Origin of the sequence: Paraburkholderia sp. RL17-337-BIB-A (assembly GCF_046025895.1) — a bacterium.
Classification (GTDB): Bacteria; Pseudomonadota; Gammaproteobacteria; order Burkholderiales; family Burkholderiaceae; genus Paraburkholderia; species Paraburkholderia fungorum_C.
Genome location: NZ_JARESY010000001.1, coordinates 1,781,223 through 1,838,893, shown reverse-complemented (window position 1 = coordinate 1,838,893; position 57,671 = coordinate 1,781,223). Strand labels below are relative to the sequence as shown.

Genomic DNA, 57,671 nt, shown 5'->3' with positions numbered 1-57,671 from the left:
CGAGGACGGCAAGCTCGACATCGTGGTCGGTAACTGGCCGGAGCCGCCGGAACAACTGCACCTGTCGAATCTGTTCGTCGATCAGATCGTCTGCCTGATGAGCAACGCGCATCCGTTCGCCAAACGTGGCGGGCTGACGCTCGACCAGTATCTGAATGCACCGCATCTTGCGCCTACTCCTTACTCGGTGGGCCAACGGGGCGCGATCGACGTGCATCTCGCGCGTGAGCGGTTAAAACGTCATGTTGTCGTTACGTTGCCGTACTTCAATCTGGCGCCCTACGTCCTGATCAAGTCCGATCTGATCTTCACGACGACGCGCCTGTTTGCCGATTACTACGCCAAGTTCCTGCCGCTGACCGTGGTGCCCGCCCCGCTCGATTTCCCGCCGATGCAGTACTACCAGCTGTGGCACGAGCGCGTGCATTATTCCGACGAAGTGCGCTGGCTGCGCAGCCTGGTGGCGGAAGCCACCAGGACGTTGATCGACAAGCCTTGAGCTTTACGCTGCGGTCTATCGGCATCAGCCTTTTGCGGATGCCGATAGACCTGCTTCTTCCATTGTGTGCTTACGCTACCTTTGCTCCTTCGCTACGAAGCCGCTTCATACAGCGTCTTCGCCAACCGGTTGTGCTGCTCGATGACCGGTCCGAGTTCCAGCGTCGTCAACTGTCCGCCTTTCACCACCACCTTGCCGCCGATCACGCTATGGCTCACCTGCGACGGCGCGCAGAACACCAACGCCGCGACCGGATCATGCAAGGCACCGGCAAACAACGGCTGACGCAGATCGAACGACACAAAGTCCGCGGCCATGCCCGGTGCCAGCGCGCCAATGTCATCGCGATTCAACACTTTGGCGCCGCCTAGCGTGGCGATTTCCAGGGCTTCACGCGCGGTCATCGCGTCCGGTCCGAAGCCGACCCGCTGCAGCAGTAGCGCCTGGCGTACTTCGGCGATCATTTGCGCACCGTCGTTCGACGCCGAGCCGTCCACGCCCAGGCCCACCGGCACGCCGGCAAGACGCATCCGTTTGACCGGCGCAATCCCCGAGGCGAGCCGCATGTTCGAGCACGGGCAATGTGCCACGCCGGTGCCCGTGCGAGCGAACAGTTCGATGCCCGCGTCGTCGAGTTGCACACAGTGCGCGTGCCATACATCGTGACCGACCCAGCCGAGATCTTCCGCATACTCGGCCGGCGTCATGCCGAACTTCTCGCGGCTATACGCAATGTCGTTGACGTTCTCCGCCAGGTGCGTGTGCAGCGACACCCCGTAATGCCGCGCCATTACCGCCGATTCGCGCATCAGATCGCGGCTCACCGAGAACGGCGAGCACGGCGCCACCACCACGCGCAGCATCGCGTAACGGCCTGCGTCGTTATACGTCTCGATCAGCCGCTGCGTGTCCTTCAGGATGTCCGCTTCACGTTCGACCACCGAATCCGGCGGCAACCCGCCGTCCTTCTGCCCCACGCTCATGCTGCCGCGCGCTGCGTGAAAACGCATGCCGATCCGCTCTGCCGCGACGATGCTGTCGTCGAGACGGCTGCCGTTCGGGTAGATATACAAATGGTCGCTCGAGGTCGTGCAACCGGACAGCAACAGCTCGGCCATCGCCGTCAAGGTCGAGACTTCGATCATCTCCGGCGTAAGGTTCGCCCACACCTTATAGAGGCTGGTCAGCCAGCCGAACAACTCGGCGTTCTGCGCGGCCGGAATCGCGCGCGTCAGGCTCTGATACATATGGTGGTGCGTGTTCACCAGTCCTGGAATCACCAGGTGACCACGCATGTCCAGCACTTCGTCGGCCGTTTGCGGCAATTCCGCCGTCGGTCCGACCGCGACGATGCGGTTGTCCTCGATGTACATACCGCCGTCGCGCAGTTCGCGCCGGGCGCCGTCCATCGTGACCAGCACGTCCGCGTGCTTGACCAGCATCGTTCGTTTAGGCTTGTTCGGCTTTTGGGCCGCCTGCTCCATCGTCATTCGCTTCTCCGCTTCATTGCTTCAGTGCAAAGCCGTTCGAACGCGATGTGACGGCACGCCAACCGTGCCGCCACGTCCCGTTGAACGCCGTTGGCCCGGTTACCCAGCGTGTTATCGCCGTCTTCGGGATGTGCCGCGCTGCCGCAGCACAGGCGTAACCTTCGACGGTCAAAATAATGCTGACAACTCGCGCCAATGAGATACCCAAGTTCACGCTGCCGATATAGTGGACCTTTTTGGCGCCGGTACGATCCGCCAATAGGTTAAATGCACTGCAACAATCGAACAAAACGACGCGTTGCGGCTTTCAGCAGGCTGTCTGTCATGCGCCAGCTATTATCTTTCCTATCTCGGGCGCGCTGACGTGAACATCCTTTTTACAATGGCTGCCACGGCGCTCGCTTCAATTCGCCGACGGGTATGTAGCCACTGACGTGGAGCCTCGATCCGCCGCAACGTATTCTGGATCGGGCCGCCGCCGAAACCTCGCATTCACATAAGGAAAATTGCGAATGGGAAAGCTCACTACCCATGTGCTCGACACCGCGAACGGCCGTCCTGGCGCGGGCATCAAGGTCGAACTCTTCGCGCTCTCCGGCGACACCCGCCGCGCGCTCAAAACCACCACCACCAATGACGACGGCCGCTGTGACCAGCCGCTGCTCGAAGGCGACGCATTGGTCGCGGGCGAATACGAACTTGTGTTCGGCGCCGGCGATTACTTTGCTTCGATCGGCACGAAGGTGCCCGAGCCGCGTTTTGTCGACCGCGTCGTGCTGCGTTTCGGCGTGGCCGATGCCGGTGCGCATTATCACGTGCCGCTGCTGGTGTCGCCGTGGTCGTACAGTACCTATCGAGGCAGTTAAGCGCACAGAGCGTTTTTCGATAGGCGTTGGAAGAGAACGAGGTTGACGTTGCTTTTTTGATCGCGCCCGATTGCACTGCGCAGATGCGTGGAGACACAACCGCGAAGCGCAATCGAATGCGTGTGACGCGACCCCAGGTCCCAATAAAAAACGGCGCTGTGCGAACTGAGCGCACCGCGTCTTTCGCCCTGAAAGAAGTCCCCTTGGGGGACACCCCGCAGTCTGTGCAGCGGCGCCATGCATGCCGACGACCCGTCAGCCGGGTCACCGAAGGCGCAGTGAGGACACCAGCGTCGTTGCACGCACAACGAATCAGAAGTGGAGGAGTTCATGGAAGGCTTTATCACCGACTGGCTGAATCTGGCGATTCGCTGGTTCCACGTCATCGCCGCGATTGCATGGATCGGCGAATCGTTTTACTTCGTCGCGCTGGACAACAGCCTGAAACCACCAGAGGACCCTAACCAGCGCAGGCGCGGGGTGTTCGGCGAACTGTGGCATGTGCACGGCGGCGGCTTCTACAACATGCAGAAGTACACCGTCGCACCGCCGGAAATGCCGGACGATCTGCACTGGTCCAAGTGGCCTTCGTACACCACGTGGCTGTCGGGCTTCGGCCTCTTCACGGTGCTGTATCTGTTCTCGCCGTCCACGTACCTGATCGACAGGAATGTGCTCGACATGGGCCCGGTGGTGGCCGTCGCTTCGGCACTCGGCTTCCTCGCCGCGGGCTGGATCGTGTATGACTCGCTGTGCCGTTTGCTGGGTAACAGGGACAAGGTGCTCGGCATCTGTGTCGGCGCTTACGTACTGATCGCGGCGTGGCTCGCGTGTCATATCTTCGCAGGCCGCGCGGCTTACCTGATCATGGGTGCGATGCTGGCCACGATCATGTCGGCGAACGTGTTCTTCGTGATCATCCCGGGTCAGCGCAAGATGGTTGCCTCGATGCTCAAGGGTGAAACGCCGAACCCGATCTACGGCAAGCGCGGCAAGCAACGCTCGGTGCACAACACGTATTTCACGCTGCCGGTAGTGTTCGCGATGCTGTCGAACCACTATGCGATGACCTACACGCATCCGTACAACTGGGCCGTGCTCGTGATCATCATGCTGGCCGGCGCGCTGATTCGCCAATTCTTCGTGATGCGTCACCGTGGCCAGGTACTGTGGTATTTGCCGCTGGTCGGTATCGTGCTGATGTTCTGCGCCCTCTTCTGGACGATGCCCAAGCCGATCGTGCCGCAAGCGCAGGCGGCGAATGCGCCGGTCGTTCGAGTGACCGATATCGCGCCGGTGCTGCAACAGCGCTGCGTGGCATGCCACTCAGCGCATCCGACGATGATGGGCAGCGCCCCGGCCGGCGTGCTGCTGGATACGCCGGATGAGATCTCGCAGAACGCACAGCGGATCTATCAGCAGGCGGTGACCTTGAAGGCAATGCCGCTGGGCAACGTCACGCATATGACCGATGACGAGCGCATGAAGATCGCCGCGTGGTTCGAAGGCGGTGCGGCGAAGTAATGGAAATGGCCGGGCATCGCGCCCGGCGCTGCGGATTGGAAAGCGGGCTTTTTCGCGCAAGCGGGAGGCCCGTTTTTCGTTAGCGGCGGGCAGGCTATGCCAGCTGCACGGCACCACCTGCGATTTGTAGCCGAAAGGCTACAATTTAGACCAAATTCGACCGTTTTGTAGCCCTTGGGACATAAATTTATAAAAGCATTTTGTGTCCTATGGGCTACAATATAGTCTAATTTCCGCCAAATTGATGCCCTTGGGCTACAAATGACCAATCTTGCTGACGTCGCAGACATGCTGAAGGCCGTTAGGCGCGACAGCAACTTGTCACAGGAGGAACTGGCGCACCGGGCGGGGGTCGCCCGCACCACGGTCGCGCGCATGGAAACGCTCGCCAGGAACGACATGAGCGTTTCGGCCCTCGTGCGTCTGCTCGAGGCGGCAGGCTACGACCTCAAATTCGTTCCCCACGGACACGGACGAACACTCGAGGACATCCTGGCGGAGCAACGCATGCCGGATTCCAACTCATGAGGCTCGATGTTCAGGTTCTAGGCAAAAATGTCGCCACGCTGTTCCGCGAGCGCGACGATTACATCCTCAAATACAACCGTGACGCGACGGCGAACGACTTCGTCAGCTTAACCATGCCGGTGCGCGAAGAAGCCTGGCGCTGGCCGCGCGACCTGCATCCGTTTTTCCGGCAGAACCTTCCCGAAGGCTATCTGCTGAATCTGATCCGCGAGCAGTTCGGCCCTCTGCTCGACGGCACGGACCTCTCGTTGCTTGCGGTGGTCGGTGCAATAGGGATTGGCCGCGTCACCGTCACGCCTGAAGGCGTTGAGCCTGGCACCGCATTGCAGCCGCTGGACGTGCAGGACATCTTGCACGGCGACAACACAGCCGAGCATTTCGCCGTACTCGTGCGCGAATATGCGCGCGCGGCCATCTCGGGCGCCGTGCCGAAGTTCATCGCGCCTCAGGCGCAAATCGCTGCCAGTCCTTCAACGCCAATCCCGCTCGGCAAACCGACCATTCGAACGAGCCGTCACATCGTCAAAGGCTCTGACGACAACACACCGTTTCTCGGCTTCAATGAGTTTTATTCGATGCGCGTGCTGGAGCACGTCGGCGTGGCGCCGGTCGCGCGCACGCAGATGTCGGATGACGGCCGTGCGCTGATCGTCGAACGTTTCGACGTGGATGCCAATGGACTGCCTGCGTATGGCGTCGAGGATATGTGCGGATTGTTGGGCTTGCCGCCACATGAAAAATACAATTCGACCAGCGAGAAGATGCTCAATGCCGCAAAAGCGTATCTGCTCGATCGCGATAGTATGCGGCTGCAACTCGAACAACTCGGCTGGCATCTGCTGACGAACTATGTGGTGCGTAACGCAGACTGTCATACGAAGAACGTCGCACTGTTCTACACGTCGGTCGATGATGTCGCGTTCACGCCGGTCTACGACATCGTCACGACACAGGCCTATCCGCGTTTCGCGGCCAATCCACCGGGTTTGCCTATCGACGGGCGAAAAACCTGGGCGGCCGGCAAAACGCTCGAGCGTTTTTTCAACACGCGTATGGGGATTGCGCCGCGGCAATACGCGCAGATGGTGGAAGCGCTGTGCGATTCGGCGGTCGAGGTCGGTCATGAATTGATCGAAGCGTCGCGCAATGAACCGCAGTGGCGCCAGGTCGCCAAGCAGATGCTGCATGCGTGGGACGAAGGCATGACGTCCTTGAGATCGCCGAAGAAAAGCCCGCAATTCAAAGGACTTAAACCAGCGATCGAGGCGGCAGGATTTTCCGCACCCGAGCCGGCGGAACGCGCGCGGGAAATCATCGGGCGTTCACCGCTACTCGGCAAGCGCGGCTGAAATACGGCATCGCGCCGGCAATCCTCGCCTGCAAAAGCAAAAAGCCCACAACATGCACGGTGGGCTTTTTGCATGGTCGACTTGCTCGACCTGCTGCGTCGAAGCGCGAAATCTCAAACAGTCACCGCGCTCAACGCATCTTCCGTGAGCCAGAGCGACTCGGCCAGATCCTGCTCGTTCAGGTTGAGTCCATCGCCGCCACGATCGACGACGATAAAGTCGCTCACGTCGCCCAATGCGATCAGCGGATGGTGCCAAACGCCCTTCGCATAGTTCACACCCTGCCAGCCGCTCGTCACGAACGCGCGAATCTGCTGCGGGTCCAGTTCGCCCGCCGGCGCCACGACCACCAGATACGGTTTGTCATTCAGCGGCACGAAGGCCTGGCTGCCCAGCGGATGGCGTTCAAGCATCTTCACTTCGAACGGCAGCGTGCGCGGTTGCCCGCGAAACAGATTCACCAGCGTGCGGCCGTCTTCGTCGGTCACGTCCACTTTCGCGAGATCGTGATAGCGGATCGTGGTGCCGAGATTGATCGGAATCTGCTTCGCGCCTTCGAGTTCGATCACGTCGCCGAATGCGGCGAACGCTTCCTTCGTCAACGGTTCGATTGCCAGCGTTTTCATGATGCGAGCGTGCCCCACAGACGCAGACGCGACACGCCGCCGTCCGGAATGATGTTGAAACGCACGTGCGTAACCGGACCCAATGCAGCGATTTCGCTTTCGAAATAGTGCTGGTTGTCCATCTTCAGCTTCTGTTCGTCCAGCAACACCGGCCAGAACATGGCTTGCGTGATCAGCGAGCTGTCCGTGCCGCCCGTCACGTACGCGGCCTGGATCGAGCAACGGTCCGGATAGTTGCCCTTGAAGTGTGCCGTGTCGACTTCGATCTTCCTGATCACGCCCGGCTGTGCCAACGCGACGATCGCCCAGTCATTGCCCGGTTCACGGCGACGGCGCGTTTCCCAGCCGTCGCCCATGTTCACGCCGCGGCCAGGCATCAGAATCGTCGATGCCGCGCCGAAGTGCTGGTTGTTCGCCGCAACCAGATAGGCGCCGTTTTCCATCGCGGCGAGATCGAACTGCTCGGTGCGGCTCGCGCCGGCCCAGTCGACTTGCGGCTGGCCATACACCCGCAGGCGCGCAATCCCGCCGTCCGGGTAGATGTTCACGCGCAGATGCGTGTAGGCGTTCGCATCGCTGACCTCGTGATAGTGGTGGCTATTGCCTTGCAGCGTGGTCGACGGGACGATTTCGGTCCATTGCGTCGACTGGTTCGGCGCACCGTCGACGACTCGCGCAGCCTCAACCGAAGCTGCCGGCGGGAAGTTGCCCGTGAAGTGGCTGGTGTCGAGATCGAGACCCTTGATCACGCCCGGACGCGCGAGCTTCACGACACACCAGTCGTAACCGTTGGCGCGCTTGCGGCGCGTTTCCCAGCCGTCCATCCACTTGCCGTTGTCGTCGTACTTGCCCGGAATGAAGACGGCCGGCTCCGGATTCAGCATGCGTTCCTTCGGTGCGAAGAAATCGTCGCTGGCCTCGAGCGCCTGCGCGCCCAGACGCGGATCCGCCAGATTCACATAGCGGCGCGTGAATTCCGGTGCGTTGGGGTCGAGAATCGGGAGTGCCATCTTTGTCTTCCTTAGTGTTTGCTGGTGCTGAAAAAGCGCTTCGGGCCGACGTCCGAGTTTCGCGACGCGTGGTTAAACCTTACGCGTCGATCAGGTCGTCGAGCCGGAAACGTGCGATGCGATAGATTTGATCGAGGCTCGCGCGCAATTCATCGGCGCGGCTGTTATTCACGCGCGCCTCGAAGTTGGCGATGATGCCGTGGCGGTCGTAACCGCGCACCGCGAGGATGAACGGAAAGCCGAACTTCTCGCGATAGGCGCTGTTCAGCGCCAGCAGCTTGTCGAATTCTTCCTGCGTGCACTGGGCGAGGCCCGCGCCGCTCTGCTCACGCGTCGATTCGGCGGTCAGCTCGCCGCGCACCGCGGCCTTGCCGGCGAGCTCCGGGTGGGCATTGATCAACGCCAGTTGCTTCGCAACGCCCGCAGTCTTGACGATGCTCGACATCTTGCCATGCAGTTCGTCGATGCTGGCAAACGGCCGTTGCTGCGCGGCGATTTCCGCGACCCACGGCGAGTGCTCGAATATGCCCGACAGCGCCGCGACGAACGCGTCGGTTGAGGTGCTGTTGAGTTGGTCCAGAGTGTATTGCATCGCCTTCATGCCGCTGCCCCGCGGTTGTTTTGCTGGTAAGGGTGATGTTCGCGCCAGTGACGCGCGATATCGACGCGCCGCGTCACCCACACGCGATCGTGCTGTTCGATATGGTCGAGAAAACGTTGCAGCGCACGGAAACGCCCAGGGCGGCCGAGCAAACGGCAGTGCATGCCGATCGACAGCATCTTCGGGGCTTCGTCGCCTTCTTCGTAGAGCACGTCGAACGCGTCGCGCAGGTACGTGAAGAAATGGTCCGCGGTGTTGAAGCCCTGCGGGCTCGCAAAACGCATATCGTTGGTGTCGAGCGTGTACGGCACGATCAGTTGCGGGCTCTTCGCACCGCCGGTTACTTCGACATCCATCCAGAACGGCAGGTCGTCGCCGTAATAATCCGAGTCGTACAGGAAGCCGCCGTGTTCGGCGACGAGACGATGCGTGTTGGGACTATCACGGCCGGTATACCAGCCGAGCGGGCGTTCGCCGGTAATGCGCTCGATCGCTTCCATGCCGAGGCGCATATGCTCCGCCTCTTTTTCCGGCGACACGTCCTGGTAATGGATCCAGCGATAGCCGTGGCAAGCGATCTCATGACCGAGTTCGACGAAGGCGCGCCCGAGCTCAGGATGCCGTTCGATCGCCATGCCGACGCCGAACACCGTGAGCGGCAGGCCGCGCTTTTCGAATTCGCGCAGGATGCGCCATACGCCTGCGCGCGAGCCGTATTCGTAAATCGACTCCATGCTCATGTGACGCGCCGGATAAGCCGCCGCGCCCACGATTTCCGACAGAAACTGCTCCGAGCCCGGATCGCCGTGCAGCACGCAGTTTTCACCGCCTTCTTCGTAGTTCAGGACAAATTGCACAGCGACACGCGCCCGACCCGGCCAGTTCGCCTGCACCGGGTAGCGGCCGTAGCCGATCAGATCGCGTGGATAGTTCGAGTCGAGTGGCATGGTTTGACGAAAGCGTGGTGACGGTACGTAAAATTCGCGCGAAACTCACGTGACATGCACGTGGGGTCTGATTGCGTGTGTTTGTATGTTACTCACGCCGGCGCGGGGAAAACAGCCCTCAATATTGGCACCAGAAGCAGCAGCAAAATAGCGTTCGGGCACCAGCGCCGAGTGGGATCAGTGTAGCGAAAACGCCCGGGTGCGCCCATACACCCGGGCAGATAGTGCGTGTCAGACCGGAAGTATGTGCGAAGCCGGCCCCACCGGGCGTTCCGTGGTGTTTACCCGCAGTGAGCCGCTTGAATTTGCGCTTTCGGCGGTGCTTGCGGCCGAATCGCGGGACGGTTGCGGATTGGGGTCCGCGTCGGCCGGACTGAAAGCTTCCAATGCGCCGTCGTAACGCTTGGCCAGAGGCCGCGCATAGTCGCCGCGCTTGGCCGTGGAGAGCCGCAGCGCGACCAGCGCCTCGGTCCATTTGAGCGCGGCTGTCACGCCCTCGATCACCGGTGCGCCCAATGCATCTTCGATCTCCGCGCACAACTCGGCCATGCCGGCGCAACCGAGCACGATCGCGTCCGAGCCATCTTCCTCCAGCGCGCGCCGGCATTCGTCGAGGATGATGCGGCGCGCCGCCGAGCCGGGCTTGTCCAGGTCGAGCACGGCGACGTCGGTGGCCCGCACGTTGCGGCAGAAACGCTTCATGCCGTAGCGCTCCGCGAGGTGCCACGCCATGCCGCAGGTGCGCGCCAAGGTGGTCACCACCGAAAACCCCGGCGCCAGCACGCTTGCCGCATGCATCGCGGCCTCGGCGATACCGATCACCGGACCGCGCGCCAGCTCACGTGCCGCGTACAGACCGGGGTCGCCGAAACAGGCGATCACGTAACCATCGCAGCCCTCACGTTCGCCGGCAATGACCTCGGCCAGCAAGCCGGGCGTCGCCAGTGCTTCGTCGTAATAGCCTTCAATCGACGGCGGCCCCATCGTCGGATTCACCGCAATCACTTCGGTGCCGGGCGCGGCGACTTCGCGCGCACAGCGGCCCATGGCATCCGTCATACGTTGTGTCGTATTTGGATTAATCAGTTTGATGCGCATATCCACTCCTGTTGCGACTCAAATGACTCAGCGTGCAAATTAGCGTTAGCGTGCAAGTACACGATAGAACACCGCGGCTAGCCCGGCGCCGATAAACCACGAGAAGTTCGCGAGTCCATCGAGCGTCGGCACCATCACGCAGATCACGGCGATCAACGCGGCCGGCAGCAATGCAGCCACCGCGCGGTAATTGACGCCGTTACGGTACCAGTACGAGCCGCTCGGGGAAACCGAATAGAGATCATCGAGCACGATCTTTTGACGCTTGACGAGGAAGTAATCGACGATCAGGACGCCATACAAAGGGCCGATGAAACTGCCGAGCACGTCGAGGGTGTAATGAATCACCGCCGGGTTGTTGAACAGGTTCCACGGCGTGATGAAGATCGACGCCACCGCCGCGAGCATGCCGCCCGCGCGCCAGCTGATCAGACGCGGCGCGACATTCGAGAAGTCGAAGGCCGGCGACACGAAGTTGGCGACGATGTTGATGCCGATCGTCGCAATCGTGAAGGTCAAGGCACCGAGAATCACCGCGGTCGGATAGTCGATACGGCCCACCGTTTCGACCGGGTCCGTGATCAGTTGGCCAAATACCGGCAGCGTCGCCGCGGTCGTGATGACCGTCACCAGCGAGAAGGCGAGGAAGTTGACCGGCAAGCCCCAGAAGTTACCGCGCTGCACGCTGCGAAAGCTCTTGCCATAGCGGGAAAAGTCGCCGAAGTTCAGCATCGGTCCGGAAAAGTACGAGACCACCAGCGAGGTTGCCGTGATCATCACCGGCACCACTTCCATGCCGTGATATTTGACGCCGCCGAGATTGATGCCGATGTTTCGCCATCCTGCGCGATACACCATGTAGCCGGCGAGAATGAACATCACCACGTAGACGGCCGGACCGGCGAAGTCGATGAACTTTTTGATGGTCTCCATGCCGTGCCAGAACACGAGCGCCTGCAAGACCCACAACAACATGAAGCCTGTCCAGCCCAAGGTTGAGAGACCCATGAAGCCATGGTGATGCACATCCGCATAGGGCAACAGTTGCGGAACGAACTTCAGCACCACGATCACCAGCGCGCTCGACGCCAGATAGGTTTGAATGCCGTACCACGCAACCGCGATCAAACCGCGAATCACGGCGGGGATATTCGCGCCGAGCACGCCGAACGTTGCGCGGCAGGCCACCGGATAAGGTACGCCGTTCGCCTGACTCGGCTTGGCAATCAGGTTGCAGAGCACGTTGACAATGGCAATGCCGACCAGCAGTGCGATCAATACCTGCCAGCTCGTCAGCCCGAGCGCGAACAGACTGCCCGCGAACACATAGCCGCCGACGCTGTGCACGTCCGACATCCAGAAAGCGAAGATGTTATAAGCACCCCAGGTTTGATGGCGCAGCGGCGCCAGGTCTTCGTTGTACAGCCTCTCGCTGTAGCCTGCGGGTATCGACGGATCGCTGGACGCGCCGCCGTCTGCATAGGTGGGAATTGCGGGACTGCCGGACGCTGCACTGAACTGAGCCATGACTCCTCCTTGGGATAGGGACCGTCGATTGCGAATCGAAGGACGTTGCATCGGCCATGCCAGTCGCGTCCCTCATCCCTGATTGGGAAACAGAAGGTTCAAGCTAGCTGATTGACCGTGCCGCGGATGTCTCCGTACTTGATGTACTTGTGGTTATCGCACCGCCGGTAGCCGCGAATCCCGGCGCTGCGTTACTACTTCAAGGCTGCCATTCGATGACGGCCACGCGTGCGCAAGCCGGCAGCGCTCACGCCGAGCCGCCTTGCAACGCTTGATTCGGTTCAGTTCAATTCAGTGCGGTGCGCACCAGCAAGGAACGCGCACCGGCCGCCGCCTCAATCTGGCGCGGACTTGTCTTTGGATGAAACCCGGGACGCACCGTTAAGTGCGCCAAACACTTCATGCAGATCGGCCGCGCCACGTGCGGGGCGGTCCAGCATCTTCAACTCGACGGTTTGCAAATGACGCGCCATCAGTGCCGCGGCCTCTTTTGCATCGCCGGCGTCGAGCGCGGCGAGAATCGCTTCGTGGTCTTCGAACGAGCAAGGGCTGCGTCCGAGCGACTCGTACAGTGCCGAAATCAGCGTGGAGCGCGCCACCAGTCCGTTCAGGCAATCGCACAGCACGGTGTTGCCGGTGAGCCCAGCCAACTCGGTATGAAACTCGCCCGACAGACGAATCCACGCCGGAAAATCACGTGTTTCGAACGCTTTGCGTTCACGGCCGATCATGCTGCCGATGCTCTTCAAACGGCGCATCCCATGACCGCTGCAAATCTTTTCAACCACGGCCAGTTCGATGATCCGGCGCATTTCGAACACTTCATGCACTTCCTGCAGCGACGGGCTGGCAACGAACGCACCACGATTCGGCTCGAGGTCGACCAGGTGGTCGGTCGCCAGTTGCGCGAGCGCCTGGCGGATCGGTCCTCGCTTCACGTCAAATACTTCGCATAACTGTGCTTCTGTCAGCTTGGAACCAGGCGCGAGCCGATGCTCGAGGATCGCGGCGCGGATGCGCTCGGCGATCGCTTCGGGTTTCGAACCATTCGAGCTGGCGGAATCTGTGTCGGACATGATGTTTGTCTCGGTATGTTGGTCATCATAGGATGGACATAAAAATTGTCAACAATTTTTGCTTTTAATTTTGACAATCACAATAGAGCCATTGGGTTGGGCAACTCCTTAACGCAGTGCGTGAGCCCTGCGTGGCTTCAATACCAGTTTAATTAAGGAGTGATGGGGCCGTCTATTGGTGGCGGTTTTTGTCAACAAAATAGCGGTACCTTCATCGACACACCTGCTGGTGGTCGAAACAAATAATAGGCCGTTAGTTGCGTTGTTGATTCAAAAAGAAAGCGGGCAAATGCCCGCTTCCCTGCCCTGCGGAATGTCTCAGGCGAGAGACGGATAGCCCGATAACGTCAATTTGAAGCCATGCGCGCCGGCGACGAGGTGCGCATCCGCGCCGACCGGCAGCGTCAGCATGTTGGGAACGTGGCCGAATTGCAGACCGGTGATAACCGGGATCCCGACCACGGACCTTACCTGCTCGATCATCGCGTGCACGTCGTAGCCGTTGTCGTAATCGTAGGGTTTGCCGCCGGAAAAATCGCCGAGCACCAGCGCCTGCTGCTGCGCCAGGATGCCCGCCAGGTGCAATTGATAAAGCATTCGCTCAAGCCGGAACGGCTGTTCGTTGACATCTTCGACGAACAGAATGCCGCCCTGCACCGGGGGCATGTACGGCGTGCCGATCAGCGACGTCAGCACCGCCAGATTGCCGCCCCACAAGGTGCCGCTCACGTCGGCAGTCTGCGCTTGCGGCGCGTTGCCCGTCACCGTCATGGTCGGCTGGGTCAGCGCGGACCAGAAGTGCTGCATGGTGAATTCGCTCAGATCTTCCGCGCCGAAGTCGCTCATCAACATCGGGCCACCGAAAGTTTTCAGTCCCGCGCGCGCCAGCAGAGCCAGCTGAACCGCGGTGAAATCGCTATGGCCCACCAGCGCGACCGGTTGATCGGTCAGCCGCCGTTGCAGCCCGTCGTAGTCGAGTCCGTGCAGGATGCGCACCGCGCCGTAGCCACCACGCACGGCTAGCACGATGTCGGGCAATTCACGCGAGGGGTCGGCCAGCCGGTTCAGATCGGCGGCACGCTCGCCGTCAGTGCCGGCGAAGCGCTGGTATCGGCGCCTCGTCGCCTCGACACCGTTGACGCGATGCCCTTGAGCATGCAAGCGACGCAACGCGCGATGCAGCACTTCGGAGTCGTGCGGATACCCGGACGGCGCGATCAGTTCAATGGTGCGATGGACGGTCATTGGCGAGACCTGTTGGACGTTGTTGTTTTAGAGCGGCTCAGCCGGCCCCGCTTCGGTGTGCGCTTCACCTCGTGCCACCGCGCGCGCTTCACGGCTTGCGCGACGCCGCTCGGCAAAGAACGATCTGAGCGCGGCGCCGCATTCGGTTTCCAGCACGCCGCCCGTCACCGTGGCGTGGTGATTCAACTGTGGATTCGCGAATGCATCGACGACACTGCCACATGCCCCCGTCTTCGGATCGCGCGCCCCGAACACAACGCGGGCGATGCGCGCATGCATGATCGCGCCGGCGCACATCAGGCAAGGTTCGAGCGTCACGTAGAGCTCGCAGCCCGGCAGACGGTAGTTCCCGGCGGCTTGTGCGGCTGCCCGCAACGCAACCATTTCCGCGTGCGCGGACGGATCGTGCGCACCGATCGGATGGTTGAACCCCGTGGCGATGACTTCGTCGCCGCGCACGAGTACCGCGCCGACCGGCACTTCGCCGGCCGCGCGGGCCTCTTCGGCGGCAGCCTGGGCGAGCGCCATGAAGCGGCGATCGCGCTCCGACACAGGCGGTGCGGGCAATTCGTCTGGCGGAGGATCGGTGTGGAACGGCGCAGTGGCGGCAACTGTTTGAGCCGGATCGCTCACCGGCACCGTAGTGCCGGAACCAGCGGGTTCAGGCTGGGCAGCCGGCAACGTCGCCGTCCCGGCCAATTCATCACACTCCGGGGACTCGACCGGCTCCGGGCCTGGCTCGACACAGCGGGCAAGCGGCTCGCTCACTGCGAACCCGCTTCAGCCGCATTGAGGTTGCCGACGCGTACCGACAGCCGCTCGGCAATGCGCCGGCAGTATTCGCGCGGCAGGACCAGCGGGCCGCCGCGCAGCGATTCAAGCGCCATGTCGAGCGCCAGCATGCGCGCCTGGAGACGGCAGCGGGAAGCCTCGTCGTTCACGGCATTCAGCTCCGCTTGCAGGTCGCGCAAGGCACGCAGCTGCTCGACAGCTGGCGGCACGAAACCCGCATTTTTCAAAATCCGGTTGGCGACACGCACCTCCTCCGGGACCAGTGCATCGTCCTCCAGAAGCAGCGGCGCGCCCGCGCCCGGAAAATCATCGAACTCACCGCGCGCGGCTGCGGCGGCAATACGCTGTTCGACTAACGCATCAAGCAATTTCATCTGCGGTCCACTACGTTGCGGCCCAAGCATTCTATCAGGGAGCACGCGACGGTTCTGACTGTCTGACCGACGAATCTACCTGGTTTTCAGATTTTGCGCATTCGAAGGATGCATGACGTGGATTAGGGTAAAGGGTTGCCGGCGCCGCCGCTTCGCACCGCCAAAAAATCTTACAAACATCTTTCGTCAGGCGACACAAAACAGCGCCCGCATCTGCCTACTCATGGAGTCCATTTACGCTATGCAATCCGGAATCATCAACCATCGCTCCCACACCGCACTTCCCGCTAGTACCACTTATGCCGCACGCTTCGATCCGCGCCTGAGCGTACCGACCACGCAACTTCGCAAGCACGCTTTCAAGCGATACCTACGCGCGACAGTGGCGGTCATTACGATGTCGGCCGCATTATCAGGCTGCGGAGTGTTCTGCGGAGGCGCGGGCGGAAGCGGTGGTGGCTTTGCCGGCGGTTGCGCAACCGGCGTGCGGTTCTAGTCCGGGCCGCCTCAACGCATTAGCTGCACGACGGCCGGCGCGAGCCAGAATGTTCATCCGGCCGCCAACGGCCAGCGCGCCAGAACGACATGCCGGGTCCGCCCGAGCAGGCTGTGCACCAGAGCAAATTCGCGCACGTTCCAACTGAGGGCTTCAACAGGACGTGGCGCGATCCAGGGCATGCCGTAAGCGAGGGTCACGTGCGGCGTGTACGGTGGATTGGCCGAGTCCGCGCGATCGCCAAACCCAGCGTTTTGCAATGCGGGCACAAGCACGTCATGAAGCGCGTGAAGTCCCGCGACACCCTCGCCTCCGCCCAACACCAGCGGCCCCGGCCGTGGCTTCAGCGCAAAACTGTGGGCGCTGTCGAACTCGACGCTAAAAGGCTCCATCCTGACCGACGCGGCCGCGCTCATTGCTGCTTCAACGCGTGCCGGCGGCAAACCGCCCGCGAAATTCCCGAGGTGCAGCAACGTGACGTGTAAGCGGTTGGCCGCGAGCGGCTTGCTTTTCGAGCGCGTCTCCCCGCAAAGCTGTTGCGCCAGCTTCGAGATGCTCGCCGCCGTATGCGTATCTGGAAAGACGGCAAAAAACAGGCCGTCGGTCGGCACGGGTGGCGCCTCGAGTCCGGGCAGCCAGAGTTGCTCAGGCATAGCGCGCCTGAATGGGTGACGCAGACATTTCGAAGAATCTCCTCGCATTGATGCGGGCTTGCCCACGCACCTGAAAATTTTCACGACTCGATGGGGCGAGGCGAGGTTTAGCCCACCCCCGTAACCCGCGCCCGTTCACGCCCAATGAACTTGCACTCAGTGGCCGTCCACGCACGATACTGTACATTCATACAGTATCGATGACAACGTGGAATCGATCAAAACGCAGGAAGTACTGGCCGACGCAACAAAATACCCGGGCTCTTGGGCACGCCCGGCACACGAAAAAAGAGCGCCGCAGCGCCCTCTTTCGTGCCATCAAATCATCTCCGGCGCCGGCTCAACCGGGAACGAAACCGGCGCAGGCAAAACGCGCCTGTCCGCGGTCGTCGCGAGAGTCCCGCAGGGCAGCCGCAACGGGAACATCCGCCATCTAAAACCGATATCCAAGTCCAAGAAAGACGATCACCGGATCCGCCGTGATGCGCGTCTTGCTGGACAACACCGTCTGACCGTTGGCAGCCACGGCATTGACCGTCGCATTTGTCTTGAGAGACAGATAGGTCACCGACGCAGTCGCGTACCAGTTCTTGCTGATGTTGTAAGACGCGCCCGCAACGAACGCGGGATTCCATGACGGACTGAGCGATGCCGTCGCCTGTCCGCCCGGCCCTGCAATCTGCTGCAACGCCCCACTGAATGTCGAATTGAGATTGGTATGCGAGAACCAGGTGTAGTTCACGCCGACACCGACGAACGGACGCAGCTTCGCCTGCGCGTCGAAGAAGAAATACTTCAGGAACAGAATGGGTGACCACGACCGGGTGGTAGCGAGCGGCTGCAGATTCCCCAGATTGAGCGATGGCCCGCCAGCACCGAATGGTGCGGCGTTGCCCTGCGCAAAGAGCTGGAGCTTGGCTGGTATGCCCGCCGCCAGGTCAACGGCAATATTGTCCGTGACGAAATACGTGTTCGAGAGCTCCAGGGTGAACGTGTTATGTATCTGACCACCCGTGCCCGTTGACGTGAATGTGCCCAAACCCGAACTGCTCTGCAACGATGTTGCGGAAGACGGGGCAAAGTCGATCCAAACACCTCCCACGCTGGTGATGAGACTGCCAGCGCTCTGCGCCATCGCGCCGCTGGACCATATCGCGCCTGATATCAACGCAAGGCACGCAAGTTTTTTAAACATATCCCCTCTACTTTATTTCGTATTACATATCAATAGTTTTATGTCGACACCTGTTCTGGCAGCGCCGCTCAGAACTGCTCGATTGGCAGGCTCGACCCGCCCGACGCCCCGCTGCGGATCGCTTCCAGAAGCGCATTCGCCCTGGGCAAGATCTTGTCGGCGTAGAAGCGCACAGTGGCGAGCTTGGTGCGATGAAAGTCCGGGTCCTCATTCGCTGCGCTTTTTGCTGCCGCAACGAGCGCTGCGCGCCCCATCTGCCAGCCGCCGCACACGTAGCCGGTGAGCATCAGGTAGTCGACGGAACTGGCAAGCGCTGCATCGGGCTGAGTCGCCAATGCTTGCAGCATCCAGACGGTGGCATCCTCAAGCGCCTGCACACCGGCCGCGAGCGCCGTGCCCACGGAGGCCGCTTGCGTATCCGTGCTGCGTTCCAGCTCCAGCGCGGCCTCACGTATCTCCGCAACAAGTTCAGCCATCCCCGCGCCTTTGTCTGCCGCGAGCTTGCGACCGGCAAGGTCAGCAGCCTGAATGCCTGTGGTGCCCTCGTAGATCGGCGCGATCCGTGCGTCGCGCAGAAACTGGCAAGCGCCCGTCTCTTCGATGTAACCCATCCCGCCGTGCACCTGCACGCCCGTCGACGCGATCTCGACGCCCAGCTCCGTGCACCACGCCTTCAACACAGGGATCAGAAGATCGACACGCACCTGGCGACGCGCGCGCTCAGCGGCGTCCAGGTCACGGTGCGCGCGGTCCATGTCCGCCGCCATCACATACGCGAAGGCGCGCATCGCTTCGATCTGGGACTTCATCGTCATCAACATGCGCCGTACATCCGGGTGATGGATGATGGCCACGGCGCCACCCGATTTGCTGGACGCGAGCCGTCCCTGGACGCGCTCCTTCGCGTATTCACGGGCCTGCTGATAAGCGCGTTCCGCGATCGCGAGCCCCTGGATACCCACCTTCTGGCGCGCTTCGTTCATCATCGTGAACATATGCGCGAGTCCCTTGTTCTCCTGCCCGACGAGATAGCCGATCGCGCCGCCCTGGTCGCCGAAGCTCATCACACAGGTCGGACTCGCGTGAATGCCGAGTTTGTGTTCGAGGGATACGCAGTGCACGTCGTTGCGCGCGCCTCGCGAACCATCGGCGTTGAGGAGGAACTTCGGCACGAGGAACAGCGAGATGCCGCGCACGCCTTCGGGCGCATCGGGCGTGCGGGCCAGCACGAGGTGAATCACGTTATCCGTCATATCGTGGTCGCCCCACGTGATGAAGATCTTCTGGCCATGGAGGCGATAGCGATCCCCGTCACCGTCGGGTATGGCCTTGGTGCGCACGGCGGCAAGATCCGAACCGGCCTGCGGCTCGGTCAGGTTCATCGTGCCGGTCCACTCGCCGCTGACCATCTTCGGCAGATAGCGTGCCTTCAATTCGTCCGAACCATGTTGGCGCAACGCCTCGGTGGCGCCGGCGGTCAACAGCGGACACAGCGCGAACGCCATGTTCGACGAGTTCCACATTTCCACAGTCGCTGCCTGCAGGAGTTCGGGCAAGCCCTGGCCACCGAACTCGGGGTCACCGCTAAGGCCGCTCCAACCTCCCGCGACGAACTGCCCGTAGGCAGCCGGGAAACCGTCGGCAGCCACCACGCCATCAGGCGTCAGCCGCGCGCCCTGTTCGTCGCCCGGCTTGTTGAGGGGCGCCAGCACTTCAGTCGCGAGCCTTGCAGCCTCCTCGAGTACGGCCTCGGCGAGTTCCGGAGTCGCCTCCTCGTAGCCCGGCAACGCAGATAACTCGCCGAGGTCCGCCAGTTCCGTCATCACGAAACGCATGTCGCGCAGCGGCGCAATATAAGTGGTCATTCTGTGCTCCTGTCTCAACCCTGTTGCAGCTTGTCGAGTTCGCCGGACAACGCCGGCAATACCTTGAAGAGATCCCCGACGATCCAGTAATCGGCAACCTGGAAAATCGGCGCCTCCTCGTCCTTATTGACGGCGACGATCACCTTCGAGTCCTTCATCCCGGCCAGATGCTGAATCGCGCCCGAGATGCCTACCGCGATATAAAGCTGCGGGGCAATCACCTTGCCGGTCTGGCCCACCTGATAATCGTTGGGCGCGAAGCCCGCATCGACCGCGGCCCGCGACGCGCCGACCGCCGCGCCGAGCTTGTTGGCGATGTCCTCGAGAAGCGCAAAGTTTTCGCCGGCCCCCATGCCCCGGCCGCCGGAGATCACGCGTTGCGCGGACGTCAGCTCCGGGCGCTCGGAGCGGGTGAGCTGCTGGCTCACGAAGCGCGAGCCCGGAACCTCGGCGGCGCACTCCAGCGCTTCGATCGCGGCAGCTACCCCTTCAGCAGGTGCCGCAGCGAAGGCCGTCGTTCGAACGGTCACGACCTTGACAGGGTCGGCGCTTCGCACCGTCGCCAGCACGTTGCCCGCGTAGATGGGGCGCACGAACGTGTCGGCGGATTCGACGGCAACGACGTCGGAGATTTGCGCCACGTCGAGCAGTGCGGCCACGCGCGGCATCACGTTCTTCGCGGTCGTGGTGGCCGGTGCGATCACGTGGCTGTAATCGGCGGCGATCTTCACGATGAGCGCCGCCAGATTCTCGGCCAGCGCGTGGCCGTAGTGCGCGGCGTCGGCGAGCCGAACCCGGGTGACGCCGGCAATGCGGGCCGCCTGTTCGGCGACTGCCGCGCTTTGCGAGCCGGCCACGAGGACATGAATGTCGTCGCCCAGTCGGGCGGCGGCGGTAACGGCATTCAGGGTCGCTGTCTTGAGCGTCTGATTGTCGTGCTCAGCAATAACGAGTACGGACATTTCTCTCCCCTTGTGTATTAGATGACGTGTGCGACGTTATGCAGCTTGTCGACCAGTTCGGCTGCGTCGGCGACACGAATGCCTGCCTCGCGTTTGGCGGGCTCCGCGAGCCCGAGTGTGGTGAGCCGCGGCTTGACGTCGACCCCGAGGGCGTCCGGCGTCACGACATCGAGCGGCTTTTTCTTCGCCTTCATGATGTTGGGCAGCGTGGCATAGCGCGGCGTGTTCAGCCGCAGATCGGCGGTAATCACCGCCGGCAGATCGACTTCGATCGTTTCGAGGCCGCCGTCGATCTCACGCGTGACCGTGGCCTTTCCCGCTTCGATGACGATCTTCGAGGCGAACGTCGCCTGCGGCCAGCCGAGCAACGCCGCGAGCATCTGGCCAACCTGATTCGAGTCGTCGTCGATGGCCTGCTTGCCGAGCAACACCAGTTGCGGTTGCTCCTTATCCACGAGCGCCTTCAGCAGCTTCGCGACCGCGAGCGGCTGCAACTCCGCGTCCGTGTCGACGAGGATGCCGCGGTCGGCACCCGTCGCCATCGCGGTGCGCAGCGTTTCCTGGCAGGCCGGTACGCCACACGAAACCGCGATCACCTCGCTCGCCGTGCCGGCTTCCTTCAGGCGCACGGCTTCTTCAACACTGATTTCGTCGAATGGGTTCATCGAGAGCTTCACGTTGGCGATGTCGACAGCGCTGCCGTCGGCCTTCACGCGGACCCTCACATTCGCGTCGACGACGCGTTTGACAGGAACAAGTACTTTCATTGCTTACTCCGTTTTGAAAAATCGTATGGCTGAGCGCGCCGCGTCACGGCGTTTCTGTGAACACGCTGTCACGCTGTTCGTCGAACATGGCTATCAGGTAGCGCTCAAGCGGTTTTTCCGACGCTGTCTTCGGTATCTCCGGCACCACCTGCAGCGAGCAGATCACCGAACTCGCTTCGAGCTTCGCGCGGCACGCGCGGAATATCTGCTGCGGGTCGAAACGGGCCGCGTTCTTGGGCACCACCGCCGCGACCACGTCCTTCTCGCCGGGCGCGCCTGAGGCGGCCTTCACGCCGTAGACGTAGACGTCCTCGACCAGACCCGATTCGGCGATCACTTTCTCGATCGGCGCCGGATTGATGAACTCGCCGTTGTGGCGAATGCCGCCACCCTTGCGATATTCGAAGAAGAGCCAGCCGTTCTCGTCCGCGCGCACGACGTCGCCCATGTACAGCCAGCCGTCCCTGCACTTCTTCGCCGACGCGTCCGGATTGCCGAAGTATTCGACCTTGAACGGCGAGCCATCCGCTGGACGGAACAGCAATTCGCCGGGCACGCCGGGCGCGCAGTCCTTGCCGTCGTCGTCGACGATGCGATGCGTGAGAATCGGTGCGGGCTTGCCGATACTGCCGACCGGGCCGATCCCGAGCGGCTTGATCGTGATCCCGCCTTCCGCCGCGCCGTAGAACTCGACGATCTGCACGCCGAAGCGCTGCTCGAATGCCTTCCAGATCGCCGCCGGCATCCCCGCGGAGATCACGAAACGCACGGGATTGTCCGCGTCGTCGGGCTGGGTCGGCTGGCTGTAGACCGCCGTGGTCATCCCGCCGAGCAGCGTGAACGTCGTACAGCGGTACGTGCGGGTGATGTCCCACAGACGCGACTTCGTAAAGCGGCGCGACAGCACCGCGCGCATGCCGGCAGTGAGCGATGCGCCCAGCGTCACGATCTGCGCGTTGGCATGCGTCAGCGACAGTCCCGAATACGGCCGGTCGTCGGGCAGGTAGCCAAACAGCGCCGACACCGCCGCCGAAGTCGCGCAATAGCGGCGGTGCGTCATGACAATGCCCTTCGGGTCGCCGGTGGTGCCGGACGTGAAGATCAACTGCATGGCGCTTTCGGGATCGCGGGCCACGATCGGCAACTCAGGCACCCGATCCGGCAGCAACGCGCGGTATGGCAACACGCCGGCAAAATCGGCGAGCGGCTTCGCGTCCTCGTCCGTTTCGAGCCCGATCACCCAGGACAGTTGAGAGAGCGAGGCGCGTACGGCAACGAGGTTGTCGAGCGCATAGTCCGCGGCGATGACGCCGCGGCAGCGCGCGTTGTCGAGCATGAAGGCGAGCTTCTCGCCCTTCGCGCGCGGATCGATCGGCACGAACACCGTGCCGGAAATCGACGCGGCGACCATCGCGTCGACGAACTCCGCGTGATTGGCCATCAGCAGCCCAAAGTGCTCGCCGGGTTGCAAGCCCCGATCGATCAGTACCTGTGCGAGCCGTTGGCCGTTCTCCCACAGTTGCCGGTAAGTGCGCACCTCATCGGGCCGCACGCCGGCGCCTTCGACGGTCAGCACGTCGAGATCCGGCATGGTCTTGACGCGGTTGGCGAGCAACGCCGCCAACGTGGTTTCGGGTGTCGTGCTCATGGCGCCCTCTCTCCTTGCAGATGCGGTTCGGTCTTGCGCGTGTGCGGAATCTGTCGCGGTGTCACGGCCGGCCTCAGCGTCCGAGAATCGTGATGCTGGCCACGGCCTCTTCCACACCGCACAGTCCACCGCCGTTCTCAGCGATCGCGATGCGTGCGCCCTCGACCTGGCGGGCGCCTGCCTCACCGCGCAACTGAGTGACCAGTTCGTAGAGCTGACCGAGTCCTGTCGCACCGATCGGATGGCCCTTCGATTCGAGGCCCCCCGACGGATTGATTGGAATCCGCCCGCCTAGCGTCGTCTCGCCACGTTCCGCGGCCATCCCGCCCAAGCCGGGCTCGCACAGCCCGAGCACTTCGGACTGGATGATTTCGCCGATCGCCGTCGCGTCGTGCACCTCGGCGACCGAGACGTCTCGCGGCGCCACGCCCGCCTGCTCATAAGCGCTCAACGAGCCCAGCCGGACCAGATGCCGGTCGAGCGCGGTGGCCGGCCGTTCGCTTCCCGTTTGCAGCACCGACGCCAATACACGAATGGCGCGCGAGCGCCGCCCCTTCAAGCGCGCGAGGCCAGCCTCGCTGCACACGATCGCCGCGGCAGCGCCGTCGCTGACCGGCGAACACATCGGCAGCGTGAGCGGATACGCGATCGGCGGCGCGCCGAGAATCTCTTCGATCGAGTAAGCCTGGCGGTATTGCGCGAGCGGATTGTGGACCGAGTGTCCGTGGTTCTTGGCGGACACGGCGGCAAACTGGCGCTGGGTGGTGCCGAATTCGCGCATGTGCATGCGGCCCATCGAGGCGTAGATATCCATGAACACGCTGTACGGTTTCGGCGAGATGCTGCCTGCCGGCGGCTCGACGCCGTCGCCCATGTCGAGCAGACGGCGCTTGCCGTTTTCGGTGTCGTGCACGTCCCACGCGCCGTCGAAGGCGCTGAAGGTGCGCGCCTTGTCCGTCGAGAACATCTTCTCGGCGCCCACCGCGAGCACGATGTCGGCGGCACCGGCTTTCACGTAGTTCACCGCGAGGTGAAACGCGGTGCTGGCGCTCGCGCAGGCGTTCTCGACGTTGATCACCGCGATCTTCCCGATACCCATCGCCCGCAGTGCAAGCTGGCCGCGAATCATGTGCTGGCCTTCCATGTGCCCCTGAGTGGAGTTGCCGAAAAACGCGCCCTGCAACTGCGCCTTGTCACAGCCTGCGTCGGCGAGCGCATGATCCACTGCGGCGCGCGCGAGCTGCTTCACGCTGGTGTCCAGATGCTTGCCGAAGGGCGTCATGCCGACGCCCGCGATATACACTTCGTTGCCCATATCAATCTCCACCGCCGACCGGCGCGCGCCGCGAACCGCCGGCGCGAACCGTTCGATTCGTTGTCAAACGCTCTTGACCTCGTAGGCGAGGTAACCTTCCTCGGCTTGCGCGGCGACCAGATTGCGCGCGCCGAACGCCCGCGCCGGCGACACGAAACCTGCCGCGTGCAATTGCCCGCGCAGCGCGCGGCGCGCCGCCTCCGCACCGAGCACACCGGTTTGCGCATAGGGCGAATTGCCACGCAGAATCACGCTGACGGAATTCGTATTGCCCCGCCCCTGAACCGACAGCGTGCAGCGATTCACAGCCGGGTTTTCGCGCGCGGGCTCGGTCTGAGTCACGGCCTTGCCCCACTCATTGGTGATGTCTTCCTGTTTGGCGGGGTCGAGATGCCGGCACTCTTCCTCGAACTTCTTCAGCAGGCCGACCACTGCGAGAAAGCGCTCCTGATTCCGGAACGACACGAGCGTCTGGCAATTGCGCACACGCGGATCGTCCTGATACCAGACCGGCTCGCCGCCGCCGCTCCATGGCAACGCGTTCAGCAGCATGTGCTCACCCGGCACATGAACCTGGTACGGGGTGGCCCACGGCCACTGCACCAGTTCGTTGTTGCGCAGGTAGAACTGCGGCTGCGTACACATCCGCAGAAACGACATCGTCGAGGCGACGCTGACTTCCGAGTCCCCGAGATAGAGCACGTCGAGCGTGTCGATGCCGGGGCTCTCGAGCGCGATCTCCGCCGCGAGATTGCCTTCTGCCCACATGTACGAATTGCCGGGGCACAACGCCAGATCCCGGGCAGCGAAAGCCTCTCCATACGTGCGCTTGAGCAGCGACATCCAGTCGGTCTCGCCGGTTGTGTCGAAGTAGTGGCACCCGGCCGCGAGGCTCGCCTCGACCACCGGGCGCCCGAGCTGCATGAACGGCCCGACGATATTGACGACCACCTTCCTGCCCTTGAAGAATTCGGTGAGTGCGCCGGTTTCGTGCTGAACCGCCACGCACTGATAGTCATGTCCGGCCAGTTCGGGCACCTTGGCCAGCTCCTCTTCCAGGCGTTCCTTGCTGCGCCCGGCAGCGATGAACGGGATACCGCGCTCGGCGAGCTTCCATGCCGTGAGCTTGCCCGTATAGCCACTCGCTCCATAGAGGACCACTTCGTAGGTCGTTGCCATTTCGTCGTCTCCTTCAGGTTTTCATCGGATTGCGCGACCGTGCCGTGCCGTTCAAAGCAACTCGGGATCGATCAGGTAGTAGCCGCCCTTGATCGCAAGGACCTCATTGCAGCCGTCCTCGATCAGCGACGCGCGCGCGTCGCGCCAGATCTTTTCGATCGGATACTCGCGTGTGAGCCCGTTGCCGCAGAAGATCTGCAGCGCGTCGTTGGCGACTTCGAACGCGGTCTGGGTCGCGGTGATCTTCGCTGTCATCGCCGCATGGAGCGACGGCTGCGCGGCCGTGAAGTTGTAATGCACGACACGTTGCGCGAGCGCGCGGGCGGCCTCCACTTTGCGGAACATGTGGAACAGCCGCGCCGCGACCGACTGATGGCGGATGATCGGCAAGCCACCCTGCTTGCGTTCATGCGCGTAGGCGAGCGCGAGTTCGAACGCGGCGCGCGCGGTACCGGTGAATACAGTGGCCATGATCGCGTTGGCGAACGTGTGGATTGCGTAGACCGCGTCGACATACTGGTCGGGACCAGCAAGGAGGTGCTCCTTCGACAACCTGACGTTCTCGAAGAACAGTTCGCCCTGGTTGAGCGCGCGCTGGCCGACCTTGTCGAGCGGCTTGCCGCGCGAGACGCCTTTCGCGTCGAGCGGCACGATCACCACCACGCCGCGTTTCGTGTCGGCGCCGCTGCCGCTGTCCGCCGCGCAATAGAGAATGCACACGTCGGCGACGATGCCGTTCGACACCCAGGCCGACTTCTGCCCGTTGATGATCACCTCGTCGCCGCGCAGCGTCGCCACGCAGTTGGGCCGGCCGTACGTGCCTTGCGGATGAAAGATCATGCCGTTCACGTCGAGCATGTCGGAGCCGTGATCGGGCTCCGTGATGGCCCAGCAGCCGAGCTTCGCATCCGGTGCGAGTGCGCGGCAAAACTGATTGCCGGACACCGCGCTCATCAGTGCGGGCAGCAAGCCGGCGCCGTACGACACCGCAAGTCCCGCATCGCCCCAGCCGAGTTCCTCGAACAGGATGCTCATCGTCGTCGCCCGTTCGGCCGGTTCGAGTTCGAGCAGCCCGTCGACGCCGAAACCGAGCCCGACAAACTTGTCGCGCGCTTCCCAATACGGCGAGCCTGGTGCGATCGCCTCCTCGGGCGTCATGCGATCGAGCTTGACGCCGATTGGCCGCAGCACTTCTTCCGCGTAACGATGCACGCTCTGCTGAACCATCTGGCTCATCTCCGAGGGCGCCGGCTGTGCGCCGAGCGGACCGAGTTTGTGCGCTGCAAGGTGATGCGATGCGGTTGACATGTCTCCTCCTTCGAGGTGGTTGGGCGTATCATTTCGTGAGCAACGCACCGGTCACGGCCAGCCCCGGCGAGTGGTCCAGCGGTGGCCAACCAGGTGCGTTTCACCGTTGTCCGGCTGACTGAATTTCGATCTCCTCCATGGAATCCATGGTGTCCCGGCGCGCCGCCATGCAACATCCCCCGTACAGGGGAGCGCGATTGCATGGACGGGGGATGGCAGCCAGGGTCAACCCGAATGCCCGGAGCAACTGATGCATGTCATTGAAGCGATGCCGCAACAGAAGCCGCCTTTCGTTCTCGCCACGAAGATCTTTCCGCCACGGCTACCCACCGGCCTGATCGATCGTCCCCGGCTGAACGGTCTTGCCGAGCAGGCCGAGAGCAAACGGCTTACGGTGATCAAGGCGCCCGCCGGCTTCGGCAAGACTTCGCTCGCGCTCACCTGGCTCGCGCGGCTGCGGGCGGGCGGTGCTCAACTGGCGTGGCTGTCGCTCGATACTGAGGATGACGAACCTGCGCGCTTTCTCCATCACGTGGCGCAGGCGTTGCGGCATGCCTGCGGCAACGTCGGCGCTTCCGCGATCGGTTTGACGGCCGAGGCCTCGCTCGTTCCCGCGCACGCCGTCGTGTCGACCCTCATCAACGAACTCGTCGACGTCGACGAGGAGGTCTATCTTTTCCTCGACGACTATCACCTGATCAGCCTTTCGGCGATTCACGACGCCATGTCGTTTTTCGTTGCGAACGCACCTTCCCATGTGCATGTGGTGCTCTGTACCCGCACGGATCCCGCGCTGCCGCTCGCCCGGCTGCGCGCCCGCAACGATCTGCTGGAAATCGACGCAGCGGCGCTGCGCTTCAACTTCGAAGAAACACGCTGCTTCGTCGAACACGAATGCCCTGGCAAACTCCGCGCTGCCGGCGTCAAATTGCTCTTCGCGGGCACCGAAGGCTGGGCCGCGGCGCTGCGCATTTCCACCTCGGTGCTCTCGCGTGAGCAGGGCAAACCGGGTTGTGAATTGACCGCGCCTTCCGGCGCTTCCCGGCCGTTCGCCGCGTATCTGGAAGACATGCTGAGGCGCTTGCCCGTCGAGATGGTCGAGTTCATGCTGCGCACGTCGATACTCGATCGGCTGACGGCGCCGCTGTGCGAGGCGGTCACCGGCATCGAGGCGAGCCAAAGCCTGCTCGAAGCGATCGCTGCACGCCAGTTGCTGCTCGAACCGATGGACCAGGAAGGACACTGGTTCCGCTATCACCACCTGATGGGCGAGTACCTGCGCCTGCGGCTCGAGACGCAGTATCGCGACGACGTGCCGGGCTTGCATCTGCGTGCCTGCCAGTGGTACGCCGGGCAGGAGCGGTGGACCGACGCTGTCAGGCACGCCATCGCCGCAGGCGCCACGGAAGACGCCGTCTCCTTGATGGGCCGTTGCGCGATGGCGCTCGTCACCAAAGGCGACCTGCTGACGCTGCTCGGCTGGCAACGCCAGTTCCCCGCGCACCTGATGCGGGCGCAAGTGACGGTCACGCTGGCGATTGCCTGGGGAATGGCGCTTGCGATGCGCTTTCACGACGCGCTCGCCATGCTCGATGCGATCGAACGCGACACGTCCGCCACGAGCGCCAACGCCGATGCCATCCGTTGGGAATCCCAGGCGATCCGCTCGGTCGTGGCGGCGCTGCAGGACGATCCGCAACGGGCGCTCGTGCTTGCACAGGCCTGCCTCGATCAACCGTCGACCGATATCTGGACCACCAACGTGGTGTCCAACGTCGTGCGCTTTGCGCACTGGAAAGCGGGCGACCTCGAAGCGCTGTACGCGACGCCCTGGATTCCCTATTCGATCGAGGAAGACAAGCGCAACGTGTTTTCGTCTGTTTACCGGCTCTGTCTGCTGGGCCACGCGGAAATGCAGCAGATGCACTTCGTGCTGGCCGAGCGGTATTTCACGGAGTCGATGCGGCTCGCCGAACATCATGCCGGCCCGCAGTCCATCTGTGTCGCGCTGGGCGCGCCGATGATCGGACATATCCGCTACGAACAGGGCCGGCTGGATGAGGCCGAAGCGCTGGTCATCGACCTGATGCCGGTTGTCGACGCCGCAGTCATGCTGGATAGCGTATTGATCGCCTATCGTCTGCTCGTGCGGATCGCGATCGCGCGCGGGGACGCCGCCCAGGCCCATAGCCTGCTCGACCAGGCTCAGACCCTCGCTTACGCGCGCCGGTGGGACCGGCTGAGCGCCGCCGCGCTCGTCGAACGCAGCCGCTTGTATCTGACGGAAGGAAGGATCACGGAAGCCGCCGCGTGTGTCGCTCAACTCGATCGGCTCGCAGCCTCCGTGTGCGCCCCGGCGCAGTCCGTCTCACCCGAGATCGAGACCTACCGCGCGCTGGCGGCGGCCTGTGTGGCAATGGCGCAGAATCGCGCCCAGGATGCCATCGAGTCGTTGAACTCCGCGCTCCGCAGCGTCGAAAGCCGGCATGGCGATTACCTCGCGTTACGCCTGCGAACCGTGCTCGCGCTCGCCTGGCTGGGCGCGCATGAACGCAGCCGGGCCATCGGGATCTTTCGTGAAGTGCTGAGCGTTGCCGCGCCCGCGGGCATCTATCGGTCCATTCTCGATCAGGGACCGGAAATCGGTCCGCTGCTGCAGGCCGTTCGCGACGACACACGAAGCACGGCGCAAACGAAGGACGCGAGCGCATACATCGATCTTCTGCTCGACGGCTGGCGCGCGCTGTACCAGCCTGCCAGCAAGCCCGAGCGCGAATCGCTGAGCCCAAGGGAGCGCAACATCGTCGAGTTGATCGCCGAAGGACAGTCGAACAAGGAAATCGCGCGCGCTCTCGGGATTACGCCTGAAACCGTCAAGTCTCATGTGAAGAGCATCTTCGTGAAGCTGGCGGTCGACAAGCGCGCTCAGGCAGTCGCGCGCGCGCAGGCGTTGGGGCTCGTTGGGCAGGTATAGCTCGCGCGTCCCTGCTCGGGGCATGCGCTTCACCGCGCGGCGACCAGCGTGGCCGCGTGGAGCAGAACGCCAATCAGACCGCCGACGAAGGTGCCGTTGATCCGGATGTATTGCAGGTCGCGGCCGATCTCCGCCTCGATCTTCCGGCCGACTTCTGCCGCATCCCAGCTTTTCACGACCTCGGTGATCAGCGCCGACAACTGGCGCCGGTAGCGCACCACGAGCGAGCGCGCGAGTTCCAGCCACCACGCATTCAGCTTGCCTTGAATGGCGGGCTCGCTTCTTACGCTCCTGCCGAGCGAAGCCAGCAGACTCGCGGCCACGTCGCGCAGGACCGACTGCTCGCGATCCAGGTCGGCGGCCACGCGCGCGCGGGCGTGATCCAGAATCACCCGACAGTATTCGCCGTCCCGCAGATGCCGGATGCAATCGCGCATCAACGATCGGCCGAAGCGGCGATGAACGGCCGAGCTCTGCAAGCGAACGATCAGATCCTGCACGGCCGCGTCGAACTGGCGGCGCAGCTCATGATCCGGGCTCGCAGCGACTTCATGAAGCAGCGCAATGATGCCTTCGACGAATCGATTGACGATATAGGCATCGAGCTGTGCGGGCGTGTAGCGCGACGCCGCGCTGAACCTGGCCTTGATCAGATCCACGTTGGCCGTGAGCCACTTTTCCAGCGCGCCCAGTCCGCGATCCAGCAGTGGCTGATGCCGGTCATCTTCCGTCAGGACTTTGAGGATGCCGCCCGCGGCGCGAGACACGTCGAGCGTGCGCAGTTGCGGAACCACTACGCGGTCGAAGAAGCGCCCAAGGTCCGCGCCCTCGATGCTGTTCAGCAATCCCGGCAGCGAGTCCGTCAGCGCATCGGCGACGGCGCGGCTGTGGGCCGGCTCGGCCAGCCACTGAGCTAGCGCGTGCGCGGCGTTATGGCCGCTGAGCCGGCCGATGACGAGCTCCGGTGTCAGAAAATTGTCCTCGACAAAGTTGCCGAGACTCTCGGCAATGCGCTGCTGGTTGCGTGGAATGATCGCCGTATGCGGGATCGGCAGGCCAAACGGATGCCGGAACAAGGCGACCACCGCATACCAGTCTGCTATCGCGCCGACTATGCCGGCCTCCGCGAACGCTCGCGGCCATGCGAGCCACGGGTACTCGGCCTGCCAGGCGACGCACGCGGCCAGCAGCGCGATCATGAGCGCGAGCAGGCACGTCGCGGTTCGGCTCATGCGCTTCAGGCGAATGGCCTTGCGGTCCTCCGGTGCATCGGTTGACGCACGCCGCAAGCTGCCATTGCCATTGCCATTGCCATTGCCATTGCCATTGCCATTGCCATTGCCATTGCCATTGCCATTGCCATTGCCATTGCCATTGCCCTCAGTCAGAAAGCTCAAACCGTCTCCTGCGCAAGAAACTTTCGCACCACGGGCGCAACGTCTTTCGCACGCGTGATCAGAAACAGATGCCCGTCATCGATCACATAGAGCGTCGCGTCGCGGATACGGGCCGCGAGAATTTTCGCGTTGGTCAAGGGCACGATAGGATCGTCGTTGCCGTGCATGACGAGTGTTTTCTGGCTCAAGCTGCCGAGCCAGGGCAGGCTGCTCCAGCCCGACGCAGCCAGCAGCTGATAGAGGTAACCACGGCCGCGCGGCGCCTGAATGTGGCGGCTATGTTGCTTGAGTAGTGCAGGATCGCGCCGGTAGGCGCCGCCATATATTTCCGCCCCCACCTGCTGCAGATAGGCCGGATCGGTATAGCGGCGCGGTCCGATCAGCTTCGACAGCACCGAGAGCCGCGCCGGCACCATGATGACGCCTGGCGACGTGGCCGCCAGAATCAGCCGGCGGCAGCGCCCCGGATACAGATGCGCGAATTGCTGCGCGAGCGCGCCGCCCCAGGAGACGCCGAGCACATCGACGGGTCCGTTGTAACCGAGCCGCGACAATAGCCTGTCGCTCAGCACGGACAGCGTCGAGAAGCGATACGGCATGACCGGCGCGGGCGAGCCGCCGACCCCGGGAATATCGAAGATGATGACGCTCACCTCATCCAGCGCTGCCACGAACGGTTCCACGAGTTCGAGATTCGCGCCAATGCCGTTGAAGATGAGCAATGGCGGCGAAGCGCCGCTGCCATGCCGGGTCGCAACGCGCAACAGCTGGCCGTCCAGATCGACGGTCTGGATCTGCATGGTGGTGACAGACTCGGGGCGGATAGTCATTTCTGTCATTTCTCTCATCCGGAAGACCTCATGACACGACACGTCGGACAGCCGCTGCATCGGCAGCATGGGTGTTTCGCATTGCCACGCCGCGCTACTTCTTCGGTTGCTGCGGTTGCAGGAGCGCCTTCAACTCCTCGACATGCTCTGCCGCGCGCCGCGTCACCACCGCGAAACTGTCGGACTGGGCGCGGTATGCCGTATCCGCGAGTTCCTGCATGTCCACCAGCGCCTTGTGCAACGCCTGCTGAACCACTTCGCCCGTATTCGCGATGGGCTTGTTGCCTGACGCGCTGAGCCGTGTGACGAGAGACTGCAACTCGGCCATCGTCGTGCGCAGAATCTCCGACTGCTTTTGAGCGAGCGACTGCATGCCCGAGAGCGCGGCCGTGTTGGCTTGCGCGAGCGCGTCGATGTCCTTGCGGCGCGACTCCAGAAGCGCGGCGACGTCGATTCCCGGCAGCTTGAACTGTCCGATTACTTTTGCGTATTCACCGAAAAGATTGTTGGGATTGGTTGATTCCATGATCAAGACTCCATAAAGACTGCATTGAAAAATCCTTGGCCATGACGCGATGCCACGGCCACTGGGGTGCGTCATGCTTCCATCACGTAGGTGCCGGGCGCCTGCGCGACCGACGGATACTGCTTATTGCCCGGCGCTGCCGGCGCGGCCCGGCGTTCACCCGAACGGACGGCCAGCCAGTCTCGCCAGTTGCTCCACCACGATTCCTTTTCGGCCTGCGCAGCGGCGAGCCACGCGTCGGCATCGGCCGGCAATTCCGGATTGACGAAGAACTTCGCCTTCGGATTGCCCGGCGGGTTGATCAGGCTCTGGATATGGCCGCTCGAACTCAGCACGAAGCGCGTATTGCCGCCGAAGGTCCGGGCCGAGTTGTAGACGCCCTTCCACGGCGTGATGTGATCCGTGATGCCGGCCACGACGTACTTGTCGCAGGTCACCTCGGACAGATCGATCGGCGTACCCAGCACCGTCAGCGCACGCGGCTTGCTGAACAGGTTGCCCGTAAAGATGTCGAGCAGTTGTCCATGCAGCTTCGCGGGCAGGCGGGTCGTGTCGTTGTTCCAATAGAGGATGTCGAAAGCCGGCGGCGTCTTGCCCAACAGATAGTTGTTGACCCAGTAGCTCCACACCAGATCGTTGGGGCGCAGCCACGCGAACACGCGGCCCATCTCCTCGCCGGCGAGCACGCCGCGCGCGGTGCTGCTCTGCTTGGCGGCCGCGATCGCTTCCGGCGTCGCGAACAGACCGAGCTGCGACTCCGCGCTGCTATCCAGCACGGCGACCATCAGCGTGGCGGCATTGACGGTCTTTTCACCGCGGCTCGCGAGATGCCCGAGCAGCGCCGAGATCGTCATCGCGCCGGAGCACGCGCCGTGCAGGTTCACGTCGTCGCTGCCGGTGATGTCGCGAACCGCCGCGATCGCTTCCATCAGCGCGGCGACGTAGGTATCCATATCCCAGTCACGCTGCGCGGCGGTGGGGTTGCGCCAGCTCACGGCGAACACCTGGAACTCGTTCTTCACCAGATAGTCGACGATGCTCTTGCCTTCCGACAGGTCGAACACATAGAACTTGTTGATCTGCGGCGGCACGATCAGTTGCGGGCGGCCGTACACCTGCTCCGTAGCCGGTGCGTACTGGATCAGCTCGAGCACCTCGTTGCGAAACACCACCGCGCCCGGCGAGGTGGCGAGATTCCTGCCGACTTCGAACGCCGTGCGGTCCACCTGCTCGGGCATGCCCTGGTTCTTCAGCAGGTCCATCACGAAGTTGCGGAACCCGCCAATCAGGCTCGCGCCGCCCGACTCGACGATCTTCTTGAGCGCCGCCGGATTGCCGAGCAGCGTATTGGTCGGCGCCAACGCATCGGTCAGGAGCGACATCACAAACTGCGCGCGCTCCTTGCTCCGCTGGTCCAGCGTCGAACGGGCGACGAAGCCGGTGAGCGCGTCGCGCCACGCCAGATAGCCTTGCAGCGTCATGCGGTACCACGCGTTGTCCTGCCACGCAGGATCGCCGAAGCGCTTGTCGCCCTGCGGCGGCGGGGATTCCGCGCTGCCGCACAGCACGGCAACCAGCGCCCGGGCGAGCGCCGCTTCCTGTTCCGCGACCAGCGCGGGTTGCTGCAACGCCTGGGCACCGATCTGCTGTGCGGTGGCGAGGATGTCGCACGGACGCAGCCCGACAAACGGGTTGGGACCGAGCATGCCGTCCGCGGCAGACGCCGCGAGGTCATCGGACGGGGTGTCTCGCGATTGATTTTCAGTGGTTACCGCCATTTTGCTGCTCCTCAAACGACTGCTTGGTCATCGTCAATTCATCTTCGTCAGGCGGCTGGCTCACGCCACCAGCATCGCCAGCGTCTCCGCGATCAGGGCCGGCCTGGCCTCGCCCTCGATCTGCAACTCGTTCATCGTCTTGACGATGACGCGGCCGCCGCCCTTTTTCTCCACCGACACCAGGCTCACGCGGTTGCGTACCCGTGCGCCGGCCTTGACCGGCGTCATGAAGCGCACCTTGTCGAGCCCGTAGTTCAGGCCGGCCGAGGCGTCCTCCGGAATCAGGCCGATCTCGATCGCGAGCGCGGCCAGCAAGGACAGCGTCAGATAGCCATGCGCGATCGTGCCGCCGTAGGGGCTCTCGCGCTTCGCGCGCTCCACGTCCACGTGAATCCACTGCCGGTCGCCGGTGCATTGCGCGAATGCATCGATGCGCGCCTGGTCGACCACAACCCACTCCGACAGACCCAGCTCGCGGCCGACAAAGTCGTCGATCGTGGCAAGGCTGTATGCGTCGATACTCATCGTGTCTGCTCCTCGTGACCGGTCAGGCGAACTGTTCGCGCAACCACTTCTTGTTCATCTTGCCGACGCTCGTCTTCTCCAGCGCGTCGACGAACTTGACGACCTGCGGCACCGCATACTTCGAAATCCGCCCCGACGCGCTGAACGTCAGCACGTGCTGTTTGATGTCTTCCCCGGTGGCCGCCATCTCGGCCCTCAGCACCACCAGCGCCACGGGCCGTTCGCCCCACTTGTCGTCCTTGATGCCGATCACCGCGACTTCGGCGACAGCCGGATGCAACGAAATCAGGCTTTCGATTTCAAGCGACGAGATCCACTCGCCGCCCGACTTGATCACGTCCTTGATCCGGTCCGTGATCTGCACGTTGCCGGTCGGGTCGATATTGGCGATGTCCTGCGTATGCAGATAGCCGCCGGCCCAGAGCTGCGCGGAGGCCTCGGGATTGTTCAGATAGCCTTGTGTGAGCCACGGCGCACGCACGACGACCTCGCCGTATGCCTTGCCGTCGTGCACCACGTCCTCCATGCTTTCGTTGACGATGCGCAGGTCGACGAGCGGGACCGGCCTGCCGGTCTTGCAGCGCAAACGCACCTGCTCATCGAGTCCAAGCGCTTCGCTGCCGGGCGGAAGTTGCGCGAGGCTCAATACGGGGCACGTCTCGGACATGCCGTAGCCGGTGAAGACGTCGATGCCCCGCTCGAGCGCGGTGCGGGCGAGGCCGTGCGGCAACGCGCCGCCGCCAATCACGATCTTCCACTTGCTGAAATCGACCGAGTTCGCCTCGGCGCAGCCCAGCAGCATGTGCAGGATCGTGCTCACGCAATGCGAGAACGTGACGCCTTCGTCGCGCACGAGTTGCACCAGCCGTTCCGGCACATAGCGGCCCGGATAAACCTGCTTCACGCCAAGCACCGTGGCGATGTAGGGCATGCCCCACGCGTGCACGTGGAACATCGGCGTGAGCGGCATGTACACGTCGTCGCGGTGAAAGCGCTGGCCCGACATCGGACTGGACAGCGCCGCCATCACCGTGAGGGTATGCAGCACGAGTTGCCGGTGCGAAAAATAGACGCCCTTGGGCAAGCCGGTAGTGCCCGTCGTGTAGAACGTCGTGGCGCGCGTGTTCTCGTCGAAATCCGGGAATGCGTAGCTGGGCTCGCTGGCGGCCAGCATCGCCTCGTACTCGGTCGCGAAGGGAATGGTGTGCGCACAGGCGTCGCTGCCCGGCTCGTCGATCCAGACGAAGGTGTGCACCGTTTCCAGTTGATCCTTGATCGCCTCGAGCACCGGCAGAAAATCGGTGTGAACCAGCAGTATTTCCGCACCGGCGTGGTTGATCGTATAAGCGATCTCCGCCTGCGAGAGCCGCACGTTGACCGTCTGCAGCACGGCGCCCATCATCGGGACCGCGAAGTAGGACTCGAGATAGCGGTGACTGTCCCAGTCCATCACGGCGACCGTGCTGCCGTGCCGCGCGCCGAGCCGGCTCAGGCCGCTGGCGAGCCGCGCAATACGTTCACGCAGCGTGGCATAGCTCATGCGAAGCTGACCGCGGTAGACGATTTCCTGCTCCGGGGCCTGAACGAACGGTGTATGCAGCAGCTGCTTGATCAGCAGCGGATACGCATGGGCCGTGGGCGTCGAGTCTTGCACGTCGTCCTGCATCTACATCTCCTTGAGTCCGAAATTGGATCGCGGGCTGGCACAGGTGGGCGTCGCGTGGCGCGTTCAGTGCATCCCGAGTGATGCCATGATCGGTGCGATAAGGGTGCCGGACCATCCCCTGAAAGGGGGAGCGGCATGGGTGAGATCGAAGGGAGCGCGAAACCCGCGCAATGCTGGGGCGCCCGTCTGGGGGGCGGCTTGTGCCGCAGAGCGAGCGCTCTGCGCGGTTTGGGGCGTGGCGGGGGCGCTCAGCGCGGGTTGTGCTGTGGCGGGAGCGCTTAGCGCGGGTTGTGCCGCGGCGGGTGCGCTCAGCGCGGTTTGTGCCGTGGCGGGAGCGCTTAGCGCGGGTTGTGCCGCGGCGCGAGCGTTCAGCGCGGTTTGTGCCGTGGCGGGAGCGCTTAGCGCGGTTTGTGCCGCGGCGGGTGCGCTCAGCGCGGTTTGAGTTCGACGGGCGAAGCGGCGCGATAGCCGCCGCCCAGCGCCTTGGCGAGCGCAATTTCCTGACTGAGCCGCTGCCCGTCGAGGTTGACGAGCGCAACCTGCTCGGCAATCAGCGGCTGGCGCGCCTCCATTGCCGTGACGCGGCTCGCGAGGCCGCGCTGGTACTGCGCCTCGGCGCTATCACGCGCGAACGCCACCGCCTGCACCTTGCGCGCCTGCAGTTGCGTTTCGGCATCCAGGTCCTGCAGCCGGCTGCCAGTCGACGCGACATCGCGCACGGCATCGAGCACCGCCTGGTTGTACTGCTCGATCAGCAGATTGCTCGCCGTGCGCGCGCCACCCAGATTCGCATTGAGGCGCCCGCCGTCGAAGATCGGCAGGGTCAGGCCGGGAATCAGATTGATCTGCTGGCTCGCGTGCGTGAACAGTTCGGCCAGATGCAGCGCGTCGAAGCCGAAGAACGCCTTGATGTCAAAGCTGGGATAGAACGCGGCCTTCGCGGCGTCGATCTGATCGAATGACGATTCGACATACCAGCGCATCGCCTGCAGGTCTGGACGCCGCGCCAGCAATTCGTACGACAAGGTGGCTGGCAAGCTGGCCTGGGCGCGCGGCAGCGGCACCGGCTCGATCGCCTTCAGACCCTCCGGCCCGGCACCGGTCAGCGCCCGCAACGACTCGCGGAACTGCTTGAGCTGCCCTTGTGCCGCGACGATCTGCCGTTGCACGGCCAGTTGCTGCGCCCGCGCTTCTTCGACCCGGGTCTGCGGCTCGAGGCCGCGTGCCGCACGCGCCGTGTGCGTTTCCAGCTCGAACGCCGCGACCTGTTGCGACTGCTCCAGCAGATCGATGAGCTGATAAGTGGTCTGGATACCGTAATAAAGCTGCGCGACATCGGTCGAGATTTCGAGTTCGGCCGCCGACGTTTCGGCGAGCCGCGCGTTGTGCACACCCAGCGACGCCGCCACCTGCGCGCGTTGCTTGCCCCAGATATCGATGTCGAGACTCGCGCCGAACCCGACGATGCCTTGCGTGTACCAGGGGCCATCCAGTCCGGCCGCCGGCTCGTTCGACGCGAACGGGCCCAGAAAGCCGTGCGCCGAGACATGCTCGCGATCGAGCGAACCCAAGGCAACCACCTGAAGATTCGATCCGGCCTTCACCCGTTCGACATCCGATTTTGCCTGCGCCACCCGCGTGCGGGCGATCACGATGGTCGGTGCATCCGCAAGTGCGCTCTCGATCAGCGCATCGAGCTGCGGATCGCCATAGCTGGTCCACCAGCGCGCGGACGGCCAGCCGTCGCGCGCCAGGTGGATATCGTCGGCGAGACGGATCTGCTCCGGCTGGAGCTGGGCGTACGGCGTGCCGTTTTCGTGGATCAGCGCGCAACCCGGTAGCACGAGCGACACCCACACGACGCATGACAAGCATCGGCGCCATCGCCAATCCCGCCAATCCGAGCGCGCCTTCATGTGCGGATGGCCTGTGATGAGGGCGCCGCGGCGGATGCCTCGACGCGCCAGTCCGGCAAGCCCGCGAGCTGGCGCGATAGTTCGTCTGCTGCGGCGATGAGCGGCTGATCGATGGGTTGGGCTGGTTGAGTCGGTTGAGCCGGTTGGGCTCGATCGGCAACTTGCACAGTGATCCCGATGCGTCGCGGCGCGTGGGCGTCGGGCGGGCTGGCCGCAAGTTCATCCGCGTACCGGTTGAGTTCGGCGCACGCCTGTTCCTGGGTCGAGCGCACTGCATCGACCGTTCGTGGGCTCCACGATCCCGCTTGCGCCATCAGCGCACTACGCAGCGCATCGCCCGCCAGCATGATCTCGCGTCCCTGCGCGAGAACCGTTTGCGCGCGCAGCGTCAGTTCCGCCTGCTCCCCTTCCTGCCAGCCGGGTTCGAGTGCGACACGCGAGAGCGTCGCCTCGCAATCGGCCAGCACGGCCCACGCCTGCAACTCGCGCTGTGCATAGGGTAACTCATCTTTCTCCGCGCCTGCCTGCGGGGCCCGCAGCTGGGTGGCAATCGCGCGCAACAGGGTGGCGAGCTTCTGCCGCAGCGCATCGCCCTCGCCCTCCCGCCAGAACGACATCTGCACGAAGGTCGCCACGCCGACGCCCAGCACGATGCCCACCATCCGGTCACGGATTTCAGTGAGGTCCGTGGTGGGGCCGAACTGTTCGAGCAAGGCGAGCGCGAAGGTGAACATCACCTGGATGCCGGCATAGGAGATCCGCTCCGAGCCGGCCGTTATCCACGCCCCGAGCGCGACCACCGGCAAGCTCATCAACAGCAGGCTGACAATGTCGTCGATATGGGGAACGACGAACACCACCATGAACAGCGCCAGCGCGCTGCCGGTGGCCGCCCCGGCGACCCGCAGCAAGGCACGCTGCGTCGAAGCGCCGAGGCTCGGCAGCGCGACGATCAGGCAAGTCAGCATGACCGTGTGAACGCCCTGCCAGTCGGCGGCGTTGTAGAACACGTAGCAGCCGAGAACAGCGAGCAGCGTCTTCAGCGAAAAGCGCGCGTACGCGGGATTCGTCCAGGCGTCGGGCGCGACCATCGGCTCGCTCGCGGGCGGCGTGGCCGGCGCGGCGGCGCCGCTTGCGACAAGATCGGCGTAGCCGCGCAGCGCGCGCTGCAATTCGGCAGCCGCGGGCAGCGTATCGGCGGCAGCGCGCTCTTCAGCTGTCGCCGTGCTCACATAGCGATAGGGCTCGCCGGTCATGACCGATTCGTCGAGCGCGTGGCAGTTCGCGTGCAACTCGCGCAACATCGCCCGCTGCGCTGCCGACGCGTCACGCCCACTGAGCGGCAGTTCACCCGCGCCGCGATAAAGACGCGACACCGTTGCGATGCAGGCAAGCTGCAACGCCTGATGCTCGCGATAGTGGGCATCACGCATGGTGGCGAAGCGCAGCAGCTTCTGCAGTGTGAGCGCGCCTTGCTGGACGCTCGCCAGCGTGACCGGCGCGGCGCTCGTGGCGCCCTCGATCAGCTGCGCGAGACGCGTATCCAGCGCCGCGAGTTGCCGATGAATTTCCGCCTTGAGCTGCAATTGCGGTTCGGCGGGCAAGAGCAGCGTATTGACCACGAGTGTCAGTGCGATCGGATAGTTGACGATGATCCACACCCACAACACCGCGCGGATCAACAGGTCGGCCTGATCGGTCTGGTCCACGAAACTCTGCACATAGATCACGACGATGGCGACGATGAAGAACACCACGCCGATCTTGAGAACGCGCATCAGATACACGCTGCCGAAGAACAGCAGACTCGCGGTGACGATGCGCAGCAACGGGTAGTCGAACGTAAACTTCAGTACCAGGATCGAGAGGCCAATGGCGAACGTCGAGCCGACGATGAACAGCACGCCGACCAGCCGTGTCATCACCACGTTCGACTGCGTGACATAGAACACCACCAGCAGCGACAGCGCGAGCGACGGCAGCTCCAGCGCCATCGAGGCGACGATCACGATGGCGCTCGTCAGCACGCAACGCAACATCACGTTGAGGCGCCCGGGGAACGGCGCAAGCTCGCGCCCGAGGAAAGCGCCTGCCTCGCGCAGCGTAACAGGTAAAGAGTCGGCGGCGATCATGGGGTCCTCAATGACGCTCGCTGTCGTTGCCGCGCCGGGGCTCCAGCACGGCCACCGCCGACGTACCGAGCCGAAACAGCTCCGGGTTCGGATTGTCGACCCGGATCTTCACCGGAAAGCGCTGCGATACATGAACCCAGTTAAGGGTGCGTTGAATGTTCGGCAATCCGCCCGGCAATGCAAGGCCGGCTTCTGAGGGCGCGACGCCATAGCTGATCGAATCGACGCTGCCCCGGAAGCGCTGGCCCGTATCGCTCATCAGGTAGACGGTGGCAGGCGTCCCCGCGCCGATGCCCTTGAGTTCCGTTTCGCGAAAGTTCGCGACCACGTACCAGTGGCGCGTGTCGATCAAGGTGAAGACGGGTTTGAGTACCGACGCGAACTGGCCCGTCGATGTTTTCAACGACACGATGCGTCCATCGAACGGAGCGCGCACGGTTGCATATTCGAGGTTCAGTTCGGCACTTGCGATCTCCGCCATGACGACGGCACGTTGCGCGACCAGTGCATCGACGCCGCTCACCGCCGCTGCCGCCTGCTGCGCCTGCAGTTGTGCGGCAACGAGTTCGGCCTGGGTGGAGCGTTGTGCGGTGCGCGCACGGTCGACGTCTTCCGCCGACACATAACCTTTTGACAAAAGCGGCTCCATGCGATGCAGCGTATCGGCCGCCTGGCTGGCCGCAGCGCGCGCGCGTTCCACGGCCGCACGCACCGACTGTGCGTTGTATTGCTGCGCATTGACGGTGCGCTGCGTCAGTTCGATTTGCCGGTCGAGCGCGACGAGGGACGCGTTGCCCCGCGTCAGCGCATCCTGATACGGACGCGGATCGATACGGAAAAGCAGATCGCCCTGCTTCACCGCCTGATTGTCGCGCACGGGCAGTTCGACGATGCGCCCATTGACCTCGGGCACGACGTCGATCGTATCCGCGTAGACGTAGGCGTCGTCGGTGCGCGGCGCGCGGTCGAGCAGCCGGATGACGAAAAGCAGCAACAACAACGTCACCACGACCAGCACGATGGCCGGCCATTTTCCCCTTGATGTGCTGCTGGCTGTCGTCGCCATTCATCCACCTGAGCGAGATTCAATGTTGGAACAGCGTCAACCAGGCAGCGAGTGCGAGCAAAGTGACGAGTGTGGGATAGACCACGGCCGCGGGTCCCAGCAGATGATCGGCCTGCAAACGCTTGAGAACCAGATAGATGACCACCGTCAGTACAACGCCCGCGACGATACAGAACAGCCAGTCCGGAAAGTACGCGCCGAGCACGCCAATGGAGGGCGAACTTGTGCACCCTGAAATCGGAATCGCGGCAATCGTGGCCATGGCGATTGCGCGCTTCGAACCTCCGCCTCCGGCAAGTGGCATGTGTCGCTTCAAAGTCGTCTCTGTGAGTGGAATCAATGTCACGTGTTCGCGCGCACGAAAGAGGTGACGCCAGCTTTACAACGCGTCGAGAAGCGCCAAAGGCGCTGCCATCCAGGGGCTCGCTGAAGAACCGATCGCGCCTTTTCAAGCAGCAGCCCGCGCTCCGCTCGCCGAGCGCCTGGAGGCCTATTACGCCGTCACAATAACGCCGAAAAAGGCATTCCGCATTACATGAATATGCAATGCCGCGGCAAGAAACAACTCGGTAAAATCGAGCGCTGGACTCGTCGCCGCGCCGTGCGGCCTCGACGCATTCCACGGCGTTCGGAGCGGCGTTGCAACGCGGGCGCCATCTTGCCGCTAGCCGCTTGTATCGATCACTCGAGCCATAGCGACTTCCAGCTACACCACGCACCCGGTTCCCTACATCAACCGTTCAAGCGATACTGTCCAGCAGGTCCAGTAATGCGTCCCCGTCGACAGGCTTTCTGAAAAAACCCAATGCGCCTCTTTGCAGGTAGTAGCTTTCCGTATGCTCGCCCGGTTTGCCCGTGATAATGATGACCGGCGTGGCTGCGTCCGAATGCACCGTTCTATCGAGCACCTGAATGCCATCGATGGGCCGCATTCCCAGGTCGGTAATCACGCATGTCAAACCCGAATAGCCATCGGAGAAAAAATCCAGTGCGGATTCGTAGGCCCGGGTTTCGTACCCGCCAGAGGCCAGCAAGTTTGCAAGAGAGGTCAGAACACGTTTGTCATCATCAATCACGGCAACGGTTCGAACCGGAGGCGTGGACATTTTTTTCTCCGGGTCATCGGGCCCGACAACGAGTGAGCGGTAGCGTCAGGCACCGAAGGTGGTCGCCGACGATGTTTCGAGCTGCAGTTTGCTCGCCAGCATGACCAGAGCGGCAAAGGAATCCGCCTGCATTTTTCTCATTATGTGACCGCGATGTACCTGCACGGTGTATTCGGTGATACCCAGTACTGCCGCCGCCTGCTTGTTGAGCAGGCCGCCGGCGAGCAACGGCAAAAGCTCCTGCTCACGCGGCGTCAGCGACCCGTAGAGCGCCTGGAGTGCCGCCGTATCTTCCGCCGCCTTGCGAAGAACGTGGGCTCTCGCGAGGGCCGCATCGATTGCGCGCATCAACGCATCTTCGTCGAAGGGCTTGGTGAGGAAGTCAACCGCCCCGCGCTTCATGGCAAGAACCGTGGATCGCACGTCTGCCATTCCGGAAATGAAAATGACGGGAATGTGTGAGTCCGTGCTGACGAGCCCCTGGACTTCCAGCCCACTCATGCCTGGCATTCTCAAATCCAGGACCAGGCATGACACGCCATCTTGACGCGGCGAGTCCAGAAACGCTCTGCCGCAGTTGAATACGTGGACGTCTCTTCCGTTTGCGCGCAGTAGAACAGAAAGTGCTTCTCGCACCCGCCTGTCGTCGTCGACTACATACACCAGTTCACTTGCGGATTCCATGGAACCCCTTTGTAGTTAGGTCTGGTCAGATGCAGGGCTTCCCGTACCGTCAGCCAGGCCATTGCTGAACCGGTCGCCGTGAATGACCCGGCCGGACGCTCGTCAGGCCCGCGGTCATGTCGAGCTCCGTAGTGCAATCGCCAGGCCATGGTCACTGAGCTGAACGGCTCAAAGTGCCCGGTTCCTGATGCTAGTGGGCGGGGCGAAGGACGGCTATTACATGAATCTGCAATCAGTCCAGCAAGGCACAACGGAGCACGAGGAAGAAGAACGCCCTCAATCTTGCCCTCTACCGCGACTGGCCAGGTCTAGCCCGGCCCGATGCGCAGCCACCTGGATAGCATAAACAGCGGTGGCCGTTACCACACCCGTTATCAACACGCCGAGTAGTCCAAGCGAAACCGCGACGATCCGGCCGAGCGTGGTGGTCGGTATCACGTCGCCATAACCGATGGTCAACGCCGTGACCGCGCAAAAGTAGAAGGTTTGACCTGGCGATGATGGTGTCCGCGTGGCTGCATCGACAGCCCCTCCGACGTAATACATGGCGGCCGACAAAACCAGGAAAAGTATCAGCAGCACCGCCAGAATGCCGCGCAGGTGCCAAAGGACCCTGGCAAACTCGGTCATTGCCTGGTGCGGCTGGATTCGGGCGCCGACTGACTCTTTGGCGGCATTATCCATGTCATGGACCTCACAGATATTCCAGACACTCTGTTTCCGGATCCTGAATGCGATACCACTACGGGGTCGATCCTGAATGTTTCTCCAAGCCAGGAAGGCGCCGGGGAGCGGGAGTGCTTGTCGAACATGAGCGATTGCTGAGTTGCACCGAGTCCTGATCCAGCGTCTGCTGGGTACAGAAATGGCAACTGGTGGGAAGAAGCCCGGTCAGCGTCAAAGGATTTATTCCGAGGCGAAAAGCTAAAGTTACAACTTCGCCCTGGCGGGTGCCATTACATATTCATGTAGTGCACGATACGGCCGCCCGCGCTTTTGTCCGACACTTCCGCCGGCTACAATTTTTGCTGGCACCGACCGCGTGTGAGGGACATTCAGCGAGATTATCGTGGGCCGTCCGTGCGACCTTAGATATCTGAACGCTAATGCTCATCCATTGCTGGACCCACAAGACCGAGGTCGCGCACACGTGCAACAGCTTGAGTGCGTCTATCGACGCCTAGTTTCATGAAGATGCTCTTCACATGGGATTTGACGGTTTCAGCGCCAATTCCGAGCGTATTCGCAATTTCCTTGTTCGACAGTCCTCGTGCAATCAGGTCGACGATTTCGCGCTCCCTTGAACTCAGTGAGCCGCGCTCAGTGTCGCGCTGACGGTTGCCGCCCGGTTGATAAAGTATTCGCCAGCCATCGAGCAGATGATCGATGTAGGAGATCACCTCGTTCGCTTGCACCGCGTGTGCCGTGTGTGCCGTGTGTGCCGTTTGCCGCACGTCTTCGCAAACAACCCGCAGCAACGCGCCGACGTCCGGACCCACATCGAGAATGGATTGATACACACCCGCGGGCGCGGCGACCTTCAGGACGTCGCGAAAGACCTCGATCGCACGGGCGCGTTCGTCCGCTGCCAGCCAGACCAGCGCAAGCATGGTGCGCAAACGTATCGCCAGGAAATCGCCGTGCCGTCGTTCGGCGCTTTGCAGCGCGGCGCTTAGCACCGCGGCAGCCTCTTCGGTGCGGTGCTGGGCCGCGGCAACAGAGGCCGCCGCGAGTGCACGATAGTTCTCGATCTCGAGCGCGATGGAGCGTGAAGGATGGGAACCAGAACGCGCTAGCTGATCGAGTTGCGTCAGACAGGCAGCCGCCTCCATCAACCTGTCTTCCGCAACATAGAGCCGAATGCGCTCGGCAAGGGCGGCGGCGGTCAGCCGTTCCCACTGCCGCGCGCAACCCAACGCCTGGGCCCGATCGAGCAGCGCGTACGCCTGCCTCATATCCGAACGCGCGGCGGCGATCCGGATGAGGAGGCGATAGGCAATCAGCACGCTATCGAGCAGGACCGCAACGTCGATCACCGGCATCAAACCGGCAACCCGCTTTTCGGCTTCGTCCAGTTGGCCTTGTTCGTACTGGATTTGCCCGATCATCGGTGCGCACAGTGCGACCGAAATCGAATCGGGACCGGCATGGCGTTCGGCCAGTCGCATCGATTCCGTGAAATACCGCTCGGCAAGCCCAAAGTGCAACTGTTGCATCTCCGCATGTCCCAGCAGGCACAGCCGGTAGACCGACGAGTACAGGTTGCGCTGGTGTTCTTCGCTTGAATAGGACATCCACGGCGTTGCATAGAGCGCTTCGAGCTTGCCGGCCTTCCAATGCCCGAAGCGCACGACGTTGGATGCCACATTGGTGGTCCAGATATCGGCGGACGGCCGCGCGAGGCACGGCTCAGCGATCGCGAGCGCCCGTTCGGGATGGTCCTTCAGTCCGGCGACGATCGAGCGGATCGCCTGGCATTCCCAGCGGATATCTTCGGTTTCCTTGCCAGTGTGGGACCGCGTATCATTTTCGAGCGCATCCAGCATCGTGAGCGCCTCGTCGAAATGCATGGCGAGCGCCATGCCCCAGGCGATCGCCAGCGTGACCTTCACCTGTGCGCCGGCCAAACCTGCCGGAAACCGGCGCTGCAAACCGAGCAGCGTGAGCAGATCGCCTTTCTTGACCAGCGCCATCGCGCAGCGTTCCATAAGACGAATCGCGTTATCAGTGCTGCCCGCGGCGATCGCATGTTTGACGGCCTCGGTCCACAGCGCCTGCGCGCCATACCATTCGCACGCACGGCAATGCAGCTCCGCCACCTCGTCGGGGTGCTGCGCCTCGAGCTTCGCGCGCAGGTACTCACTCATCAGATGGTGATAACGGAACCATTGGCCGTCCAGGTCGAGCGCTTGCAACAGCAAGCGGCCCTCGGCGATTTCGTCCAGCATGCGCTGGCTCGTGCGCTGCCCCGTTATCGCCTCGCAGAGCGGCGCGCTCAAGCGATCGAGTATCGACGTGCGCAGCATGAACTCCACCATGTCGGCGGGCAATCGCTCGAACATGTGTTCGATATAGGCGGCGAACGGCCGCGACGTCCCTGACGGGACAATGTCTTCCTGACTCGATTGGTATTCCGTGCGCGACAGCACGGACATCGAAATGCGCAACGCAGCAGCCCAGCCTTCCGTGTTCGCAAAAAGCGTCTCGATGTGGGAAGCGTTCAGCACGCCGGGCAATGCGTGTTCGACGAAGCGCTTCGTTTCGTCGAAGTCGAAACGTAAGGCCGGCGCATCGACTTCCAGCAGGTCGTCTCCTGCCCTCAACCTGGCGAGCGGCAGCGATGGATCGGTGCGGCTGCAGAGCACCACATGCACATGTGACGGTACCTTTTCGATAAAGAACGACATCGTCTGGTGTACTGCTGGAAGGCTGATCAGGTGATAGTCGTCCAGAAACAGCACGACTTCGTCGTCGACTTCGAGAAGTTCGTTGATCAGCGTGGTAACGACGGCGCGTGGCGGGACGAAGGCGGCGTCGGCAGTCAGGCTGATCGCCGCGGCGCCGACATCGCCGCAGGCATGCCACAACGCATGCGCCAGACTATTGAGGAAGTGTGCGGGTTCGTCGTCTTCCGCGTCGAGCGAGAGCCACGCCACCCGTGCACCGTTCGCGCGCAGCCGCTCGAGCCAGATGAGCGCCAGCGAAGTCTTGCCGAATCCGGCGGGCGCTTTGATCACGGTAAGACGTTTGCTCGCGGCGCGCTCAGCCAGACCGACGAGCCGCGGACGACTGATCAGATCCGCCGGCAGGCGCGGCAGAACGACCTTCGTTGCAAGGAAAATGTGCGGCCCGCTCGCGGGCGCTTCTCCAACCACACGCATTTGTCAGTCACACAGTGTCATTGGGGTGGCCGCGCCTGCCGCCATCCCCTGTGTTGAAGCGCATCCCCTGATTGGGGGAGGGTGAGCCTCTCCCCTGTAAGGGGGATGGCAGGTCGCGCCGCGCCAGGAGATCATGCCTGCACCAGACAAGGGGCCGTGTGCATGCCGGGCACTGCCGGGCGATTCAGTGGCGCCTCACTGGGAACGGCTGGTTTTTCGCCCCATGATACGCCGCATCGAAGCGCATTGCAGCGTATCAGGCGGCAACCGGTCCGTACCCCTAAAAGTCGCTACGCCGGCGCTCCTTGTCAGTCGAAAGCGTGCGCCCGTTAGTGATAGACAGATATCCGTGCTAGCCAAAGTTCCAAGAATCAGCAAACACCTGCGGGAAAAAACCGAGTCCATCGCAGCAGATCTGACGCTAGTCGTCGAACGCACGCTTGCGATACTGACTCAGCTCGACGGATACAGGTTGCTCGCCCCGGCCGCCAAACGGGACGTTCGCGAGTCCGTCGCGCTGTCGGCCAAAGTATGGTTCGAGACACTGTTGTCGGGCCAACCCCCATCGGCACAGGACATGGAAATCTTTCGGGAAATCAGCCAGAGACGCGAGCATCAACGCGTGCCGCTACAGAGTCTCCTTCAGGCGTTGCGTCTGGGGTTGCGAGAAATCTGGAGCACCCACGTCGCGCTGGGCGTGCTGGACGAGCGTATCGCCAAAGAGCTTCTGGCCGACGTCTCGCTGTATCTCCTCGACCACTTCGATCTTATTGCGCAGATCATTGTCCGGGCCTATTTGACTGAACACTATCGGCAACCGCGATGGGCGGGATTGGCGATCGCCATCGAGGAAGGCGCGCGCCGCTCCGAAAACGTGCGGCACCATCTCGTCGCGCTCCTCGAACAGTTATCGGAAGACCCGGACCTGCTGTCAAGGCTTGAACTCGATCACGCTCGAGAGCAACGCGGTACGGAAGCGGCCGGCACGCAAGTGATGAGCTTCTTCGGCCTCGACGTCGACATCGACGACGGCGCGGAACAGTCGGAGGCCTTGCGCGATGCGCAGGAGAGGCTGGCGCAGGCATCGAGGCTCACGGCCGTTGCAGAACTGTCCGCCTCCATCGCCCACGAACTCAACCAGCCGCTCCAGGCCATTGTGGCGCATGGGCGCGCATGCGTGCGATGGCTCTCCGCCACGCCGCCCAGGATCGACGAAGCCAAATACTCGGCGGAGCAGGTTCTGCGCGACGCGAATTCCGCAGCAGACGTGGTAAGCCGGATCCGCGCGCTCTTCAGACACACGGCTCCGCAAAAGGTCGAGCTCGACATCAATAAGCTGATTCTTCAGGTATGCACGCTGATGGCCGACGACATCCAGCGCAACGCGGTTTCGCTCGAGACAACCCTGGGCGAAGACGTGTCGAAGATCAGCGCGGACGCGGTTCAGATTCAGCAGGTGATCGTGAACCTCGTGCGCAACGCAATCGAAGCATTAGCGGCAACAGAAGAACGACCGAGGCTGCTAGTGATCCGTTCGCACCGCGATGCGGACAATGTAGTGGTCGACGTGGAAGATCACGGCACGGGACAAGTGGACTTCGAGAAGATCTTCGAGCCGTTTTTCACTACCAAGGAGACAGGGATGGGCATGGGACTGGCAATCTGCCGGTCCATCATCGAAGCACACGCCGGTCGGATTTGGGCCGCGCGCAATGTGTCGCGAGGGGTCACCTTCAGCTTTAGCCTTCCGAGAAGGTTGCCGTAGACCGGGTTTCGAGTTGTAGCTTGCTTGCCTGCCTGACCAGCGTAGCGAATGAAGCCGCCTGCATTTTTCTCATTATGTGGCCGCGATGTACCTGCACGGTGTATTCGGTAATGCCCAGTACCGCCGCTGCCTGCTTGTTGAGCAGGCCGCTGGCGAGTAACGGCAACAGCTCCTGCTCACGCGGCGTCAGCGATTCGTAGAGCGCCTGAAGCGCCGCCGTATCTTGCGCCGCCTTGCGCAGAACGTGGGCTCTCGCGAGGGCTGCATCGACCGCGCGCATCAACGCATCTTCGTCGACGGGCTTGGTGAGGAAGTCAACCGCCCCGCCCTTCATGGCAAGAACCGTGGACGGCACATCGCCCATGCCGGTAATGAAAATGACAGGAATCCGTGAGTCCGTACTGACGAGCTTCTGGACTTCCAGGCCACTCATGCCGGGCATTCTCAGATCGAGGATCAGGCACGAAACGACGTCTTGACGCAATGTGTCCAGAAACGCTCTGCCGGAGTTGAATGCGTGGACGTTTCTTCCGTTTGCACGCAGTAGAACAGCCAGTGCTTCTCGCACCCGTCTGTCGTCGTCGACTACATAGACTATTTCGCTTGCGGATTCCATGGAACCCCTCCGTGGTTAGGCAAAACTTCTCCTAACGTCGGTACAGCCAGTCTCCGATAGACCCGCTGAATGCGCCTCTCAAGCGGGGCGTTTCCGACGAGAAATTATAGCTATCCGAATCGTTTTCTGGAAGCACGGGGAGTCGTGTTTTGCATTACATGAATATGTAATGGCATCGTCGCATGGCGGATGCACTCCACATTCCTGTAATAGCGGTCCGCGGGCCTGCCACCTATCATCCAGACAAGGCCAGGCGTGGCTCAACTCCGGCACGTCGCATAAGACCGCGGGCAATCCGCTGGCGTCGCATCACCCGACATTGATCGCGCGCGTCGTCTTCCCGGCAATTCGACGCCGATACCCGGCAGGAACACGCACGACGCGTCATTCGACGTTGTCATGCGGCCTTCTGTTGCGCTTCACGTCAATCGCGGGAACGCCTATTTGTCTAACGAGAATCGAGGAACCGCATCATGCCAGCTCCCTTTGATGCAGACAGAACGTGGCAGTCCATGATGGCGCTCCTCTCGAGCGAGATCGAAATACAGTTGCCCAGTGTGTCTGCCCGCGTGCGCCCCAAGCGGGGCGAATGCGATTTTTCGAAATGCGCCATCCGGGTTCTGGAGCGCCATGGACGAACCTCGGCAACAGTCGCGTGGAGCGACGCGACCTCCTGCTGCTACGGCGAACAGGTATGGCGGCGCCGCACTGCAAGGAAGGCCGGGGTGTGCGCCCTGAGCGGCCAGGCTATTGCAACAGGCGACGCCATCTATCGACCACGGCCTGCCCGGCCGGCACCGCGAAATATCGACGCGATGATTCTGGCCACAGTCATGGAGGCTATCCCTGTGGAGGTCGTTGCCTGACCGCTCAGGTGCCCCTCTTCACACCGCTCAACCCGCGTCGAGCGCCCATAGCCTCGCCGGGCGGATTGCAGATTCATGGAATAGCCGTCCCAGTCCCCGCCACCTATTCTGATGAACGTCGCATAACGAAACGTTCAATCCGGTCACTACTGCGTGGTAACGGCACCGCGGAACCCGATGTGACGTCGTGCCGAATGGGCGTCCCGCTGGGCACTTCGCGGCAACCGCATCAACACTTCGTCCTGGAGCGATGGCACGGTTTAAAAGCGCTAATTCCCGGTCTTCATCGTCCCCTCTCAAAGCGCGGCACGCTCACGCGGGACAGGTTTCTTCTGTTCTCTCGGGGCACATCCGATTTGAAGCAATTCTTTAATTTACGGAGATGCGAAATGGCAACGATAGCTGCCGACTACATGGTTGGTGCACTGGTAAATGCCGGCGTGAAGCGTGTGTTCGGTGTGGTGGGAGATTCGCTGAATGGCTTCACGGACTCCCTGCGCCGGGACGGCTCGATTGAATGGATTCATATGCGGCACGAGGAAAGCGCGGCTTTCGCCGCCGGTGCCGAGGCTCATCTCACGGGACAACTCGCGGTCTGCTGCGGAAGCTGCGGTCCGGGCAACCTGCACCTCATCAACGGCTTGTTCGACTGCCATCGCAGCGGTGTGCCGGTACTCGCTATCGCCGCGCATGTCCCAAGCACGGAAATCGGCATCGACTATTTTCAGGCGACCCACCCCGAGGTGCTCTTCAAGGAGTGTAGCCACTACGTCGAACTGGTTCACAGTCCTGACCAGCTGCCGCAGATTTTAGGCCGTGCCATCCGGACCGCCGTTGCGCGTAAAGGCGTCGCTGTGGTCGTCATACCTGGAAACGTGGCACTGGGGCCGCTTACAAAACCGGTGCCGAACTGGAGCGCGCCCGCCGCTCCGGTGATTCGTCCAGCGAACGACCAGGTCGCGGAACTCGCGCGTCTGTTGAACGGATCGTCGCGCGTGACGTTGCTGTGTGGCGCGGGTTGCAAGGATTCCCATGCCGAAGTCGTGGAACTCGCCCGCAAGCTGCAAGCGCCAATCGTGCACTCGCTGCGAGGCAAGGAATACATCGAATACGACAACCCTTTCGATGTCGGGATGACGGGACTTGTCGGCTTCTCGTCCGGCTACTCCGCGATGAAGAGTTGCGACATGCTGCTGATGCTCGGCACCGATTTCCCCTATCGACAGTTCTACCCGGAGAAGGTGACCATCGCGCAAGTCGATACACGGGCGGAAGCACTCGGCAATCGATGCCCGATAGAACTCGGCGTATTGGGAACAGTCAAGGATACGCTCGGCGAACTGCTTCCACTGATCCGCGAGAACACGGACAGCAGCTTCCTGAATCGCGCGCTCGACGACTATCGCAAGGCTCGCGAGAGTCTGAATGCGCTGGCGGAGCCGGAAGTGGGCAGCAGCACCATTCATCCGCAATACGTGACCCGGCTCGTCAGCGAACTCGCGGACGAGGACGCGATCTTCTCCTGCGACGTCGGCACCCCCATCGCGTGGACAGCCCGATATCTGAAGATGAACGGCAAACGACGCCTGGTGGGTTCATTCAATCACGGCTCGATGGCGAACTCGCTGTTGCACTCGATCGGCGCGCAGGCCACCTTCCCTGACCGGCAGGTCATTTCGATGTCGGGTGACGGCGGCTTCACCATGATGATGGGCGAATTCCTGACGCTGATCCAAACGGGTTTGCCGGTCAAAGTCGTCGTGCTCAACAATGGAACGCTGGGCTTCGTGGAAATGGAGATGAAGGCCAGCGGGTTCGTCGATACGGGATGTGACCTGAAAAATCCGAACTTCGCCGCCATGGCCAACGCGATCGGAATCAAAGGGATACGCGTCGAGCACCCCGCCGAGCTGGAAGGCGCGCTAAGCGAAGCATTCGCCCATCCGGGTCCGGCACTCGTCGACGTGGTGAGCGCACGTCAGGAGCTCGTGATGCCTCCTGCGACCACCACCGACCAGGCTTACCACTTCGGTTTGTTCATGCTCCGTGCCGTCATGGACGGCCGAGGCCAGCAGCTCATCGACCTCGCAAAGGTCAATCTGTTCCGCTAGTGCAGTGCGTCCGCGCCGCGCGGTAGCCCGTACCCGGTCGAACAGCAACCCAATGGAACGCTAACCATGTCCAGCAAGGTCGTCAGCACAGGAAATATGGCATCAGGCCGCGAGCAAATACACATTGGCTTCGTCATCGCATGGCTCTTTTGTGCCGCGTTCTACTTCATGCAGTACGTGCTGCGTTCCGCGCCGGGCGTGATGATCCCGGAGCTGAGTGCGGCGTTCGCGCGCGACGCGCTGGGCGTCGGCGCGCTCGTCGGCCTGTACTACTACACCTACGCGCTGTTCTCGATCGTTTGCGGTGCGTTGCTCGATCGGCTCGGCGGCAAGGCCGTCATTCCGGCCGGCATCGTTCTGGTTGCCGTCGGCGCGGCGCTGTTCGGCCTGGGCAGCGTGGAGGCCGCGCAGTTCGGCCGCCTGCTGCAAGGCGCGGGTTCGGCGTGCGGGTTCATCGGCGCGGTGTATCTCGCCACGCACGGCTTTCCCCCGCGTTCGCTCGCCACGGCAGTGGGATTCACGCAATGCTTCGGCATGCTGGGCGGCTCCGCGGGTCAGTTCGCCGTGGCGCCGCTCATTCATGGCCTCATCACATGGCAGCAGTTCTGGTGGCTGTCCGGCCTCGTCATCTTTCTGATCGCCGCGCTGGTGTTCGTCGTGACGCCGGCCGGTCATGACGACAGTCCGGCCAGCCAGGGATCGTGGCTGAAGATGTTCGCGCCGTACAAGGAAGTACTGTCCAATCCGCAGTCGTATCTTTGCGGCTTCTGCGCCGGCCTGCTGTTCCTGCCCACTACGATAGGCGACATGATCTGGGGCATTCCGTTCCTGCGCAACGGTCTCGAAGCCAGCTATACGGAGGCCGTCAATCGCGCGAGCATGGTGCCGCTCGGCTGGGTGATCGGCTGCCCGCTGTTAGGCTACCTGTCCGACCGTCTCGGCCGGCGCAAACCGGTGTTGATGGCCGGCGCGCTGCTGATGCTTGCATCCGGCGCGGGCATTTTCTATCTGCCAACCGGTGTGGCGCCGCCTTACGTGCTCGGGCTGCTGCTCGGCATTGGCTCAGGCGCCGCCATGCTGCCCTACACGGTGATCAAGGAAGTCAACCCGGACAATGTGAAGGGCAGCGCCAGCGGCGCGATCAATTTCCTGGTGTTCACGTTCAGCGCGTTGCTCACGCCTGTGTACGGCAAGCTGCTCGCCCACCTGGCGAAAGGCGGCACAATTAACCTGCCGGTGTTCCGCGCAGCCGGCTCGTGGCTGCTCGGTGGCATCGTGCTCGCCATGGTGCTTGCCATGTTCATGCGCGAGACCGGACCGCGCGGACGCGCGAACGCGTGAGGCTGACCATCCGGGCCAGCCCTCCCCGCCTACGCGCCTCACCATACGGAATGACTCAACGGCTCACAGACACCGCTTAGCCATTGTCGGCCATGACTATGCGCGCTTGAACTCGCCGTCTCGCAACCGCCAGAGTCCAAGCGCGTTGTCATCATGGAGCGGTTCTGGAAGAAGCGCTGCCGGCAGATCCTGGTAGCAGACCGGTCGCAGAAAGCGCTCAATTGCATTCGTTCCAACCGACGTGCTGCGCGAATCGGAGGTCGCCGGGAACGGACCGCCATGGACCATCGCGTGGGATACTTCGACGCCCGTGGGGAAGCCATTGGCGAGAATCCGTCCCGCCTTCCTTTCAAGCGTGGGCAAAAGCCAGCGCGCCAGTTCGTAGTCCTGTGGCTCGAGTTGCAAGGTCGCCGTCAACTGTCCTTCGAGGTGCTCCGCAACCGCAATCATCTCGTCAATATCCGCGCACGTAATAACGAGTGACGTCGGTCCAAAGATCTCTTCCTCAAGCTCAGCGTTGGCGAGGAAACCGGCGGCGCTAGTCGCGAACAATACGGGGCGTGCCGGGCACGAGACATTGGTCTGCACACCTCGCGCCAGGTCTTGAACACCGCTTGTCCCGCTGCGCCGCTCGATCGCGGATCGGTAGGCGGCTGAAATGCCTGGCGTGAGCATGGTCTGTTCTTCCTTCTTCGCCAGCGCCACGGACAACGATTCGACAAATACGCGCGCCGGTGGACTGTCGAGCAGAATCACGAGGCCGGGATTCGTGCAGAACTGGCCGACGCCGAGTGCGATCGAATCAGCCAATGCGCTCGCCATCGCATCTGAACGTTTCTCGAGTGCGCCCGGCAGCACAAAGAAAGGATTGATGCTACTCATCTCGGCGAACACGGGAATAGGCTCCCGACGCTTCGACGCAATATCGACCAACGCCAACCCTCCGCGCCGCGATCCGGTGAAGCCGACGGCCTTGATCGCCGGATGCGCAACGAGCGCCTCACCGATTTCGTTTCCGCCGCCGAACAGCAGCGAAAACACGCCTTCGGGAAGTCCGTTGTCGCTAACCGCACGCTGAATCGCCCGTCCAACGAGTTCCGACGTACCGAGATGCGCACCGTGAGCCTTGACGACTACCGGACACCCTGCCGCGAGCGCCGAGACCGTGTCGCCGCCCGCAACCGAAAAGGCCAGCGGGAAGTTGCTTGCGCCAAATACCGCGACCGGTCCCACTGGAATCTTCTGCAGACGAAGATCCGGGCGTGGCAGCGGCTTGCGCTCCGGCAGCGGCGAATCAAGCGTCGCACTGAGCCAACGCCCCTCTCGCACCAGCGCGGCAAAGAGTCTCAACTGGCCAACGGTCCGGCCGCGCTCTCCTTCGATCCGTGCCTTGGGCAGTCCGGTTTCAACATGGGTGCGTTCGATCAGCACCTCGCCGATCTCGAGGATATTGTCCGCAATGGCCTCGAGAAACTTCGCCCGCGTCTCCAGCGGAATGTTCCGGTATGCGTCGAACGCCTTGCCCGCCAGGCTGCAAGCCAACTCGACATCGGCACGGTCACCGCCGCCGAACGGCGGTTCTATTTCGATTCCGCGAGCAGGATCGAAAGCGCGCAATACCGCCGCACTGCCGCGAACCGCACGCGCGCCTATTAGCATCTCGCCAGTAATTTGCATTTGAAAATCTCCATCAGGTTGTGTGCGGCGATCTGAAGCTTCAGCTTTCCGCTTCTGAGCACGCCCGTTACCGCGATACGGGACCGAACAGTTTCACACCTTGCGGCGCGGCGTTTCGATCCAGTGATATTCACTGATACCTATAGCGACGCCTCGAGCATCATCTGATAGTCCTCCTCCGATGCGATACGCGGATTGGTCTTGTGGCTATGATCCTTCAGCGCGCCCTTGATGATGCTGGGGAACATCTCGCGCGTCACACCCACCTCGGCTAAACCGGTCGGCAATCCCAGCCGGCTGGTGAGGGCTTTGACTGACGGGCCGACCTCCGCCGCATTATCGATAGCCATTGCCTGCGCAATGCGCGCGAGTTTTCCCTCTTCACGCATGCTCGGCGCCTCACGATTAAATTCGATCACCGCCGGCAGGAAAATCGCGTTCAGCGTGCCGTGGTGCAGCCGAGGATCGATGCCGCCCAACGCATGGCTCAAGCTGTGTACGCAGCCCAGGCCTTTCTGGAACGCCAGCGCGCCCTCCATCGAGGCGCTCATCATATTCAGCCGCGCCACGCGGTCGTCCGGGTGCGCAGTCGCACGTTCGATGTGACGCCAGGCGCGCCACAACCCATCGAGCGCGATACCGTCGGCCGCGGGATTGAACGCGGGCGACATGAACGTTTCGAGGCAGTGAGCGATCGCGTCCATGCCGGTGGCGGCAGTCAGCGCAGGCGGCAGTTTCATCGTCAGTTGCGGGTCGCAGATCGCCGACTTCGGCACGACGAACGGCGAGATGACGCCCACTTTGCGGCCATCATCCAGAATCAGAATCGCGCCTCTGCCCACCTCGCTGCCGGTGCCCGCCGTAGTCGGAATCGCGATGACGGGTGCGGTGGCCGACGTGATGCGCGCCGCCCCGCCTTCGATCACGGCGAAGCTCTGCAGGGGGCCGCTATGCGTCGCACAGACGGCGACGCCTTTCGCGAGATCGATCGAGGAACCGCCGCCGACGGCAATGATTCCGTCACAGCCCTGTTTCCTGAATTCCTCCACCGCATCACGTATGGCGCTTTCATTCGGATTGGGCGGAGTACGGTCGTAGACAGGAACATCCGGACCACTTCCTAGCGCCTCCAGCACGCTGTCGACGATTCCAGCATGCCTGACTCCCCGGTCGGTCACGATCAAGGGGCGGTGTATGCCAATTCGTTCGCACTCGCTTTTCAACAGGCGAATCGCGCCAAAGTCGAACTGAATCTGGGTGACGTAATTGATAAGCGACATGGCGATGACCTGCAGTTATAGTAAGGATATCCCCTCAGTGCCGTTCACCGGCTACGCCCCGGGTTTACGTTAGAGCGTTCCCTTGTTAAATAGGGACTTCGTGAAGCAGTATAAGCAACAGACCGTTTCTGAGAAATTGAGAACATTTGATATCGCTATAACTTTTACTCAACCCTGAATGACACCTTCGCTTAACTCCATCGTCTCCCGGCTGCACCTCAAACAGCTGCGGCTGCTCATCGCGCTTGGCGACCAGGGCTCGCTCCTCAATGCCGCCAAACAGGTGGCACTTACCCAACCCGGCGCCAGCAAAGCGTTACAGGAAATCGAGACCACCTTCGGAACGCCGCTTTTCAATCGCACGAATCGTGGACTCGAGCCGAATGCGGTCGGCAATTGTGTGATCCGCTATGCCCGCTTGATCCATACCGATCTCGCCCATCTGCGCGAGGAGATTGTCGGGATCATGCGTGGGCACGGAGGAAGAGTTGCGGTGGGCGTCATCATGGGCGCGGTCCCGCGACTGACCGAAGCGATCAGTGCCCTGGTAGCCAAACACCCCGAGATGTCCGTCGAGATCGTCGAGGACACCAG

General features: G+C 62.7%; 48 protein-coding genes (2 of these 48 cut by a window edge). 11 read left to right on the top strand and 37 right to left on the bottom strand.

Going from position 1 to position 57,671, the window contains the following annotated elements:
* Positions 1–499 carry the 3' portion of a LysR substrate-binding domain-containing protein gene (locus tag P0D84_RS08305; RefSeq protein ID WP_007181594.1) on the top strand. 434 nt of this gene lie to the left of the window's left edge, so the window shows 499 of its 933 coding nt (coding positions 435–933); the start codon falls outside the window, past its left edge; the stop codon is at positions 497–499.
* A 92-nt stretch (positions 500–591) separates the two neighbouring features.
* On the opposite strand, the gene P0D84_RS08300 is transcribed toward P0D84_RS08305, so the two are convergent.
* Positions 592–1,989 carry an 8-oxoguanine deaminase gene (locus P0D84_RS08300; RefSeq protein ID WP_408334702.1) on the bottom strand — a complete coding sequence of 466 codons (1,398 nt, stop codon included), beginning with the start codon at positions 1,987–1,989 and terminating at the stop codon, positions 592–594.
* A gap of 512 nt (positions 1,990–2,501) precedes the next feature.
* Between P0D84_RS08300 and uraH the strand changes: the two genes are divergently transcribed.
* From uraH to P0D84_RS08280, 4 genes are all read left to right on the top strand, one after another.
* Positions 2,502–2,855, top strand: a complete 354-nt coding sequence (uraH, locus tag P0D84_RS08295) for a hydroxyisourate hydrolase (RefSeq protein ID WP_012433320.1) — start codon at positions 2,502–2,504, stop codon at positions 2,853–2,855.
* A gap of 330 nt (positions 2,856–3,185) precedes the next feature.
* A complete protein-coding gene (locus tag P0D84_RS08290) occupies positions 3,186–4,379 on the top strand; it encodes a urate hydroxylase PuuD (RefSeq protein WP_408334699.1) in 1,194 nt (397 codons plus the stop codon).
* 261 nt (positions 4,380–4,640) lie between these two features.
* Entirely contained in the window at positions 4,641–4,907 is a 267-nt protein-coding gene (locus tag P0D84_RS08285; protein ID WP_408334696.1) for a helix-turn-helix domain-containing protein, read from the top strand.
* Positions 4,904–6,256 (top strand): type II toxin-antitoxin system HipA family toxin, encoded by a 1,353-nt coding sequence (locus P0D84_RS08280; protein ID WP_408334693.1) that lies wholly within the window; start codon positions 4,904–4,906, stop codon positions 6,254–6,256. The genes P0D84_RS08285 and P0D84_RS08280 overlap by 4 nt, the downstream gene beginning before the upstream one ends.
* 113 nt (positions 6,257–6,369) lie before the next feature.
* Here P0D84_RS08280 and P0D84_RS08275 read toward each other — a convergent pair whose 3' ends face one another.
* The 19 genes from P0D84_RS08275 to P0D84_RS08185 form a co-directional block, all read right to left on the bottom strand.
* Positions 6,370–6,882: an ureidoglycolate lyase gene (locus P0D84_RS08275; protein ID WP_408334690.1), complete on the bottom strand. Its 513-nt coding sequence runs from the start codon at positions 6,880–6,882 to the stop codon at positions 6,370–6,372.
* Positions 6,879–7,892: an allantoicase gene (alc, locus tag P0D84_RS08270; RefSeq protein ID WP_408334687.1), complete on the bottom strand. Its 1,014-nt coding sequence runs from the start codon at positions 7,890–7,892 to the stop codon at positions 6,879–6,881. Before alc ends, P0D84_RS08275 begins: the two co-directional genes overlap by 4 nt.
* A gap of 79 nt (positions 7,893–7,971) precedes the next feature.
* Complete coding sequence (gene uraD / locus P0D84_RS08265) at positions 7,972–8,493, bottom strand: 2-oxo-4-hydroxy-4-carboxy-5-ureidoimidazoline decarboxylase (RefSeq protein WP_408334685.1); 522 nt, start codon at positions 8,491–8,493, stop codon at positions 7,972–7,974.
* Positions 8,490–9,440: an allantoinase PuuE gene (gene puuE, locus P0D84_RS08260; protein ID WP_408334682.1), complete on the bottom strand. Its 951-nt coding sequence runs from the start codon at positions 9,438–9,440 to the stop codon at positions 8,490–8,492. The genes uraD and puuE overlap by 4 nt, the downstream gene beginning before the upstream one ends.
* Positions 9,441–9,671: 231 nt before the next feature.
* A complete protein-coding gene (locus P0D84_RS08255; protein WP_408334679.1) occupies positions 9,672–10,538 on the bottom strand; it encodes an aspartate/glutamate racemase family protein in 867 nt (288 codons plus the stop codon).
* 45 nt (positions 10,539–10,583) lie between these two features.
* Positions 10,584–12,065: an NCS1 family nucleobase:cation symporter-1 gene (locus P0D84_RS08250; protein WP_408334676.1), complete on the bottom strand. Its 1,482-nt coding sequence runs from the start codon at positions 12,063–12,065 to the stop codon at positions 10,584–10,586.
* 335 nt (positions 12,066–12,400) lie between these two features.
* Positions 12,401–13,141 carry a GntR family transcriptional regulator gene (locus P0D84_RS08245; protein ID WP_408334673.1) on the bottom strand — a complete coding sequence of 247 codons (741 nt, stop codon included), beginning with the start codon at positions 13,139–13,141 and terminating at the stop codon, positions 12,401–12,403.
* 318 nt (positions 13,142–13,459) lie between these two features.
* Positions 13,460–14,386, bottom strand: a complete 927-nt coding sequence (ldcA, locus tag P0D84_RS08240) for a muramoyltetrapeptide carboxypeptidase (protein WP_408334670.1) — start codon at positions 14,384–14,386, stop codon at positions 13,460–13,462.
* Between the two features lie 27 nt (positions 14,387–14,413).
* On the bottom strand, positions 14,414–15,025 hold the full coding sequence (gene tadA / locus P0D84_RS08235) for a tRNA adenosine(34) deaminase TadA (protein ID WP_408339722.1): 612 nt from the start codon (positions 15,023–15,025) through the stop codon (positions 14,414–14,416).
* A gap of 125 nt (positions 15,026–15,150) precedes the next feature.
* On the bottom strand, positions 15,151–15,552 hold the full coding sequence (locus tag P0D84_RS08230) for a DnaJ family domain-containing protein (RefSeq protein ID WP_408334667.1): 402 nt from the start codon (positions 15,550–15,552) through the stop codon (positions 15,151–15,153).
* 549 nt (positions 15,553–16,101) lie between these two features.
* Entirely contained in the window at positions 16,102–16,701 is a 600-nt protein-coding gene (locus P0D84_RS08225; protein ID WP_408334664.1) for a 2'-5' RNA ligase family protein, read from the bottom strand.
* A gap of 433 nt (positions 16,702–17,134) precedes the next feature.
* The gene (locus tag P0D84_RS08220) at positions 17,135–17,740 is read right to left on the bottom strand and encodes an OmpW/AlkL family protein (RefSeq protein ID WP_408334661.1); all 606 of its coding nucleotides are present in this window, start codon (positions 17,738–17,740) and stop codon (positions 17,135–17,137) included.
* A gap of 224 nt (positions 17,741–17,964) precedes the next feature.
* Positions 17,965–19,761: an acyl-CoA dehydrogenase C-terminal domain-containing protein gene (locus tag P0D84_RS08215; RefSeq protein ID WP_408334659.1), complete on the bottom strand. Its 1,797-nt coding sequence runs from the start codon at positions 19,759–19,761 to the stop codon at positions 17,965–17,967.
* Positions 19,762–19,775: 14 nt separating this feature from the next.
* Positions 19,776–20,723 (bottom strand): electron transfer flavoprotein subunit alpha/FixB family protein, encoded by a 948-nt coding sequence (locus P0D84_RS08210; protein WP_408334656.1) that lies wholly within the window; start codon positions 20,721–20,723, stop codon positions 19,776–19,778.
* 17 nt (positions 20,724–20,740) lie between these two features.
* Positions 20,741–21,490 (bottom strand): electron transfer flavoprotein subunit beta/FixA family protein, encoded by a 750-nt coding sequence (locus tag P0D84_RS08205; RefSeq protein WP_408334653.1) that lies wholly within the window; start codon positions 21,488–21,490, stop codon positions 20,741–20,743.
* Positions 21,491–21,533: 43 nt separating this feature from the next.
* Positions 21,534–23,138 carry an AMP-binding protein gene (locus tag P0D84_RS08200; protein WP_408334650.1) on the bottom strand — a complete coding sequence of 535 codons (1,605 nt, stop codon included), beginning with the start codon at positions 23,136–23,138 and terminating at the stop codon, positions 21,534–21,536.
* A gap of 73 nt (positions 23,139–23,211) precedes the next feature.
* Positions 23,212–24,453, bottom strand: a complete 1,242-nt coding sequence (locus P0D84_RS08195; RefSeq protein ID WP_408334648.1) for a thiolase family protein — start codon at positions 24,451–24,453, stop codon at positions 23,212–23,214.
* Between the two features lie 63 nt (positions 24,454–24,516).
* Positions 24,517–25,632 (bottom strand): saccharopine dehydrogenase family protein, encoded by a 1,116-nt coding sequence (locus P0D84_RS08190; RefSeq protein ID WP_408334645.1) that lies wholly within the window; start codon positions 25,630–25,632, stop codon positions 24,517–24,519.
* A gap of 51 nt (positions 25,633–25,683) precedes the next feature.
* Complete coding sequence (locus P0D84_RS08185) at positions 25,684–26,940, bottom strand: acyl-CoA dehydrogenase family protein (protein WP_408334642.1); 1,257 nt, start codon at positions 26,938–26,940, stop codon at positions 25,684–25,686.
* Positions 26,941–27,190: 250 nt separating this feature from the next.
* Between P0D84_RS08185 and P0D84_RS08180 the strand changes: the two genes are divergently transcribed.
* Positions 27,191–29,914, top strand: coding sequence for a winged helix-turn-helix domain-containing protein (locus P0D84_RS08180; RefSeq protein WP_408334639.1), 2,724 nt, complete (start codon positions 27,191–27,193; stop codon positions 29,912–29,914).
* A gap of 29 nt (positions 29,915–29,943) precedes the next feature.
* Here P0D84_RS08180 and P0D84_RS08175 read toward each other — a convergent pair whose 3' ends face one another.
* The 14 genes from P0D84_RS08175 to P0D84_RS08110 form a co-directional block, all read right to left on the bottom strand.
* Positions 29,944–31,311, bottom strand: a complete 1,368-nt coding sequence (locus tag P0D84_RS08175) for a DUF445 domain-containing protein (RefSeq protein ID WP_408334636.1) — start codon at positions 31,309–31,311, stop codon at positions 29,944–29,946.
* The gene (phaZ, locus tag P0D84_RS08170; protein ID WP_408339720.1) at positions 31,308–32,141 is read right to left on the bottom strand and encodes a poly(3-hydroxyalkanoate) depolymerase; all 834 of its coding nucleotides are present in this window, start codon (positions 32,139–32,141) and stop codon (positions 31,308–31,310) included. Before phaZ ends, P0D84_RS08175 begins: the two co-directional genes overlap by 4 nt.
* A gap of 94 nt (positions 32,142–32,235) precedes the next feature.
* Positions 32,236–32,667, bottom strand: a complete 432-nt coding sequence (locus P0D84_RS08165; RefSeq protein ID WP_408334633.1) for a phasin family protein — start codon at positions 32,665–32,667, stop codon at positions 32,236–32,238.
* A gap of 71 nt (positions 32,668–32,738) precedes the next feature.
* Positions 32,739–34,445 (bottom strand): alpha/beta fold hydrolase, encoded by a 1,707-nt coding sequence (locus P0D84_RS08160; RefSeq protein WP_408334630.1) that lies wholly within the window; start codon positions 34,443–34,445, stop codon positions 32,739–32,741.
* A gap of 60 nt (positions 34,446–34,505) precedes the next feature.
* A complete protein-coding gene (locus P0D84_RS08155) occupies positions 34,506–34,970 on the bottom strand; it encodes a MaoC family dehydratase (RefSeq protein ID WP_408334627.1) in 465 nt (154 codons plus the stop codon).
* 22 nt (positions 34,971–34,992) lie between these two features.
* Entirely contained in the window at positions 34,993–36,636 is a 1,644-nt protein-coding gene (locus tag P0D84_RS08150; RefSeq protein WP_408334624.1) for a fatty acid--CoA ligase, read from the bottom strand.
* Between the two features lie 428 nt (positions 36,637–37,064).
* A complete protein-coding gene (locus P0D84_RS08145) occupies positions 37,065–38,552 on the bottom strand; it encodes an MdtP family multidrug efflux transporter outer membrane subunit (RefSeq protein WP_408334622.1) in 1,488 nt (495 codons plus the stop codon).
* The gene (locus tag P0D84_RS08140; RefSeq protein WP_408334619.1) at positions 38,549–40,684 is read right to left on the bottom strand and encodes an FUSC family protein; all 2,136 of its coding nucleotides are present in this window, start codon (positions 40,682–40,684) and stop codon (positions 38,549–38,551) included. The genes P0D84_RS08145 and P0D84_RS08140 overlap by 4 nt, the downstream gene beginning before the upstream one ends.
* A gap of 7 nt (positions 40,685–40,691) precedes the next feature.
* Positions 40,692–41,750, bottom strand: a complete 1,059-nt coding sequence (gene mdtN, locus P0D84_RS08135; protein WP_408334616.1) for a multidrug transporter subunit MdtN — start codon at positions 41,748–41,750, stop codon at positions 40,692–40,694.
* A gap of 19 nt (positions 41,751–41,769) precedes the next feature.
* Positions 41,770–42,054, bottom strand: a complete 285-nt coding sequence (locus tag P0D84_RS08130; RefSeq protein WP_408334613.1) for a YtcA family lipoprotein — start codon at positions 42,052–42,054, stop codon at positions 41,770–41,772.
* Positions 42,055–42,490: 436 nt separating this feature from the next.
* Positions 42,491–42,856 carry a response regulator gene (locus P0D84_RS08125; RefSeq protein ID WP_408334610.1) on the bottom strand — a complete coding sequence of 122 codons (366 nt, stop codon included), beginning with the start codon at positions 42,854–42,856 and terminating at the stop codon, positions 42,491–42,493.
* Between the two features lie 45 nt (positions 42,857–42,901).
* Entirely contained in the window at positions 42,902–43,540 is a 639-nt protein-coding gene (locus P0D84_RS08120; RefSeq protein ID WP_408334607.1) for a response regulator transcription factor, read from the bottom strand.
* 276 nt (positions 43,541–43,816) lie between these two features.
* Entirely contained in the window at positions 43,817–44,224 is a 408-nt protein-coding gene (locus P0D84_RS08115; protein ID WP_408334604.1) for a potassium channel family protein, read from the bottom strand.
* Between the two features lie 419 nt (positions 44,225–44,643).
* Entirely contained in the window at positions 44,644–47,421 is a 2,778-nt protein-coding gene (locus P0D84_RS08110) for a winged helix-turn-helix domain-containing protein (protein ID WP_408334602.1), read from the bottom strand.
* A gap of 349 nt (positions 47,422–47,770) precedes the next feature.
* Between P0D84_RS08110 and P0D84_RS08105 the strand changes: the two genes are divergently transcribed.
* Positions 47,771–49,186 (top strand): sensor histidine kinase, encoded by a 1,416-nt coding sequence (locus P0D84_RS08105; RefSeq protein ID WP_408334599.1) that lies wholly within the window; start codon positions 47,771–47,773, stop codon positions 49,184–49,186.
* Here the strand turns inward: P0D84_RS08105 and P0D84_RS08100 are convergent.
* A complete protein-coding gene (locus P0D84_RS08100) occupies positions 49,161–49,802 on the bottom strand; it encodes a response regulator transcription factor (protein WP_408334596.1) in 642 nt (213 codons plus the stop codon). The two genes, P0D84_RS08105 and P0D84_RS08100, sit on opposite strands and share 26 nt — an antisense overlap.
* Before the next feature lie 512 nt (positions 49,803–50,314).
* Here P0D84_RS08100 and P0D84_RS08095 point away from each other — a divergent pair.
* The 3 genes from P0D84_RS08095 to P0D84_RS08085 all read left to right on the top strand — a co-directional run bounded on the left by P0D84_RS08095 (position 50,315) and on the right by P0D84_RS08085 (position 54,120).
* Positions 50,315–50,668, top strand: coding sequence for a DUF3331 domain-containing protein (locus tag P0D84_RS08095; protein ID WP_408334593.1), 354 nt, complete (start codon positions 50,315–50,317; stop codon positions 50,666–50,668).
* Positions 50,669–51,057: 389 nt separating this feature from the next.
* Positions 51,058–52,779, top strand: coding sequence for a ubiquinone-dependent pyruvate dehydrogenase (gene poxB, locus P0D84_RS08090; protein WP_408334590.1), 1,722 nt, complete (start codon positions 51,058–51,060; stop codon positions 52,777–52,779).
* A 66-nt stretch (positions 52,780–52,845) separates the two neighbouring features.
* Positions 52,846–54,120, top strand: coding sequence for an MFS transporter (locus P0D84_RS08085; protein ID WP_408334587.1), 1,275 nt, complete (start codon positions 52,846–52,848; stop codon positions 54,118–54,120).
* Positions 54,121–54,216: 96 nt separating this feature from the next.
* Here P0D84_RS08085 and P0D84_RS08080 read toward each other — a convergent pair whose 3' ends face one another.
* The gene (locus tag P0D84_RS08080) at positions 54,217–55,797 is read right to left on the bottom strand and encodes an aldehyde dehydrogenase (NADP(+)) (RefSeq protein WP_408334584.1); all 1,581 of its coding nucleotides are present in this window, start codon (positions 55,795–55,797) and stop codon (positions 54,217–54,219) included.
* A 140-nt stretch (positions 55,798–55,937) separates the two neighbouring features.
* Entirely contained in the window at positions 55,938–57,077 is a 1,140-nt protein-coding gene (gene gbd / locus P0D84_RS08075) for a 4-hydroxybutyrate dehydrogenase (RefSeq protein WP_408334581.1), read from the bottom strand.
* Between the two features lie 178 nt (positions 57,078–57,255).
* Between gbd and P0D84_RS08070 the strand changes: the two genes are divergently transcribed.
* On the top strand, positions 57,256–57,671 hold the beginning of the coding sequence (locus P0D84_RS08070; protein ID WP_408334578.1) for a LysR family transcriptional regulator. 511 nt of this gene lie beyond the right edge of the window; only the first 416 of its 927 coding nucleotides appear in the window; it begins with the start codon at positions 57,256–57,258; its stop codon lies off the right edge, out of view.

What these genes read in the sequence shown, in the direction of transcription:
- P0D84_RS08205 (WP_408334653.1), bottom strand. Translation starts at nt 21,490, where the DNA reads ATGAAAGTACTTGTTCCTGTCAAACGCGTCGTCGACGCGAATGTGAGG.
- P0D84_RS08165 (WP_408334633.1), bottom strand. Translation starts at nt 32,667, where the DNA reads ATGGAATCAACCAATCCCAACAATCTTTTCGGTGAATACGCAAAAGTA.
- P0D84_RS08230 (WP_408334667.1), bottom strand. Translation starts at nt 15,552, where the DNA reads ATGAAATTGCTTGATGCGTTAGTCGAACAGCGTATTGCCGCCGCAGCC.
- alc (WP_408334687.1), bottom strand. Translation starts at nt 7,892, where the DNA reads ATGGCACTCCCGATTCTCGACCCCAACGCACCGGAATTCACGCGCCGC.
- P0D84_RS08120 (WP_408334607.1), bottom strand. Translation starts at nt 43,540, where the DNA reads ATGGAATCCGCAAGTGAACTGGTGTATGTAGTCGACGACGACAGGCGG.
- P0D84_RS08145 (WP_408334622.1), bottom strand. Translation starts at nt 38,552, where the DNA reads ATGAAGGCGCGCTCGGATTGGCGGGATTGGCGATGGCGCCGATGCTTG.
- P0D84_RS08155 (WP_408334627.1), bottom strand. Translation starts at nt 34,970, where the DNA reads ATGAGTATCGACGCATACAGCCTTGCCACGATCGACGACTTTGTCGGC.
- P0D84_RS08100 (WP_408334596.1), bottom strand. Translation starts at nt 49,802, where the DNA reads ATGGAATCCGCAAGCGAAATAGTCTATGTAGTCGACGACGACAGACGG.
- P0D84_RS08245 (WP_408334673.1), bottom strand. Translation starts at nt 13,141, where the DNA reads ATGTCCGACACAGATTCCGCCAGCTCGAATGGTTCGAAACCCGAAGCG.
- ldcA (WP_408334670.1), bottom strand. Translation starts at nt 14,386, where the DNA reads ATGACCGTCCATCGCACCATTGAACTGATCGCGCCGTCCGGGTATCCG.
- P0D84_RS08200 (WP_408334650.1), bottom strand. Translation starts at nt 23,138, where the DNA reads ATGAGCACGACACCCGAAACCACGTTGGCGGCGTTGCTCGCCAACCGC.
- P0D84_RS08110 (WP_408334602.1), bottom strand. Translation starts at nt 47,421, where the DNA reads ATGCGTGTGGTTGGAGAAGCGCCCGCGAGCGGGCCGCACATTTTCCTT.
- gbd (WP_408334581.1), bottom strand. Translation starts at nt 57,077, where the DNA reads ATGTCGCTTATCAATTACGTCACCCAGATTCAGTTCGACTTTGGCGCG.
- P0D84_RS08210 (WP_408334656.1), bottom strand. Translation starts at nt 20,723, where the DNA reads ATGTCCGTACTCGTTATTGCTGAGCACGACAATCAGACGCTCAAGACA.
- P0D84_RS08275 (WP_408334690.1), bottom strand. Translation starts at nt 6,882, where the DNA reads ATGAAAACGCTGGCAATCGAACCGTTGACGAAGGAAGCGTTCGCCGCA.
- P0D84_RS08285 (WP_408334696.1), top strand. Translation starts at nt 4,641, where the DNA reads ATGACCAATCTTGCTGACGTCGCAGACATGCTGAAGGCCGTTAGGCGC.
- P0D84_RS08300 (WP_408334702.1), bottom strand. Translation starts at nt 1,989, where the DNA reads ATGACGATGGAGCAGGCGGCCCAAAAGCCGAACAAGCCTAAACGAACG.
- P0D84_RS08140 (WP_408334619.1), bottom strand. Translation starts at nt 40,684, where the DNA reads ATGATCGCCGCCGACTCTTTACCTGTTACGCTGCGCGAGGCAGGCGCT.
- P0D84_RS08080 (WP_408334584.1), bottom strand. Translation starts at nt 55,797, where the DNA reads ATGCAAATTACTGGCGAGATGCTAATAGGCGCGCGTGCGGTTCGCGGC.
- puuE (WP_408334682.1), bottom strand. Translation starts at nt 9,440, where the DNA reads ATGCCACTCGACTCGAACTATCCACGCGATCTGATCGGCTACGGCCGC.
- P0D84_RS08180 (WP_408334639.1), top strand. Translation starts at nt 27,191, where the DNA reads ATGCATGTCATTGAAGCGATGCCGCAACAGAAGCCGCCTTTCGTTCTC.
- phaZ (WP_408339720.1), bottom strand. Translation starts at nt 32,141, where the DNA reads ATGACTATCCGCCCCGAGTCTGTCACCACCATGCAGATCCAGACCGTC.
- P0D84_RS08160 (WP_408334630.1), bottom strand. Translation starts at nt 34,445, where the DNA reads ATGGCGGTAACCACTGAAAATCAATCGCGAGACACCCCGTCCGATGAC.
- uraD (WP_408334685.1), bottom strand. Translation starts at nt 8,493, where the DNA reads ATGAAGGCGATGCAATACACTCTGGACCAACTCAACAGCACCTCAACC.
- P0D84_RS08185 (WP_408334642.1), bottom strand. Translation starts at nt 26,940, where the DNA reads ATGTCAACCGCATCGCATCACCTTGCAGCGCACAAACTCGGTCCGCTC.
- P0D84_RS08290 (WP_408334699.1), top strand. Translation starts at nt 3,186, where the DNA reads ATGGAAGGCTTTATCACCGACTGGCTGAATCTGGCGATTCGCTGGTTC.
- mdtN (WP_408334616.1), bottom strand. Translation starts at nt 41,750, where the DNA reads ATGGCGACGACAGCCAGCAGCACATCAAGGGGAAAATGGCCGGCCATC.
- P0D84_RS08115 (WP_408334604.1), bottom strand. Translation starts at nt 44,224, where the DNA reads ATGGATAATGCCGCCAAAGAGTCAGTCGGCGCCCGAATCCAGCCGCAC.
- P0D84_RS08215 (WP_408334659.1), bottom strand. Translation starts at nt 19,761, where the DNA reads ATGACCACTTATATTGCGCCGCTGCGCGACATGCGTTTCGTGATGACG.
- P0D84_RS08195 (WP_408334648.1), bottom strand. Translation starts at nt 24,453, where the DNA reads ATGGGCAACGAAGTGTATATCGCGGGCGTCGGCATGACGCCCTTCGGC.
- P0D84_RS08095 (WP_408334593.1), top strand. Translation starts at nt 50,315, where the DNA reads ATGATGGCGCTCCTCTCGAGCGAGATCGAAATACAGTTGCCCAGTGTG.
- P0D84_RS08130 (WP_408334613.1), bottom strand. Translation starts at nt 42,054, where the DNA reads ATGCCACTTGCCGGAGGCGGAGGTTCGAAGCGCGCAATCGCCATGGCC.
- uraH (WP_012433320.1), top strand. Translation starts at nt 2,502, where the DNA reads ATGGGAAAGCTCACTACCCATGTGCTCGACACCGCGAACGGCCGTCCT.
- P0D84_RS08190 (WP_408334645.1), bottom strand. Translation starts at nt 25,632, where the DNA reads ATGGCAACGACCTACGAAGTGGTCCTCTATGGAGCGAGTGGCTATACG.
- P0D84_RS08125 (WP_408334610.1), bottom strand. Translation starts at nt 42,856, where the DNA reads ATGTCCACGCCTCCGGTTCGAACCGTTGCCGTGATTGATGATGACAAA.
- P0D84_RS08250 (WP_408334676.1), bottom strand. Translation starts at nt 12,065, where the DNA reads ATGGCTCAGTTCAGTGCAGCGTCCGGCAGTCCCGCAATTCCCACCTAT.
- P0D84_RS08085 (WP_408334587.1), top strand. Translation starts at nt 52,846, where the DNA reads ATGTCCAGCAAGGTCGTCAGCACAGGAAATATGGCATCAGGCCGCGAG.
- P0D84_RS08255 (WP_408334679.1), bottom strand. Translation starts at nt 10,538, where the DNA reads ATGCGCATCAAACTGATTAATCCAAATACGACACAACGTATGACGGAT.
- P0D84_RS08225 (WP_408334664.1), bottom strand. Translation starts at nt 16,701, where the DNA reads ATGCCTGAGCAACTCTGGCTGCCCGGACTCGAGGCGCCACCCGTGCCG.
- poxB (WP_408334590.1), top strand. Translation starts at nt 51,058, where the DNA reads ATGGCAACGATAGCTGCCGACTACATGGTTGGTGCACTGGTAAATGCC.
- P0D84_RS08150 (WP_408334624.1), bottom strand. Translation starts at nt 36,636, where the DNA reads ATGCAGGACGACGTGCAAGACTCGACGCCCACGGCCCATGCGTATCCG.
- P0D84_RS08280 (WP_408334693.1), top strand. Translation starts at nt 4,904, where the DNA reads ATGAGGCTCGATGTTCAGGTTCTAGGCAAAAATGTCGCCACGCTGTTC.